Origin of the sequence: Bacillus sp. RC242, assembly GCF_044908245.1 — a bacterium.
GTDB lineage: Bacteria > Bacillota > Bacilli > Bacillales > Bacillaceae_G > Bacillus_A > Bacillus_A mycoides.
In genome coordinates this window covers 1-54,130 of sequence record NZ_JBIYCZ010000023.1, presented here as the reverse complement: position 1 = coordinate 54,130, position 54,130 = coordinate 1, and the positions used below count along the sequence as shown (strand labels likewise).

37 protein-coding genes, 10 pseudogenes and 2 riboswitches are annotated in these 54,130 nt (G+C 32.6%); of the genes and pseudogenes, 16 read left to right on the top strand and 31 right to left on the bottom strand.

The genetic code is table 11. The features are described from left to right. Positions 1-303: 303 nt before the first annotated feature. The 3 genes and pseudogenes from ABH957_RS27765 to ABH957_RS27755 all read right to left on the bottom strand — a co-directional run. On the bottom strand, positions 304-1,740 hold the full coding sequence (locus ABH957_RS27765) for an IS4 family transposase (RefSeq protein ID WP_016093924.1): 1,437 nt from the start codon (positions 1,738-1,740) through the stop codon (positions 304-306). Between the two features lie 129 nt (positions 1,741-1,869). Continuing rightward, positions 1,870-2,841: a hypothetical protein gene (locus tag ABH957_RS27760; RefSeq protein WP_340853523.1), complete on the bottom strand. Its 972-nt coding sequence runs from the start codon at positions 2,839-2,841 to the stop codon at positions 1,870-1,872. Between the two features lie 146 nt (positions 2,842-2,987). Then, positions 2,988-3,320 (bottom strand): annotated as a pseudogene (locus ABH957_RS27755) (VOC family protein); the annotation flags it as partial. 525 nt (positions 3,321-3,845) lie between these two features. Here ABH957_RS27755 and ABH957_RS27750 point away from each other — a divergent pair. Together ABH957_RS27750 and ABH957_RS27745 are read left to right on the top strand one after the other, a co-directional pair. Next, complete coding sequence (locus tag ABH957_RS27750; protein ID WP_404512717.1) at positions 3,846-4,733, top strand: hypothetical protein; 888 nt, start codon at positions 3,846-3,848, stop codon at positions 4,731-4,733. A gap of 81 nt (positions 4,734-4,814) precedes the next feature. Beyond that, on the top strand, positions 4,815-6,251 hold the full coding sequence (locus ABH957_RS27745) for an IS4 family transposase (protein ID WP_404512715.1): 1,437 nt from the start codon (positions 4,815-4,817) through the stop codon (positions 6,249-6,251). A gap of 495 nt (positions 6,252-6,746) precedes the next feature. On the opposite strand, the gene ABH957_RS27740 is transcribed toward ABH957_RS27745, so the two are convergent. Next, a complete protein-coding gene (locus ABH957_RS27740; RefSeq protein ID WP_061688636.1) occupies positions 6,747-7,385 on the bottom strand; it encodes an IS6 family transposase in 639 nt (212 codons plus the stop codon). A gap of 173 nt (positions 7,386-7,558) precedes the next feature. Between ABH957_RS27740 and ABH957_RS27735 the strand changes: the two genes are divergently transcribed. Continuing rightward, complete coding sequence (locus ABH957_RS27735) at positions 7,559-8,089, top strand: hypothetical protein (RefSeq protein ID WP_404512713.1); 531 nt, start codon at positions 7,559-7,561, stop codon at positions 8,087-8,089. A gap of 797 nt (positions 8,090-8,886) precedes the next feature. On the opposite strand, the gene ABH957_RS27730 is transcribed toward ABH957_RS27735, so the two are convergent. From ABH957_RS27730 to mgtE, 7 genes are all read right to left on the bottom strand, one after another. After that, the gene (locus ABH957_RS27730; RefSeq protein ID WP_002130387.1) at positions 8,887-9,372 is read right to left on the bottom strand and encodes a DUF6241 domain-containing protein; all 486 of its coding nucleotides are present in this window, start codon (positions 9,370-9,372) and stop codon (positions 8,887-8,889) included. Positions 9,373-10,048: 676 nt separating this feature from the next. After that, positions 10,049-11,479, bottom strand: a complete 1,431-nt coding sequence (locus ABH957_RS27725; protein WP_404512711.1) for an IS4 family transposase — start codon at positions 11,477-11,479, stop codon at positions 10,049-10,051. Between the two features lie 109 nt (positions 11,480-11,588). After that, positions 11,589-12,230 (bottom strand): CPBP family intramembrane glutamic endopeptidase, encoded by a 642-nt coding sequence (locus ABH957_RS27720; RefSeq protein ID WP_016093796.1) that lies wholly within the window; start codon positions 12,228-12,230, stop codon positions 11,589-11,591. A 24-nt stretch (positions 12,231-12,254) separates the two neighbouring features. Next, positions 12,255-12,791 carry a PadR family transcriptional regulator gene (locus ABH957_RS27715; RefSeq protein ID WP_016093795.1) on the bottom strand — a complete coding sequence of 179 codons (537 nt, stop codon included), beginning with the start codon at positions 12,789-12,791 and terminating at the stop codon, positions 12,255-12,257. Between the two features lie 713 nt (positions 12,792-13,504). Beyond that, positions 13,505-14,398, bottom strand: a complete 894-nt coding sequence (locus tag ABH957_RS27710; protein WP_404512709.1) for a cation diffusion facilitator family transporter — start codon at positions 14,396-14,398, stop codon at positions 13,505-13,507. An 824-nt stretch (positions 14,399-15,222) separates the two neighbouring features. After that, complete coding sequence (locus ABH957_RS27705) at positions 15,223-16,320, bottom strand: phosphodiester glycosidase family protein (protein WP_078205576.1); 1,098 nt, start codon at positions 16,318-16,320, stop codon at positions 15,223-15,225. A gap of 160 nt (positions 16,321-16,480) precedes the next feature. Beyond that, on the bottom strand, positions 16,481-17,809 hold the full coding sequence (gene mgtE / locus ABH957_RS27700; RefSeq protein WP_404512707.1) for a magnesium transporter: 1,329 nt from the start codon (positions 17,807-17,809) through the stop codon (positions 16,481-16,483). Between the two features lie 277 nt (positions 17,810-18,086). Next, positions 18,087-18,254: riboswitch (M-box (ykoK) riboswitch) on the bottom strand. Between the two features lie 520 nt (positions 18,255-18,774). Beyond that, positions 18,775-18,951, top strand: a riboswitch (M-box (ykoK) riboswitch). Positions 18,952-19,139: 188 nt separating this feature from the next. Between mgtE and ABH957_RS27695 the strand changes: the two genes are divergently transcribed. Continuing rightward, positions 19,140-20,267: an FtsW/RodA/SpoVE family cell cycle protein gene (locus tag ABH957_RS27695; protein WP_404449784.1), complete on the top strand. Its 1,128-nt coding sequence runs from the start codon at positions 19,140-19,142 to the stop codon at positions 20,265-20,267. A gap of 116 nt (positions 20,268-20,383) precedes the next feature. Here the strand turns inward: ABH957_RS27695 and ABH957_RS27690 are convergent. The 3 genes and pseudogenes from ABH957_RS27690 to ABH957_RS27680 form a co-directional block, all read right to left on the bottom strand. Beyond that, a pseudogene (locus ABH957_RS27690) lies at positions 20,384-20,464 on the bottom strand (serine hydrolase); the annotation flags it as partial. A 157-nt stretch (positions 20,465-20,621) separates the two neighbouring features. Then, complete coding sequence (locus ABH957_RS27685; RefSeq protein ID WP_404449786.1) at positions 20,622-21,608, bottom strand: choloylglycine hydrolase family protein; 987 nt, start codon at positions 21,606-21,608, stop codon at positions 20,622-20,624. Between the two features lie 107 nt (positions 21,609-21,715). Beyond that, the gene (locus ABH957_RS27680) at positions 21,716-23,248 is read right to left on the bottom strand and encodes an alpha/beta hydrolase (RefSeq protein ID WP_404512705.1); all 1,533 of its coding nucleotides are present in this window, start codon (positions 23,246-23,248) and stop codon (positions 21,716-21,718) included. Between the two features lie 288 nt (positions 23,249-23,536). On the opposite strand from ABH957_RS27680, the pseudogene ABH957_RS27675 reads away from it, so the two are divergent. The 4 genes and pseudogenes from ABH957_RS27675 to ABH957_RS27660 form a co-directional block, all read left to right on the top strand. Beyond that, positions 23,537-24,227 (top strand): annotated as a pseudogene (locus tag ABH957_RS27675) (IS6 family transposase). Between the two features lie 64 nt (positions 24,228-24,291). Next, positions 24,292-24,396 (top strand): annotated as a pseudogene (locus ABH957_RS27670) (transposase); the annotation flags it as partial. 688 nt (positions 24,397-25,084) lie between these two features. Further along, entirely contained in the window at positions 25,085-25,978 is an 894-nt protein-coding gene (locus ABH957_RS27665) for a cation diffusion facilitator family transporter (protein ID WP_098765522.1), read from the top strand. Between the two features lie 294 nt (positions 25,979-26,272). Further along, positions 26,273-26,800, top strand: a pseudogene (locus ABH957_RS27660) (IS6 family transposase); the annotation flags it as partial. 541 nt (positions 26,801-27,341) lie between these two features. Here ABH957_RS27660 and ABH957_RS27655 read toward each other — a convergent pair. From ABH957_RS27655 to ABH957_RS27640, 4 genes and pseudogenes are all read right to left on the bottom strand, one after another. Next, positions 27,342-29,285 carry an FtsX-like permease family protein gene (locus ABH957_RS27655; protein ID WP_404512703.1) on the bottom strand — a complete coding sequence of 648 codons (1,944 nt, stop codon included), beginning with the start codon at positions 29,283-29,285 and terminating at the stop codon, positions 27,342-27,344. Beyond that, positions 29,257-30,024, bottom strand: coding sequence for an ABC transporter ATP-binding protein (locus ABH957_RS27650; RefSeq protein WP_404512701.1), 768 nt, complete (start codon positions 30,022-30,024; stop codon positions 29,257-29,259). The genes ABH957_RS27655 and ABH957_RS27650 overlap by 29 nt, the downstream gene beginning before the upstream one ends. Positions 30,025-30,241: 217 nt before the next feature. Next, positions 30,242-31,237 carry a VanZ family protein gene (locus tag ABH957_RS27645; RefSeq protein ID WP_404512699.1) on the bottom strand — a complete coding sequence of 332 codons (996 nt, stop codon included), beginning with the start codon at positions 31,235-31,237 and terminating at the stop codon, positions 30,242-30,244. A 15-nt stretch (positions 31,238-31,252) separates the two neighbouring features. Then, a pseudogene (locus ABH957_RS27640) lies at positions 31,253-31,471 on the bottom strand (ABC transporter permease); the annotation flags it as partial. 1,326 nt (positions 31,472-32,797) lie between these two features. On the opposite strand from ABH957_RS27640, the gene ABH957_RS27635 reads away from it, so the two are divergent. After that, positions 32,798-34,522 carry a peptidoglycan D,D-transpeptidase FtsI family protein gene (locus ABH957_RS27635; protein WP_404512697.1) on the top strand — a complete coding sequence of 575 codons (1,725 nt, stop codon included), beginning with the start codon at positions 32,798-32,800 and terminating at the stop codon, positions 34,520-34,522. Between the two features lie 47 nt (positions 34,523-34,569). On the opposite strand, the gene ABH957_RS27630 is transcribed toward ABH957_RS27635, so the two are convergent. From ABH957_RS27630 to ABH957_RS27615, 4 genes and pseudogenes are all read right to left on the bottom strand, one after another. Further along, a complete protein-coding gene (locus ABH957_RS27630) occupies positions 34,570-35,397 on the bottom strand; it encodes an SH3 domain-containing protein (RefSeq protein WP_404512695.1) in 828 nt (275 codons plus the stop codon). Beyond that, complete coding sequence (locus ABH957_RS27625) at positions 35,387-35,920, bottom strand: RNA polymerase sigma factor (protein ID WP_404512693.1); 534 nt, start codon at positions 35,918-35,920, stop codon at positions 35,387-35,389. Before ABH957_RS27625 ends, ABH957_RS27630 begins: the two co-directional genes overlap by 11 nt. Before the next feature lie 289 nt (positions 35,921-36,209). Beyond that, a pseudogene (locus tag ABH957_RS27620) lies at positions 36,210-36,779 on the bottom strand (IS6 family transposase); the annotation flags it as partial. Positions 36,780-37,065: 286 nt separating this feature from the next. Beyond that, positions 37,066-37,398, bottom strand: a complete 333-nt coding sequence (locus tag ABH957_RS27615; protein ID WP_098562000.1) for a DUF1904 family protein — start codon at positions 37,396-37,398, stop codon at positions 37,066-37,068. A gap of 559 nt (positions 37,399-37,957) precedes the next feature. Between ABH957_RS27615 and ABH957_RS27610 the strand changes: the two genes are divergently transcribed. Both ABH957_RS27610 and ABH957_RS27605 read left to right on the top strand, forming a co-directional pair. Beyond that, the gene (locus ABH957_RS27610; protein WP_404512691.1) at positions 37,958-38,458 is read left to right on the top strand and encodes a GNAT family N-acetyltransferase; all 501 of its coding nucleotides are present in this window, start codon (positions 37,958-37,960) and stop codon (positions 38,456-38,458) included. A gap of 470 nt (positions 38,459-38,928) precedes the next feature. Continuing rightward, positions 38,929-39,534 (top strand): nucleotidyltransferase domain-containing protein, encoded by a 606-nt coding sequence (locus ABH957_RS27605; RefSeq protein ID WP_404512689.1) that lies wholly within the window; start codon positions 38,929-38,931, stop codon positions 39,532-39,534. 302 nt (positions 39,535-39,836) lie between these two features. Here ABH957_RS27605 and ABH957_RS27600 read toward each other — a convergent pair whose 3' ends face one another. Beyond that, entirely contained in the window at positions 39,837-40,751 is a 915-nt protein-coding gene (locus ABH957_RS27600) for a phosphotransferase family protein (protein WP_404512687.1), read from the bottom strand. Positions 40,752-40,829: 78 nt separating this feature from the next. Beyond that, complete coding sequence (locus tag ABH957_RS27595) at positions 40,830-41,999, bottom strand: MFS transporter (RefSeq protein WP_404512685.1); 1,170 nt, start codon at positions 41,997-41,999, stop codon at positions 40,830-40,832. A gap of 204 nt (positions 42,000-42,203) precedes the next feature. Here ABH957_RS27595 and ABH957_RS27590 point away from each other — a divergent pair, with 204 nt between their 5' ends. Further along, on the top strand, positions 42,204-43,634 hold the full coding sequence (locus ABH957_RS27590) for an IS4 family transposase (RefSeq protein ID WP_404512683.1): 1,431 nt from the start codon (positions 42,204-42,206) through the stop codon (positions 43,632-43,634). A 252-nt stretch (positions 43,635-43,886) separates the two neighbouring features. Further along, the gene (locus ABH957_RS27585) at positions 43,887-44,159 is read left to right on the top strand and encodes an HU family DNA-binding protein (RefSeq protein ID WP_404512681.1); all 273 of its coding nucleotides are present in this window, start codon (positions 43,887-43,889) and stop codon (positions 44,157-44,159) included. Between the two features lie 793 nt (positions 44,160-44,952). On the opposite strand, the gene ABH957_RS27580 is transcribed toward ABH957_RS27585, so the two are convergent. Together ABH957_RS27580 and ABH957_RS27575 are read right to left on the bottom strand one after the other, a co-directional pair. Next, a complete protein-coding gene (locus ABH957_RS27580; RefSeq protein WP_404512679.1) occupies positions 44,953-46,215 on the bottom strand; it encodes a cytochrome P450 in 1,263 nt (420 codons plus the stop codon). A gap of 166 nt (positions 46,216-46,381) precedes the next feature. After that, the gene (locus ABH957_RS27575) at positions 46,382-47,896 is read right to left on the bottom strand and encodes a DHA2 family efflux MFS transporter permease subunit (RefSeq protein WP_404512677.1); all 1,515 of its coding nucleotides are present in this window, start codon (positions 47,894-47,896) and stop codon (positions 46,382-46,384) included. 213 nt (positions 47,897-48,109) lie between these two features. Between ABH957_RS27575 and ABH957_RS27570 the strand changes: the two genes are divergently transcribed. Further along, positions 48,110-48,700 carry a TetR/AcrR family transcriptional regulator gene (locus ABH957_RS27570; protein WP_404512675.1) on the top strand — a complete coding sequence of 197 codons (591 nt, stop codon included), beginning with the start codon at positions 48,110-48,112 and terminating at the stop codon, positions 48,698-48,700. A gap of 222 nt (positions 48,701-48,922) precedes the next feature. On the opposite strand, the pseudogene ABH957_RS27565 reads toward ABH957_RS27570, so the two are convergent. Further along, positions 48,923-49,009: pseudogene (locus tag ABH957_RS27565) on the bottom strand (DUF3955 domain-containing protein); the annotation flags it as partial. Positions 49,010-49,953: 944 nt separating this feature from the next. On the opposite strand from ABH957_RS27565, the gene ABH957_RS27560 reads away from it, so the two are divergent. Then, entirely contained in the window at positions 49,954-50,637 is a 684-nt protein-coding gene (locus ABH957_RS27560; RefSeq protein WP_404512719.1) for a GTP pyrophosphokinase, read from the top strand. A 270-nt stretch (positions 50,638-50,907) separates the two neighbouring features. Here ABH957_RS27560 and ABH957_RS27555 read toward each other — a convergent pair whose 3' ends face one another. Both ABH957_RS27555 and ABH957_RS27550 read right to left on the bottom strand, forming a co-directional pair. Continuing rightward, complete coding sequence (locus tag ABH957_RS27555; RefSeq protein ID WP_404512673.1) at positions 50,908-51,081, bottom strand: hypothetical protein; 174 nt, start codon at positions 51,079-51,081, stop codon at positions 50,908-50,910. Continuing rightward, a pseudogene (locus ABH957_RS27550) lies at positions 51,078-51,317 on the bottom strand (Y-family DNA polymerase); the annotation flags it as partial. The gene ABH957_RS27555 and the pseudogene ABH957_RS27550, both read right to left, overlap by 4 nt. A 424-nt stretch (positions 51,318-51,741) precedes the next feature. Here ABH957_RS27550 and ABH957_RS27545 point away from each other — a divergent pair. Further along, entirely contained in the window at positions 51,742-52,212 is a 471-nt protein-coding gene (locus tag ABH957_RS27545) for a DUF5065 family protein (protein ID WP_404512671.1), read from the top strand. A 182-nt stretch (positions 52,213-52,394) separates the two neighbouring features. Here the strand turns inward: ABH957_RS27545 and ABH957_RS27540 are convergent. Next, positions 52,395-53,146: pseudogene (locus ABH957_RS27540) on the bottom strand (hypothetical protein). Between the two features lie 528 nt (positions 53,147-53,674). Beyond that, on the bottom strand, positions 53,675-54,130 hold a 456-nt coding region (locus tag ABH957_RS27535; RefSeq protein ID WP_404512669.1), incomplete at its 5' end, for a transposase.

The window sequence follows — 54,130 nt, the reverse complement described above, 5'->3', positions numbered from 1 at the left end:
CTTATCGCTCGTATTTTTTCTTTTGAAGAAAGTTTAGCCATTAAAAAGTGCACCTCCGATTGTTAGACTGTGTCTAACAATCGGGGTGCACTTCACTTAACGTACAGGGATTCGGCTATTTTTTGTCTAAAATGTGTCTAAGCGTACAATTTTCCCAAAATGATATGGTGACCCCATGCCCATCAACTTAAGAAAGGAAACAAAATGAGCTTTCGTTCATATAAACGAAAAAACTCTTGAAATATTTCGTGTCTTTAAAAATGATCATACCAAATATACCTTGATAGGTATCGTTTTTAAAAATTATGCAGCTTTTTTCTGTTTTCTCAATTCATTATACTCATAGACAACACCCAAAATATCAAAGACTGTTTTCTTCTCATATCGATGAGATTTCCGGCCGTTCTTTTGGAGTAAGTGGAACAGGCGGATTAGAATCTTTGTTATTTCTTGGGTGGTTTGCTGTATGGCTTGATATAAAATGTGTAAATGATCTTGAATCATTCCAATTGCTTTATATTCACTTAATTCTTGTTTCTTCTTTTGTAAAATTAATTGTCGCATCTTAAACATAGTAGAAGAACATAAAAAAATGGCAATGAGTTTTCCATAAACATGGCATTCTAATCGCTCCTGTTTAATATTTTGCCACTGATGAATTTGAAATAAGGATTTCCAAGTTTTAAAGATTATTTCGACTTGCCAACGGAGAGAGTAAAAATCATGGATTTGTTCCATAGGAACAATCTCCCAAGGTATATTAGTAACATATAGGTTCATGCCGGCCAATCGTTTGCTTTTTTCCGAATATGTAATGCCCTTTTTACTTTCTGTATACACTTGTTTTTTCATACGCTCGCGAAGTTGTTTTTCTGTTAATCGATACAGAATTACCCGGGTGAATAGTTTTTTATCCTTTCCAATATAAGCATCTTTTATTTCATAGACCTGACCTGATTTTAAGGTATCCATTATGTGTTCTAAATCAACTTTGATGTACTGAGACTGTTTTTTTATTGTCCCATTTCGAAAGTATTCAGGAAATTCATTTTTGATATACACCTTATTGTTTAATTTGAGCCGTGATATATAATACACACCACGTTGGTCCATTTGATCTAAATCATCCAGTGAATAATAGCCTAAATCCCGAATACATAGATCACCAGGGCGTAATGTTGCTAAACACTCTGTTCCAAAGGTTTTATCATTATTTTTCCCTGGTTCCACTTGGAAATTTAAAAACTGGCCACTATGTAAATCATATTCTAATTGGATTTTTATACCCGCTGTTTGAGCACAACCACCTGATCCAGGATACACACTAGCTAAATGCTTTGGTACCTGGAAAATCGTTGCATCTAAAATACGAATTCGTTGAAAATAAGCGATTGAAGAGCTTGGAATGGCTGATGTTTCACAAATCTTACTTTTTAATAATGTAGAGAAAATGTGTTTTAAAAAGCAAACAGCTTTTTTATTAAAACGCTTATTGAGTCCTTCTGGACTCATGAGTGTTCCTGTAACAGCATGAAGTTGACTACACAGTCTCACTAAAGAATCACTCGCTATCCGTTGACTGATCCAGACACATATAGTAACCAAATCATGACTAGAAAATTTACGTTTCCGTTGTACAAAACCTAGTTCTCTAGCAAGATCTTCTAAAAATGAAGGGGTAAGATGTTCATATAACTCTTCAGCAAATAATTGTAGTTCACTTTGAATCGAAAGATTCATAAAAAACGTCATCCTTTCTGCATATTTCTACAAAAATGATAACGTTTTTTTTTATTTGAGGGTATTAAAACCTCTTAAGTTGAGGGTGATGTACGGTGCCCCCTATTGGTCTAAATAAAGTTAAGTTATTTAAGAATATGATAAAGTTAAAAAATCTTTAATCTGTTTAATTTTCAATGTAGTAGAAGGTCTTATATACAGGTGATATATATAGTTGTCTTGTTCCCAATGTATCATCCAACCACTATAAGAAGTATTTTGTCTACATAAAAAGAGTTCATTAACTTGCTTGCCTAAAAAATCACAACTTAATTTTTTTATATTCCAACTCTGTCTTTTTCCAATCCTATTTCCAGTACGTGGAGGTAATGGGTCTGACAAATTTTTAGGAGCAATCCAAAGCCATACTCCATCCGTATAATTTAATTGAGATCTATATAAAAGATGCATTTCTTTACCAGAATGATGATCTCGATATCCAATGGAATCTAAAAAATAATTATCAAATATTTGTGGGGGCGATATAGGTAGTTCAATCATTAACTCTTTTAGAAAAGTCATATCATTTTCAAACCAATCAACTCGTGTAACTTCATCCTCATTATCCCATTTTGGTTTTTTAAAACGCGAAGTAAAGCTACTAGTAGAAAAAGATTGTTTTCCTAAACTTTCTATAAAAGATTCATTAACTGGCTCTAACGTTTTTAAAATTAACAAAATGTCTTTTTCTGTATAAACACCTTTTAAAACAGATAATTCAATATTCGTAAACCACTTTGCATAGCATGCTGCTTGGTTTCCTTTATAATCTGTCCCTATAAACCCAACAATACCATTTATATTAAAAGATTTACCTTGACATATTAAATTAGTATCAGCTGTTATAACAGGTATAGCCCAATCATAAAAAAACTGTTTAATTCTTATGATTCCTTTCTCATTCTTTATTTCAAAACGGATGGAAGAGCGTACTGTACTCGATTCTTTTCTTAAAGATATATTGTCAATTGAGTATGTATCTGGCAATTTGGGTACCAAAATTACAAAATTAGTGTGCTTTTGAGCTTCTTGCAATTCATTTATTGTAATTGATTCTATCATGAAACATCGCCCCCACTTATAAATTTGATAACAGTAAACGTCAAGTAACTCCAAAATATACAATAAAAGTTGATTTTGGAGTTACTTGACGTTTGCTTCACTTTTTTCGGTTTATGGATACAATTTCATTTATTTTTTTGATTCCTTGCAGCCGGCATCCATCTTTGGACAATTGGCTCTTGATTTCCTTTCTCCTGACTTCCTACCACTTCTATTCCACGCTTCTCTAACCATAATTTAGAAGTCTTTAAAAACTCTAAATCTACACCAAAAGCAAAGTGTTTCGTCTCAAAGTCTTTAATAGTGTGTACTTCCCATAGTCCAAGCAATTGTTTTCTATTTTCTCCTACCCAAAAGAAAGCCACTCTTCTTTTAGGTAGTTTTCTTGCTAATGCTAACCCTAACTTATTTTGATAGAAATCTATCGCCTTTTCTAAATTTCTTACATGTAAATGAGTTTCGTATATGTTCTGTATCATTCTGCTTATTCCTTTCTTTATTGGTAACTACGGGTTGAGTAGTTACTGTAATTCTAAATCTGAAGTATGTATAATCATTGTAATGTATCTCTATATCCAATATACCTATTTATTATTATATCGAAATTGAAGTATGATAAATCCAACTGAGGTAGCAAATTCAAATAAAAATTCTACTACTTTTGTAGGAGAAACCTCCATTAAATTCAGATGAAATCATATTTAAATACTGAAAAAACGCTATTCTTTTAGTAAGAATATAAAGAAGGGATAGCATTTTTTACTCTTGGGGGTAGTTAATATTTTTAAGTTGATGGGCATGTATGGTGACCCCATGCCCATCAACTTAAGAAAACAGGTTACCCCCAAAACGGTAAAAATAAATAATAAATTTTTCAATTTAACACAAATTTATTTTAGAATTCAATAGAGTGCCTCTCAATTTAAGCGAATTTTAAGTGTTAATATTTACCTGATAATATTATAATTTATATACCAAAAATATATAAGAAACGGAGAATTATCATGCTGAATATAGATATTAATCGTTTAACTGATATTTGTTTAGAATATCAGCAGTCTAGATTTTATGTTACTAGAATACCTGAAGATTTCTTATCAAGTGCAAAAAAACGTTTCTCTATACCAACGAATGATCGAATTATTGCTTTTTTAAGTTGCAATTTATTTGGCTCAGGAAAATATGGTGTTTATTTTACAAGTTCGGGTTTATATTGGAAAAATTGGTTATTAGGTAAAGGAAATATGAAATGGGATAAATTAAATGAAGTGCAACAAATTGAAATTGATAAAGATGGTTTTTTATCTTTTGATGCACAAAAAAGTTTTAATATTAACGGTAGTGATTATCCACCGCAGTTATTTAAAGAATTACTTATAGCTCTTACAAATTCGTTCCACAATTCAAAGCAAAATGATATACATCCAGTTATAAAAATTGACGAGATAAAATCAATCTGCTCTTTGTTTGAGACGTACGATGAATTATTAGAACCTGATAATGGTTTATTTGTAGACAATCATATTTCAGACAAAAAGCTAAAGGAAATTTGGGCACGATATATTGTTTCAAAAGAAGAAAAAATCATTGCTTTTTTAGATACCTCTGTCCTTGGTAATTTGAGTAAAGGATCGGATGGCGTATTAATTTGTCAATCGGGGATATATTTTAGAGAAACTTTTGTACACTTGTATTTTCCATGGCATGTCTTTAGGAATATCCCTATTACATTGAATTCAAACGAGTTAGAAATCGGAAAAGGAAACATATTTCATCTTCAACATGCCAGAATGTCTAGTCAAGAGATTCTATTATTCATCAAAAATTTAAAACAGCTTGTTAATACGTTATATGAGGAAAATAATTGTTCACCCAACACAGAAGGGTCTTAATATAATTTAATATTTTATTTAATCTAATATAAAAAAACGCTATTCTTTTTGTAGAAATATACAGAAAGGGTGGCGTTTTTTATGAATCTTTCGATTCAAGGTGAGCTACAACTATTTGCTAAAGAATTACACCAATATCTTACTCCTTCATTTTTAGAAAGACTTGCTAGAGAACTAGATTTTGTACAACGAAAGCGTAAGTTTTCGGGTCACGATTTAGCCACTATCTGTGTTTTGATTAGTCAACGGGTAGCGAGTGATTCTTTAGTTAGACTGTGCAGTCAACTTCATGCAGCTACAGGAACTCTTATTAGTCCGGAAGGACTCAATAAACGTTTCAATAAAAAAGCTGTTTGCTTATTAAAACATATTTTCTCTGTATTATTAAAAAATAAAATTTGTGAAACATCAGTAATTCCAAGCTCTTCAAGCGCTTATTTTCAACGAATTCGTATTTTAGATGCAACGATTTTCCAAGTTCCAAAATATTTAGCTAGCGTGTATCCTGGATCAGGTGGTTGTGCACAAACAGCGGGTATAAAAATTCAGTTAGAATATGATTTACATAGTGGACAGTTTTTAAATTTTCAAGTTGAACCGGGGAAAAATAATGATAAGACCTTTGGAACAGAATGTTTAGCGACATTACGGCCAGGCGATCTATGTATTCGAGATTTAGGCTATTATTCACTGGATGATTTAGATCAAATGGACCAACGAGGCGTGTATTATATATCGCGGCTTAAACTAAATAATATGGTGTATATCAAAAATGAGTTTCCTGAATACTTTTTAAATGGGACAATAAAAAAACAATCTCAGTACATCAAAGTTGATTTAGAACAAATTATGAATACCTTAAAACCAGGACAGGTCCATGAAATAACAGACGGTTATATTGGAAAGGATAAAAAACTATTCACACGAGTTATTATGTATCGATTAACTGAAAAACAACTTCATGAGCGTATGAAAAAACAAGTGTATACGGAAAGTAAAAAGGGCATTACATATTCAGAGAAAAGCAAACGATTAGCTGGCATTAACATATATGTTACCAATACACCTTGGGAGATTGTTCCGATGGAACAAATACATGATTTTTACTCTCTTCGCTGGCAAATCGAAATTATCTTTAAAACTTGGAAATCACTTTTTCAAATCCATCATTGGCAAAATATCAAACAAGAGCGATTAGAATGTCACATTTATGGAAAACTTATTGCTATTTTTCTATGTTCTTCTACTATGTTTAAGATGCGACAGTTGATTTTACAAAAGAAACAAAAAGAATTAAGCGAATATAAAACCATTGGAATAATAAAAGATCATCTATACATCTTGTATCAGGCTATACAACAAAACACTCAAGAAATAACAAAAATCTTGTGCCGTCTATTCAGCCTCTTACTGAAAAATGGACGAAAATCTCACAGATATGAGAAGAAAACAGTCTTTGATATCCTGGGTGTTGTCTATGATTATAGTGAATTGGAAAAACAAAAGAAAATTGTATAATTTTTAAAATTGGGTTGATTGAGGTTTATTTGGTATGCTCATTTTTAAGGACACAAAGTATTTTAAGAGTTTTTCCGTTCATATGAACGGAAGTTCATTTTATTTGGGTTCTTAAGTTGATGGGCATGTGGCGGTACCCCATCGCTATCAAGCTAAAGATTTATTGCAACCCCTAGAACGAAATTTTTAGGATTTCTTGTAATAAAAAAGGATATTTTATTATTTTGACTGTCTGTATATAACTTTTTCATGATTTATAAAACCATCTTACGAAACCGCCTCCTATTACAGAACTTGCCCTATATATTGGGAAATCAAATTTGGAATGTACCTAACTTAACCCTTTAGTATATAATAGTATTTAGAAAATAAAGGAAAAGATCTGTTTTTAATTATAGCCCTAAATATTTCTCAGTGTGTATTAGTATATAAGGTTCTGGTGCAAAGATAAAATGAAAACCAATAAAATGCATATGTTCCTAACAGAATTGTATTTTATACTACAAGTTCAAACAATTGATGGATGAATTCTTTCTGATTTTGGACAGACTGGTCCCGTAAATCAATCTGTTCTTTTTTAATCATATGCATAGCTTCTACTCCAGAAAGAATGGATGTAGCTGTGTCAAAGCATTTAAACCCTAGCATAGAACGGATTCGTTTCTTGATAAAGCGATGATCTTGTTCTACTATATTATTCAAGTACTTTTGTTGTCTAAGTCGCATACCGTTAGGTATGCTTTTTTCTTTTTTCAACTGTTCAATTGCTATAGGATAAGCTGGATTCTTGTCGACTGTTATAACACGAGGCTTTGAAACATGAAAAGACCGCAAAGCTTTCTTGAAAAAGCGCTTTGCAGCCTTCTGATCTCTTGTTTTGCTTAGGCAAAAATCGATTGTGCTTCCTGTCGAATCAACAGCACGATACAGGTACATCCATTGCCCTTTTACTTTGATATATGTTTCATCGACTCTCCAAGAGTCATTTGTTTGTTTGAGGTAACGTCGGATCCGTTCCTCCATCATTTCCACTAAATCACGAAAACTGAGATTGTACCGTAGGTACCATCTTACTGTTAATAAGATAATATCAGGCTGATAGTGCTTCCATTTGAACAAATTTCTCTTTTCCATACTAATCACACACCTTTTTAGAGTAATAGTATCAGTATGTCCAAGGTTTATAGATTTTTTGCACCAGAACCCTTATTATTACGTCAAATGATTACAATATTAGTAGATTTAAAAAACTGATTGGTGAACACAATATTTCCCTCACAAATACTGAATACTCTCTTGAACCTGATATGTTTAACTGGTTATTTTATGTTTATACGGAACGTGATGGAATATTAAACGCCGAAACAAAATTAGAAAATATTAGTGGTTTTGTAGGAAATGTAACTGATGACGCCAATGTTTTTACAGGAGCATCTTACCAGACGACAGAACTAATAGCGACCAAAGCGTTTATAAGTAATGGTGGAGAACTAAAAAAGATAACACTTAGCGTTAGAGACACAGATGTAGATATTACTTGTATGGTTAATGAAAATTCTACTGTTGTAATAAGTTGTAATGCATCATTAAAATTAAGAATAATGGATAGCATGGATGATGCAACTTTTCTGTTATTGTATTTATATGGTTACTTAATCCTTAGGTTAAAACAATTGTATATGAATGAATCGGAGAGCTTTATCAAAGAAGATAATCCCAAATTTTCAAAGAAAATTGGGATTGATGTAATTAAATCAATTGTTGAAAAAAATAATATTTTATTGAAAGATCTTGAGTCATTTTTGCTAGAAGTCGCATGTGAGCAAGAGCATAGTTGATAATTGTGTTTACTTAATCAAAATGACAGGTTCTATTGCAAATTTTCTTAACAAATACATACTTAGGTTGAGTACAATTAAATCTCATGCAATTGTTAGTAACTTTCGTAATTCATTGTACGTTGAAAAACCACAGTTTGGCCACAAACTGTGGTTTTTTCTTATATATAGCCATGAATGGTTTTGATTCCTTTCAAGGGGTACGGAAACGATTCAAAGTGTGAGGGTCCACTCTGGGGAAATATTTAAATTGATACGATAAGTATAAACAAGAAACCTATCCGCAGATAGGTTTCTATTTTTATTAACAGATGTGCTTTTTATACTTGAAAATTATGTGAATTTATAAAGAGAACAAACAACGGTCTAAGGAACCTGAAAATTCCAATGGATATTTTGAATAAAAAACTTTAAATCAATATATATTTAATAATAAATTCTTAAAAAATATAAGTATTGGTTAATATAGAAGAAGAATGGGGGATTCTTACAGAAAGGTATATATTTTTATTGGTTTATAATCTATACAAATAAAATATACATATAAATGTGTATAAATATAAAATATTAAATCCGACCTATCTCTCTATTTGTGTTTGTCATTGGCTATTCTGCTTTCTTGTTGTTTAAAATAAAAAGAGGAACAACTAATGTTCCTCTTTTAATCTCTAAGAATTTGGTATATGGACAGCTTATATTTTAAATAAAGTTCAAACGAAAATGAAATTTGCAACATTTCACCTATAAACACTAAAAACAAACAAAGAGCGATTTTTTCACCCTTTGTTTGTTGTAGATTATTTATTTAATTCAGCTTTTGCTTGTTTCAAGAGATACTCCTTTTCTTGCTCTGGCGTAGCCTCTTTATATGCTTTACCGTCGTTCCCATCTTTCCACTTACTCAACATATTATGCTCTTTAACTATTTGAGAAAAATCCCCGTGTTCCCATCGATCGATGATCATACGATACTCTCCTAAATGCTTTACATACATTGGAGTGCTTTTAGTGATTGCCTCTTTTACTTCTTGAATATTCTCGGCACTCATTTTGATAAAGCCCTCTTTCTTATCGGATAACACCTTTTGATTAGTCATTTTGAGCATTGTATCATTTATGCGTTTTTCAGCTTCCACTGCCACTTCGACTTTTTCCCCTTTAACCGAGTTGATCATTTCCTCCTCTTTGTGATTCCCGAGGTAATCCCCAACTTTAAAACCTGTTAAAACACCGATCGCTATACAAAAAATTAAAATCAATGATACTTTCGTTATTTTTCTCATTTATTAATCCTCCTTTACTATGAAGAGCCATTTGCAATATAACTTTTATAGAGCAGCTCGACATTTGCGCTCTTTAATAATTTAAGCATAAATTCTATGTTCTTTTTAAAAACAGGTATAATTTATCAGTGCAGTACAACAATTCCTTATATGATCCTTTTTTCCTTTTCTAATAGGTAACCTGCGCTTTCAACCAATTTGATTTCATCAATAAGAGAAAAAACAGTCTTTGATATATTAGGTGTCAATTACAATTGTACCATTTCTAAAGATCGAGCGGCTTAATTGAAAAAAACAAACCCCATTAGGATTTATGATGTATGTAAATTCTTAAATAATCTACACCACTCCCCTGAAAATTTCCTAAGTCTTAGTTTGATAGTGATGTGGAAGACCCCCCTTTTATAGTTTATAGAAGAAGTACATCAGTTATCTATTAAAACTATTATTTAAAAAAATTTCCTAAATGTTTTATTTATTCTACTTTCGTTTCACTTAATAAGGTAAGGAGCTAATTTACTAGATAACTTGATTAAATAGGGGTATCCCCCATCGCCATCAAGCTAAGATTAAGTAAAAGTCCGTCAACTAGATTTTTTCTATTTTCTAAAGAGTTGATATCAGCTTTCTAAAAATCTGCATACCAAATAAACCCTAACGGGTTTCATTTTTTTAATTAAGCTACATGATTGTGAGTAACGAAATAATTGTACACGACACCCAATATATCAAAGACTGTTTTCTTCTCATATCGATGAGACTTCCGCCCATTTTTATGCAAGAGATTGAACAAACGAAGGAAGGTCTTTGATAGTTCCTGGGTGTTTTGTTGTAGAGATTGATATATAAGTAGGTAGTAATCTTTAATGATATAGACCGCTTTATATTCACTTAATTCTCGTTTCTTTTTGACGAGGAGTAAGTGACGCATTTGAAACATAGTGGAGGAACAAAGAAGGATACTAATTAATTGCCCATATAAATGACACTCTAGCCGTTCTAATTTTACAGAATTACAATGATGAATACGAAAAAATGATTTCCATGTTTTAAATATCAATTCAATTTGCCATCGTAAGGAGTAAAAATCGTATACTTGTTCCTTTGGTAGATATTCCGAAGGGATATTCGTAATGTAAAAGTTTATTGCACTAAGCCGCTTACTGCGTTCTTTATAGGTGATTTGTTTCTTATGTTCTTTAGATGCTAAATCTTTTTGCCTACGTTTCATTTGTGTTTCAGTTAATTTATATAAGATAAGTCTTGCAGGAAGTTTTTGATACATTCCGATATAAATCTCAGGAATCTCATATGTTTCACCAGACTGTAATTGGTCAATAAATTGCTCCATATCTAGTTGAATGTACTCAGAATGCTTTTTTATCGTTCCATTGTGAAAGTATTCAGGTTCCCTATTCTTTTGATATATACGAGTATTGAGCTTTAATCGTGAAATAAAATAAGCATCACACTCGCTTATAATATGTAGATCTTTTAAGTCGAAGTATCCTAAATCACGTATACATACATCGTGTGGTTGAAGAGACGTTAGGCAAGTGGATCCATACGTTTTATCATTGTGTTTTCCCGATCCTGCATGAACATGTAGAAATTGACCACTTAGTAAATCGTACTCTAATTGAATTTTTACACCAGTACTTTGACCACTACCTCCTGAACCTTGATATGTAGAGGCAAATTTATCTGGAACCTGAAAATGTGTAGAATCCAATACACGAATCCGACGAAAATAGTTTGTATACGATGTTGGAATTTGGCTAGATAAACAAAATTGTTGATGGAGTAAAGAGGCTAATATTTGTTGTAACAACTGTACAGCTTGGGAATTAAAGCGTTGATTGAGTCCTTCTGGGCTCATAGAAATACCTGTGTTAACTTCTAATCGGCTACATAGTTGTGTCAATGAAGTATTTGCTATATTTTGGCTTAACCAAACACATAGAGCCACAAAATCCTGCGCGCGGTATTTACTTTTTCGTTGAACAAATCCTATCTCTCTAGCTAACTGTTCCAAAGCATACGGTGACATATATCGTTGTAGTTCTTTAGAAAACAATTCTAGTTCATCTAAAATCGATAAATTCATACAAAAACGCCATCCTTCCTGTATAATTCTACAAAAAGAATAGCGTTTTTTTCGTAATTTGAATACAAATTTATCTCAGCTTAATGAATATAGAATGGATTTTCTTAATTTAAATAGTCATCATAAGTAAAACAGCAACGATATTGGCAGATGCATGAGCTATCCAAGAAATATAGATATTCTTCGTTTTATAGAAAATAACCCCAAAAATCATACTATCTATGAATACTGTTATTAAATCTATTAAAACCACAATAAAATTCCCAATAGATATATGCATCAATGTGAAAATGATAGATGATAATAAAATCGAATAAACAGGTTTTATAAGCCAGTTAAGTCTTCCTTGCACTAAACCTCTAAAAGTAATTTCTTCTCCTAAAGCTAATATTAGTAAAGTGAAAAGTAAATTCCCATTAATTGCTTCAATGAAATCAGCTCTTTCTAATACATGATCTAACACTTCTGGAAATATATTTTTATACAAAAGGAAATAAATCACTTGTAAAATCACGCCAACCAATATTACAAGTGGCCAAGAATGTTTCAAATCGCTCAAGATATTTTTTCGATTAAATCCAATACTTTCCCTTGTCCTTTTTCTAGCCATTCTCTCTATTAAAAAATATACAATCGGTAGTATGAATACTAATCCTTTTATTTGTGGAATAAAAAAAGTACTGACTAACATAGCGACTACAAAAATCACCATTTCAAGAAAGGGACGTTTCTCGAACAAAATTGTCTTCATTTGAACCTCCATTAACTAAAGATGTTACTTACATGTATTGTTTTTTCTTTTCATAAGATATTCTAGCCAGCTTATCTCCATTTCTAAATGACGAACGCCATAATCGAGGAGTGAAGAACGATGGTAAAATTCTTCAGAATTACTTGACTGAGACGTTTGTACTGCAACAATTTCCTCGACTTGTTGAAGCTTAGACTTTTGATTTTTTAAATGATAATAAAATTCTTTTAAAAGATTCGAGCGTTTGTCTTTCTCTAGATAATCAATAAAGAATATTTTTACTAAGTGTTCATTTTTAGTAGTTTGTAAAGGCTGCTCAAGCCATTTGAAAAGTGCAACTTTTCCTGCATTCTGTATCGTATAATTTTTTTTGTTTTTACTATCACCCTTCACATTTTTTACACTTACCCATTCTTTTTCCTCGAGCCTTTTAAGTGCGGGATATAGACTACCAAAACTGGACTTGTAGAAAAAACCGATAGAGTGATCGATATTCTTCTTCAAGTCATAGCCGCTCATCGATTCCTCATGTAACAAACCTAATATGATATATTCAAGCATTTTGTCACCTCAACTTTATATCTAAATTATATATCGTTTCGATATATTGAGCAATAACTTTTTATTTGAATGTATGAAATTATACATTATGAATCCCCTAGTTTTTTGTACTTGGGCTTAAATTTTTCAAATATAAAAATACCACTATTTATAAGAATTGGGATTATTTTTTCGTTATGGGGAGAAAAGAATTTCTTAGGTTGATGGGCATGTGGCGGTACCCCTATAAGCAAAAGTGTTTCTTCATTAATGATTTTCTTACTAATTAAAAACTAATAACTTGTGATGAATCTCTGATTTTTCTTTTCAAGAATATGAATTTATATCATTGGATTGGAGATAACCTAAATAACTAGCTGAGCAAAAAGCCAATTTCCTTAGCGTACAGGAAATTGGCTTTTTGTTTAACGTGAGGTAGTTATTTTCAGCTGAAAAATCAATGATGGAAATAAAATCCAGTCTTTGACCCATTTTTACACGTATCTCGGCTGAACCCCAAATACGCGAAGGTTGGGAAATTAGTAAATCATAGATAAAAACGTCCTATATTTTAATAGGACGTTTTTTCTTCTATAAATAATGTATTTGAGATGTATTGTACTCATAACTATAAATGTTTTTTAATTATGGACATTATACAAGTCGACCAATTCTCCAATATCTAAAAAGGACGGTTTAACTACTTACTTATATCTATCTATAATTAAATAAACCTACTTCTCCTCATACCATGGGTTTAAATGAATTAGTACTTCATATATTTCTGGGTTCTGATTTATAATAGTAGTTTTTATATCCCTACAAATATCATGTCCATGCTGGATGCTTAAATGTGCCGGGACACTAATTCTAATATCAATTAATACATAGTGACCATGATCACGTGCGCGCATTCTATCAATTCTTTTTACAAAAGGATGGGCCTGAATTATTCTCTTATATTCACTACATTTCTCGGTATGAATACCACCTTCCATTAATATATATATTGATTCTTTCCCCATACTAATCGCTAACTTTAATACGAAAAAGGAAACGATAATACCAGCTAAAGGATCCCCATATGCTGCATATGGAATGGAATAGATATTGTTTATCAAAGCAATACCAATTCCAATTACAGCTGCAATTGAGGCATAAACATCAGCAAGATGATCATAAGCAGTTGCTATAAGCCCTTTGCTGCTTGTTTTTCGACCAATTCGTATTGTGTATACATATAAAATTTGCTTCCATATTAATGAAATAATCGCTGCTATAAAAGCAATTATATGGGGTTCTGTCGCTGGTTCAAATAATGACTTTATTGATTCATAAGCCATAAATAAAGCCGCTAAAATTAAAATCACAGCTACAATTCCTGATGATATAACTTCTGCTTTACCATGTCCATAAGGATGATCTTCATCAGCTGGCTGGTTTGAAATTTTCATTGATCCCAATGAGGCTACGGATGCTACAACATCGGCAGCATTATGAATCCCGTCGGCTAATAATACCTGACTTTTGAAAAGTAAACCGACTATAATTTTGATGAGAGTCAGAAATATATTGCTAATTACACTAATCCATGCTGCCAATAAGGACGTTTTTTGGTTAGCATTCATAGTTATCCCCACCTTAACTTTACTCTTGTTTCAAAATATTATTGTTTAATTCAATTGTGTAGTTATAAGTCTATGTCTCATCATTTTAATTTCTTTCATACATTACCCAATAATAAGTGTGTGGGTCTATACAAACATTTTCTCCCATCAGTAAAGGTTTAAAGCATAACTTACTTTGTTCTTTTATCCTTATTTGTTATGAAGTGTAAAAAGAGTGACACAAAATGCCATGCTTTTATTATTCCTTTTACGTTTAGTATTGGAGTTACTTTAACATCCTTAAAATAGTAATTATGATTGAATAAAAAGACGAGAGTTGGAAATTAGGAAATCATAGAAAAAACGATCTATAAGATGTAATACTGAACCTAAAATAATTAAAGATAAATAAGATATACTACACGACGACGCATGTTGTTTAACAATGTAGTTTTAGGGTGTATTATCCCTTTGCTTGATACACCTATTGTTTATGTTTTTTATCACCCTTTTATCATTACAAACATCAAAGCGACTAATGTGTTGCTTTGATGTTTGATGAAATGTTTTCAGGTATGATTACTAATTCATTCTGCGCATTAATCTTTACTCATCTGATCACAACAATTATTTTTACAGGTTGTCCATTTCACATAGCTGTAGCAAATACTATAAGATTAAAAGCATATAATTGAATATGAGTGTAAACTGTATACATTATTTATCCTTCTTTTAACTTCTTGGAGATTTTCCATATGATTGAGTATCTCTTTACGCTTTTCTTTAATTACACTCTTTGTATGTTAGTTTTTAAACTTTAATTAATCCTTCATTTATTTAAGAATTCATAAATCAGTTGAAATATTTGCATCAAATTCATCTGATTTTTTAGTATCTATTTTTTTCCCATCTATTGTCATCTTTATTTTTTGTTTTTGGTTTGCTGTTACCACCCAAGTATTTGGTAAATAACGATCTTCATGTGATAATGTAGAAGGTGAATTTATAACCTTTCCTCCTAAATATAGCGTAGCAGAAGAACCTCCATCCATTGCCATTGCATTTATTGCTCCTTTTTCATATAGAATATCTTGACACTCTTTTAACGTGGCTCCTATGCTATGTGTTTGTCTACCATCTATCACTAGAAACATTATTGTGCCATCTTCTTTTTGAGCCATAATACTTCGTGGAGCAGAACCCCAACCACCGTCTCCTTCTGTGATCATTTTTTCTCCATTTACAATTAACTGTGGCATAAATCCTGCTGCTGAAACGACTTGTTTATCCAAAAGTTGTTGGGTAGAATAATTTCCTGTTATCATTTGTCCAAACTTTGTTAAACCGGTAATAATTGTAGGGGTATTTTTATCTATATTTGTATCAATAGCTTTTCCATTTTCTATTACTATTCCAGTTGCAACATTTCCTCCACCTCTTCCTGTCTCATCAGCAAATCCACTTGCATTCACAGCAACAAGTGCATGATTACGTTTTGCCATTACACTAATTTTTTCTCCCCTGTTAGCTCCTTGTGTTCCTTGATGGCTAACAAGTTTAACATTGAAGGGATTGCTAATGGTAATTAACTTTCCTTCGAAAAGAAAACGACTATCTTTATTACTTTTAATTGTTTCTACATCAATTTCTAATGGCTGATTTTTTAATTCTTCTAATCTTTTTCCTGCTATTTTTTTATAAATAGCCTCATCACTATTTGACCATTTTGGATGATTAATTCTATCTTGCAGTTTATCTAGTTCCTTTTGGGATAGGAATGTATATTTCGCATATTGTGGATGCTGAGAAGTTAGTATACTCCCAGCAATTGTTACACGAAGATCTCGGCCATAGTTAGTACCAAATAATATTCCTATGCCAATAAGCATGAAAATAGAAAAAAGAAGCAAAATTCGTTTGAAGATTTTTCTTAGATGTTTCATAGGTTTCTCCTCCGGCATTAATTACATTCAATGAATCCTTTAAGATATTATTTTCCTAAAGACAAAAGTGTTTGTTTCCCTCATTCCCGAGTTCCCCACTGTGTCTTGGCAAGCAAAGCAAAATACTTATTCTACATTTCGTATTTATTTCAGTGTATATTTACAAATTTAATAACGTTTTTGCAACCATGAAATAAATTACTAATCCTGTTCCGTCAACAAATGTTGTAATAAATGGACCAGAAACGACTGCAGGATCTAATTTTAATTTTCTCAGAATCAAAGGTAAAACAGCTGCAACAAGAGAGGCCCAAATAACAATAAATATTAAAGTGATTGCTACAACTTGTGCAACTTCTGTTCCAACTCCTAACATATAAGCACGAGTGAGCCCAGCTACCCCAAGTGCAAGTCCAAGAAGCATGCCAATTGCAAATTCCTTTTTCATTACACGGAAAATGTCTTTAAATTTCACCTCTCCAATACCGATTGCACGAGTAATTGTTGCTACAACCTGTGTTCCTGTATTTCCTCCAGTACCTACTAATAACGGTACAAAGAAAGCTAAGGCAACTACTGTTTCAATTTCGTCTTCAAAATACTTTAGTACTGTACCTGTATATGCTTCAGCAACAAAAAGAAGCAATAACCATGGTAGACGTTTGAAGAAAATGCTCCAAATACTAGATTCAAAGTAAGATTGATTTAACGGTTCACTTCCGCCTAACTTTTGGATATCTTCTGTAGCTTCTGCTTCCATAACATTCATTACGTCATCAAATGTTATAATACCAATCATTTCATTATTTGCTGTTGTTACGGGTAATGCTGCTAAATTATAATTCAGTAGCTTTTTTACAACTTCTTGCTGATCAACTTCAGCGTGTACTGAAATTATCTCTTGAATCATGATAGTAGATAATATCTCTTCATCTGCTGCTAGTAATAACTCATGTATGGAAACGATTCCCTTAAGATAACCATGACTATCAAGAACATAGATATAAGATATTGATTCTACATTTTCAGAATGTTCCCTAATGTACTTCAATGTCATTTTTACTGACCAATTCCCTCTAACTGCAACAAAATCACTTGTGACAAGACTTCCTGCCGTTTCAGGTTTGAAAGCCATTAATTTTTTTACATTATGTTTTGTAATTTTATTTAAATACGCCATTAATTTAGCTTGTTTTTCCGGATGAACCTCTAAAAGTAGATCTACTGTTTCATCAATCGGTTGTAAATCTAGTAACTTTTTAGCTTTGTTTTCAGATAAGTGAATTAAGATATTATATTTTTCTTCTGTACTCAAATGTTGAAGAATTTTTGAGCTTTTTAATACAGGAATCTTATCTAGTAATATGACTTGATCTTCAATTGAAAACCGTTTTACTTCTTGCGCAACATCATACGACGGATGACGTAAAACTTTCTCTGCATCCAAATTATTTTGGGTTACAAGTAATTCATTTAATAATTTCTTCATGTTAACTCCTCCTTATATTGCTAAGGGAGACTCTAGAGTTTCATGAGTGGTTTTGTGTTATTTTATCTGTCTAAAATTTTTATTAGAGCATTAATAGTTACATTGCAATCAATTTATTATTTAGAACTACCTCCTTTTTGAATATAGACAAGATAAAAATAAATAACATTAAACAAAAAAACCTTTACTCAAAAAGGAGTAAAGGTTTTTTACAATACAAATAAATGATTATTAAGACAGCTCTGCAAAAATCCCAGAGGTGCCTTTCTATCAAATCGTATACCACTCCCTCGTTGAGTTTTAGCACTGTATAGCATAGGTTTTTATAACCAGCTACATTAAAAAGGGCCTTAATCCGACCGTTCCTGTTGACCCATTGGCGTCTCTCGACATTTTTGGGCAGCAGCGTTTCTCTATACAGGAGCCTCACCTAACAAAGATTATTGAATTACTTCAAAATTTAAACCAGAATTTAATATTTGTCAACTAACTTTCGATTCGATTTATAATACATTCTTTTTTAGAGAAATGTAATTCAATTCTATTGTAAATTTGAAATTCAACTTAAAAGATATAAAATTTAAATACAATTAGTTCGAAGAAACGTTATAAAATATATGAAATTTCGTATAGGAAACTTATTGTTTATGATCAATTTGTAACTTTATAGCAGGAGTTGAATCATTAGTCATACCGTACTTCAAAAGAACATTCTTCAAAAATCTTATTTTATGATTAAAATCTTCTTTACTGTTTATCAAATTTATATGGTTAAACTACTCAATCAAATTATACACTACAGGCTGAAAATATGTATCTATACGAGATGATTAAATACATTTCCTCCTATTATTTCTCAAAATTCATAAAACAATAAAAAATATAAAATTAGCAATATGCTTACTTGACAAGCAAAAAAAAAATATTTATGCTGGCTACACGAAACAAATACATAAAATTTATATTGCTAAACCTGTTAGGTGAGGCTCCTATACAAACACAGGCTATTGCCCAAAAATGTCGAAAGACGCCAATGGGTAGAACAGGAATTGTCGGATTAAGGCTCTTCTTAAGATAGCTAAGTAATCAATTTCCATTACTTTACGTTGTATAGTGCCAAAGCTCTACTAGGGGGAGGAAAGCTTTATTTAGTCATGCCAATTTAAATCCCCCCTAGTATGTAACTAGGGGGGATTTTTGCGTAAGAAAACTGGGTGTAAGCGATAGAATCTTTCAAAACAAAAATACTATTTAGTAGTTGATGAGAACAAGTTTCTACTCATTAGCAAATGTAATATTAAGTGTTAATGTAAATCAGGAGGATATTAAAATGAAAAAAATATTAAAACTCGATTATCTATTGCTCCTCCCTCTATTCATAACATGTACTTTAGGTATTATCATGATGTATAGCGCGAGCTCCATTGTTGCTGTTCAACATTACGGTTATAACAGTAGGCATTTTGTTGATTCTCAATTAACAAAGCTATTTTTAGGAACAATAGGGTTAATAGTTTGTGCTATTCTCCCATATGAAATATGGAAAAAACGAATAGTCTCTATCTGTATTATGGTTGGGGGAATTTTTTTATTAATTATGGTTTTGTGGAAAGGAAAAGTGGTAAATAATGCTCAATCATGGATCTTTGGAATACAGCCAGCTGAATTTCTTAAATTAGGAACAATACTTGTAACAGCCCGTTTTTTTGCATTACGACAAGAACAAGCTAAAAAGATTTGGAGTGGTAGCGGAAAACTTTTATTTTTTTTAGCTGCAATTTTTTTTCTAATCTATAAACAGCCAAACTTAGGATCTGCACTTTTAATATTAGGTATAGGTTTTAGCATATTTCTTTGCTCTGGAATAAATGTAAATCTATTAATTAAAAGAATTATAATCAGTTCTATTTTTTGGTTACCTTTTTTATACTTTTTAATTCAATTTAGCTTGTCAGAAGTTCAAAAGACACGTATTACTACAATTCTCAATCCCTTTGTTGATGCGCAAGGAAAAGGATATCAGCTTGTAAATTCTTTTATTGCCATTGGCTCTGGAGGAATTACTGGACGTGGATTCGGAAATAGCATTCAAAAAACCGGTTATCTTCCAGAACCACATACTGATTTTATAATGGCAATAGTTTCTGAAGAACTAGGGTTTATTGGTGTATTTATTGTATTGGCAGGGGTTTTAACTATCGTTCTTCGTTCCTTAAAAATTGCACAACTATGTGTAGATCCATTCGGAAGTTTTATAGCAATTGGTATAGGATGTATGATTGGTATGCAATCCATTGTAAATTTAGGTGGTATTACGGGACTATTTCCTCTTACTGGTACCCCATTTCCATTTGTTAGTTTTGGTGGAAGTTCTTTAATGGTCAATTTAATAGCAATAGGAATATTGCTTAATATTTCAATTTTCAATAAAATTAGGTTTAATAATTACAATATGTAATTTTTTATATAATTCTATTTTTTGGAGATTATAAAATTTAACCTCATTGAGCAATCTATGTTCAAATAATTTCTAATTAGATTTTTAACTGTATGAATATTAATTTTACTACCATAAAAGGCAGGAGCTTTTGGTGAAAACTTATTAAATGATTGTTTAATCGATGTATGTGTCTTTTCATTATATGTATTATTCATCTCAATCACATACCCTTCACCTAAAATGATTAGAAATATATTGACTTGTTATTTTTCTTATATTGAATTTCATTGGACCACTTTTGTATTGTCGTATCGCCTATAAAAAAAAGAAAACTTAATTAAGTTTTCTTTTTTTATGTTATTCCAAATCCGATTAGTTTTCATAAAATATCTTATGTTTCCGCTGGAACGGATAAGTTTTAATTTCATCTGTATCTAAATTTTCATGAAATAAATGAATAGCTATAATTTGCCTACAATCATAGGTATGGTAATAATATGTACCAGACTCCATACACATTGCGCTTGTATAAATGGTATTATCTAATGTACCTTCTTCCGTTATTACTCCACCTTTTGGAACCTCACAATTTGATAAGATATGAAAAATGGCCGATATGCCCTCTTCTTCGTTATCTATACCTTGAATATTTTGTTTGCCATACGCTGCCCGAACAAACCTTGATGGTGGGGTGAAATCCCCAGGGAGCCCCATCGAACCAGAACCTTGTCCAAAAGCACTTAATAGTACATCCCCCCATTGTGTTGGCGCATATGGCTGCGATTTAAGACCGATATATTGTCTTAAATTTTGTAGATGCCAGTTAAACTCAGGACTATTGGTCATTACCCCAAGAGGATTATCATATATTTTTAGTCCTTCAGTTGTCGGCTCTAGTACAATACAATCTCCCCATTTATCCGCTAAAATCCAATGTAGCGGTGGAGTAACCCCTAAAACAGGTAATGGTACATCCAAAAAGGAAATACTATCTACAGAGTTCTTTAATTCTTCGACAGAATTGAATTGTGTGAGACTCCATGCCACAAAATCAAATGGAGCCAGATTCGTTTGATTTTCATCTATACTGTTACTATAACTTGCGAATCCTGGAAAATAGAGTGTTGCACATGTCATACCTGATTCATTTACTCCGTCCGCCAGGATGATCCTTCCTTGATGGTTAATCCCCATCCCTACAACAGCTTGTTTCGCCTCGATGGTTTCACCAGTTATATTGTTCCATTGATAACTTCGAGGAACTATTATTACTTCTTGATTGAAATCTAATGTAAAATCCATCGTTCTTGCAAAAAGATGCTGACCGCTTTTTGTCTGTAATGTCAAACTGGTACACATAAAGAACACCCCTTTATTTAGTTTATTTGAACAAAAACCATTTAATTTCTATCCTTAAGTTAATAGGCATGTATTGTGACCTCTATTAAAAAATATGGTTGCTAATTTTATTTCGATCTTCCTTGCACCCAAGCAGCAATATCATTTATAACATACTCAGGGATATTAGCAGGACTATAATATTCATCCGGTTTACTTAACTCCCCATCTCCTTCTGTAAAGAAGTGATTTAACTTTGGATATAGTTGATAATCAACGTTATCTCGCTCTTTTAATTGTTCTTTCCAAAGAGGAATTTCGATTTTTGATTGAACTTGATAGTCTCTTTCTCCTTGAATAATAAGAAGCGGTGTCTTTTGTTCTTTTGACATTTCTGCTGCTTTAATTTTACGAATAGAATCCCAAAATACTGCTGATCCTAAATAAAAATCCTTTGGAGGATTCTGACTAGAGAAATTGGGATCATTTAATAATTCAAATTGCGATTTGTAAAATTTATATTCATCCGGTTTCATTGCTCCAATGGAAAAAAGATACTCAAATTGATCTAAAACAACATCTTGGATCGTACGGGCTGGTCCTCCCATCACGATTGCCCCAGCAATATTTTGATTTTGGTCTTTTTCAATCATTTTCGGAAGCATCATTCCACCTTGACTATGACCAAGAATATAAATTTGATTCTTATCTATCATAGGTTCATTTTGAAGAAAATGAGTCACAAGAAGAGCATCATCTGTTGTCTCTTTATCAACTGTATAAAAAGGACTGGACTGTGTTTTCAATCCATGTTCATAAGTTCGTTTATTATAGCGAAGGACAGCAATTCCTTTCGAGGCAAGACCCTCAGCTAAATCGCGAAATGGTTTTAAAGCAAACGCTGTTTCATCCTGATCGCTTGCCCCAGATCCTTGAACAAGAATAACCGAAGGGAAAGGACCCTTTCCCTTCGGAACAGACAATGTTCCTGGTAATGGAAACGCACCACTTCCAACTACTACTTCTTTATCAATGAATGATTCAGGCTTACTATATGATGGACGCTCTGCAACAGGACTATACGACATGCTAAGTTGAAAATCATCTATTTTTCCAGATGGATCTAGTCTAATTAGTAAAGGTACTGTAAATTGTTCAAAGGCTAATTTAATCTCTACATTTGTATGAACGGAATTTGTCTCTTTTTGTGTTACCTCGCCAATTCCCATAAAAGTACCTGCTTGTAATTGCACAGGGAGTCCCTTCCAATAGCTCTTCAGCCATTCTTCGGATATTATTTTCTGTAATGATCGAGAAGTTAAATCAACTGCAGATTTATAATCTTCTGTATCCAGATAACGGATAAATGAAAGGGTAGTAGCTATAACAGGGTTTTCATCGTCAGTATTGCCTATTTTTTTTATATTTGTGTTTGTTTCCTTTAATGTCGAAATAAATTGGTGATAGAATGGATTTTTATATGTACCAGGATATAAGCTTGATTTCAATACATCCATATTCCGTCCCTCATACAAACTTGAAGAACTCGCGAAATTTTTAGGTGAAATTACTTCCTCCGCATATGAAACTGAAGGAATAGTTATTGTACAAATGGCACTGACAAGTAATAACTTATTCCCTATTGTTTTTTTCGTGCTCATATTTATTGATTCTCCCTTCAAAATTAAGATTTTTTAATACAGCATGCCATGTACTATAAGGAAAATTAAAATTATCAAAGAGATTAATAGTCTACTTTATGATCCCCCCTAACAGATTAAAAAGCTATTATAAACAAACTTCAATAAAAAATGCCTTCACCCTCTTTTTTTGATTGGATTTTTGAGTGACATGGAAGGGTTCTGATGCAAAAACTTCAAGGTAATTACGAGTAATCTCTAAAACTCGGACATACTGATACTATTACTCTAAAAAGGTGTGTGATCGGTATGGAAAAGAAAAATTGGTTCAAATGGAAGCACTATCCGCCTGATATTATTTTATTAACGGTACAACCTAAGTTTTCGTGATTTGGTGGAAATGATGGAGGAATGGGGTTTATCCATTTCTCATACAACGATTATGCGTTGGGTTCGTCAGTATGGTCCTGAATTGGACAAACGGATCCGACGTTACCTCAAACAAATAAATGACTCTTGGAGAGTCGATGAAACCTATATCAAAGTAAAAGGTCAATGGATGTACCTGTATCGTGCTGTTGATTCAAACGGAAACACAATCGATTTTTGCCTAAGCAAAACAAGAGATCATAAGGCTGCAAGGCGGTTTTTCAAGAAAGCTTTGCGCTCTTTTTATGTTTCAAAGCCACGTATGATAACAGTCGATAAGAATCCAGCTTATCCGATAGCAATTGAACAATTAAAAAAAGAAAAAAGCATACCTAGCGGTATGCGACTTAGACAACAAAAGTACTTGAATAACATAGTAGAACAAAATCATCGCTTTATAAAGAAGCGAATCCGTTCTATGCTAGGTCGTAAATCTTTTGACACAGCTACATCCATTCTTTCTGGAGTAGAAGCCATGCATATGATTAAAAAAGAACTGATTGCTTTATGGAACCAGTCTGTCCAAAATCAAAAAGAGTTCATCCATCAATTGTTTGGACTTGCAATATAAGATACGATTCCGTTAGGTATATATGTGCTTTATTCTCTTTTGTTTTATTTTTGCACCAGAACCTGATTTGTATTCATTACGCTGGCAAACTGAAATTTTGTTCAAGACATGGAAATCTTTCTTTCAAATTGACAAGTGCAAAGAAATCAAGAAAGAACGCCTAGATTGCCCTGAATCGACGAATTCAAAGCCAACCTATGGAGTAGAAGCTGCTCCATAGGTTGACTGTGTTAGGCAAAGCAAGGCGCTAGCCCCTAAATATATCCTTAAATTTATAAAACATTGCCCTAAAAGAACTTATAGTCTTTCTACAAGTTCTTTTTTTAATTAAAAAGAACTGAAAATAAACTTTTGAATAGAAGTTTATTTTGGGGTTTATTATATAAAAAATAAATAAGCCAAACAAAAATCATTTTCCACTTTAATACATTCTTAATGGAGAAACTTGGGGCATTAAATCTTCCCTAAAAGTCCCCTTTGTATACGTCTTCTCAAGGTTTTACTTGAAATATAATTCAGAGTAAATAAAGTTTTTTCTATATTAAAGAGTTGAAAATTTTTTAATCTCCAGACATACAATGAAAGGCATGACAATTCGATATCATATTTTTTGCATTAAGTAAAAAAATGAGCGCAAAAGAAACAAAGTAAGTCCAAATCTAAATGTATACTTTCAGGAAACAATGTTTGTATAGACCCACCCGCTTATAATTTGATAATGTATGAAAGGACTTAAATGTTCCAAAATATAATATACTGATTCTATTTTACATTCCTAAAATAGCTCCAATACAAAATCGAATAAACAAATTATATTATATTATCAAAAACACAATATAAGTCAGGAGAAGAAAGGTATGAATAAAAATTATAAATCCTCTTTATTAGCAGCATGGATTAGCGTAATAAGTAACGTATTTCTAACTTTCATTAAGATTATAGTTGGATTCCTTTTCAAGAGTCAGGTGTTATTGGCTGATGGTATACATAACGCTGCTGATGTTGTAGCATCTGCGGTATCCTTAGGTTCGATGAAAATTTCAAATCAGCCTGCTGATGAAGACCATCCGTATGGTCACGGAAAAGCCGAAGTCATTTCTTCAGGAATTGTAGCTATTATTTTAATTCTAGCAGCTATATTTATGGCCTACGAGTCAATAAAGGCTTTATTCCATCCAGCAAACGAGCCTCATATGATCGCTTTTGTAGCGGCTGTTGTTTCTTTAGTTTGGAAACAAATTCTATATGTATATACAATCCGGATTGGACGAAAGACAAATAGTAAAGGGCTTATCGCAACGGCATATGACCATCTTGCTGATGTTTATGCTTCAATTGCTGCTGTAATTGGAATTGGGGTTGCTTTGTTAAACAATATATATTCAATCCCATATGCAGCTTATGGTGATCCATTAGCCGGGATTATTGTTTCCTTTTTTGTTTTAAAACTTGCAATTAGTATGGGGAAAGAAGCTATATATATATTAATGGAAGGTGGACTACCTACTGAGAAAAGTAGTGAATATATGAAGATCATTCAGGCACATCCATTGGTAAAAAGGATTGATAGAATGCGTGCCCGTGAACATGGACACTATATTTTGATCGATGTTAGGATTAGTGTCCCAGCCTATTTAAGTATCCAACAAGGACACGATATTTGTAGAGAGATAAAAACAACGATTATGAAACAAGATCCCGAAGTAGATGAAGTACTTATCCACTTAAACCCATGGTATGACAAAAGATAAGTCTATTATATTTTTCGAGTATAAGTTTTTAGCAGCTATTTGTACAGCTGCTTTTTTATTTTTGAATTATTGTTTAAGATCTGTTCTTCTACTCCTTAATTAAGAAATTGTTAAACGCCATTTAAGGAATTTTCCTCATAATAAAATTATAGACACACAAGAAAGTTGGTATTTTCACATGAGTACAATAATAAAGACCGTTAATTTAACGAAGATGTATGGTAATCAGGGTTCTGTTGCAAAGTTTCCTACATGAAGCTACACTCTAGAAAACAGGATATAGGAGAATCAGACATGAGGTACTTTAAAGGAAAACAATTCAAGAGAGATATCATTTTAGTAGCTGTCGGCTACTACTGCCGTTTTTCTTTAAGTTATCGCGATGTATCTGAAATCCTGAATGAACGTGGTATTTCAGTTCATCCAACAACCATCATGCGATGGGTTCATGAATATGGAAATTTCATCTATCAAATTTGGAAAGTAAAAAATAAATCTGCACGCTTATCTTGGCATTTGGATGAGACGTATATCAAAGTTAAGGGAGAATGACGTTATCTCTATCGTGCAATTGATAAAGATGGAAACACGTTGGATATTCAACTTCGTAAAAAACGGGATCATCAGGCTGCCTATGCCTTTATGAAAAGATTAGTAAAACATTTTGGAGAACCAACAGTTCTCACTACAGACAAAGCTCCGGCCTTGCTTTGTGCGTTCAAAAAACTGAAGAAGAACGGCTTTTATGTACGTACAAAACATTGTACCGTTAAATATCTCAATAACCTGATTGAACAGGATCATAGGCATGTAAAGAGACGTTTTGCCAAATTAATTTCTTGCCCATCTTTTTTTACAAATCGAAACGTGATTTTTTCATTGTTTTCCATGTTCTCACCCCCTAAATGACTAAAGAATGATAATGGATTGGACAAGGGTATTTTTTTATAACTATGTGCACCCCGCCTACAATGAGGGGTGTATTCCTATGACTACTTTCCATAAGAAGTGAATGTTTTTTTTCTTAAGCCGTTCCAAAGTAAACTTTTAAATAAAAGTTTACTTTGGAGACGTCTTGTTATTATGATTAGAATTTTACATCTGGAATGAAATTCCGAATGCAAAAGTGAAAAATATGGGATTTCATTTTAAAAATTCATAATACATATTACATTTTGAATGTAGGGGGGTACGGCAACCATTCCTTCTTTTTAGATCCACTCACAAATGATTGAGTCAACAGTGGCAAGAGAATTTAGAACAAACACAGATTAGTCTTGATATATTTTTCAACATACTGAAGGTGCAGACTCAATCATATATAGTGACTGAGCCTGCACCTTCAATTTATAGATTATTTTTTTTATAAATATGTTTTTATACATATGCGTTTTATATAGTGGCTTCTAATAATAAGGAAGTAAATAATTTGCATACAAATAAAGCTTACTAATACAATAATTGAGCTTTGAATAACGGACATTTCCCTACTTACTGTTTGTCCTAATTGATGCAGAGTAAGAAATGCAAAACTGCTGTGAACCATAGCCACTACAATCGGTAAGAAAAATAGTAGCATCATTTGTCTTGTCACGATTTGCTTTAACTCACTTTGGCTTAAACCTAATTTTGAAATCATTTGATATTGCTCTTGATCCCGTTCTAAATCAGTAAATAGACGGAAATATAAAAAGCTTAGCGTAAATATGAAAAATACAATCCCCACCATTACACTTGAGATAGAAAGTAATCCGTTTTGTTGTTTCAATTCAAGCCATCTTAAATACAAAGATGAAAACATATAATAATCATCTTGATTCTTACCAATAATCTTCATAAGTTTAGTAGAAACTGCATTCGTTTCAGACCAATTTTTAACGATAAAACCGTATATGGTGTAATCTCGAAGTACGTTTTCTTGTTGAGCATTTTGGACCTTATTATAAACAGCATCAGAGACAATAACAGGCTTTTCGATTAAAGATAATTCTGGGATATAAATTGTTTTTTGTACAGAAAGTTGAACCTCTATTTGACCATGTATTATTTCAAAAGTTTTTATATCCTCCGCACTTTTCTCGTTCTTATTTAGTCGTATTGCAATGCTATCATTTTCATTTGTTAATTTCTCTATTTCATACCCTAATTGTTTTGCATATTGATTATACGTAGATAGATTAATTAACGCCAATCCGTTTAGTGTCCTTTTAAATTCTGTTGCAACAAGTTTATAAGAAAATCCATATTCTTTTAATTGCTTCTTTATCTCTTCAATATGGGCTTTTTCTTGTATATTCCCCTTATCCGATCGATACGTAAATGCATATGGGGTCTCATGTTTTGCTAATTCTGGATTTCCAATAGCTGTACAAACTCCAATTGCTGTAAAAGAAACGGCAGATATAATTGTAACGATAAAGAACGTTCTCGCATTATCCTTCATTCGATACATCAATTCTGAAATAACAAGGAGATTGGTTCTTTTAAAGAATGTAGCTTCTTTATTTTTTAAAGTATATAACACATAGACACACAATTGATTAAAGAAAAAATAGGTTCCAAATACAATTAATAAGACGCCCACTCCTACAAGTAGTAATAATTGATCTAAATCCATGTAATACACCGCGACGATACTGTAGTGAACGCTGGAGTAACCTGCCCCAAATAAAATAAGTACCAACAGAGATATCCAACCAGAGACTTTTGGCTCTGGTTTTGGTTTTTCCTCTGATTTTATGAGTTCTACAAGCTCATTTATTTTCACCATTTTTGATGTAAACAATGAAATGAGTAGAAATAAAACAAAAAAGGACATTGCTGTTACTAGCATTCCCTTTAATGGAAAGTAAAATGCTAATGTTTGCTCTACTCCTAATAAAGACCCACTAACTAGTAAAAATAATTTAGAAAAAACCATCCCAAGTCCGATGCCTACTACTATAGAAGGGATTCCAATCAACATATTTTCGAAAAAAATTAATCGATGAAGCTGTTGATGAGACATTCCATGTAACATTAATAATCCAAACTCTTTTTTTCTATTTTTTAAAAATGCACTAACAGAATAGAAAATAAATAAGAATGAAAAGACAAAGATTAAGTAATACGATAAATGAAATCCTATTCTCCCAAATATACTCATGATAGTACTTACATGAGTCAGTTCGCCTTGTAGGTTCGGATGAAAGATAAGTAGTCCATAAGTGAAAAAAATCAATACCGCAAATGTACTACTAAAAAAATGACCAAGATATATTCGTTGATTCCTTAAAACATTATTGAATGCGAGCTGTCGAAAAGTCATGTTTATTCCCCCCTAACATAGAAAGACTCTCCATAATATTTTTATAAAATAATGGGCGATCATCATTGTAGCAAACTTCATTGTATAACTGCCCATCTTTAATAAAAATAATGCGGTCACAGTAACTTTCAGCAACTGGATTGTGCGTTACTAACATCATTGTTGCCTTTTTTTCTTTATTTAATAGTGTTAATATCTCCATTACATCTTGAGAGGCTTTTCCTGTCGGCTCATCTGCAAGAACCAATTTAGGAGAGTGAATGAGTGCTCGGGCAATCGCTGTTTCCTGCGCTTGTCCTCCTGATATTTCATATGTTCGTTTATTTAAAATTTCGTTAATACCTAATTTTTCCGAAACAGATTCTACTCGTTTATTTATTCTTTTCACATTCATGCCATCTAATACAAGCGGAAGAACCATATTCTCTCTTACTGTTAATGTATGCAGTAGGTTAAAAGATTGAAAAACGAACCCTAATTCCTGTCTGCGAAATAAGGCCAAATCATTTACCGAAAGTTGATATGGATTTTTACTATTAATGAATACACTACCTGATGTTGGCGAGTCAATAGTAGATATCATATTCCATAACGTTGTTTTCCCACTATCCGAAGGACCCATAACCGCAACAAATTCTCCCTCTGTAATTGTTAAATTAATATTTGAAAGTGCCATGTGTGAAACATTTCCTGTGTATCCTTTACTAAGATCTTTTACTTTTATTTTTACTGCTTTCATATGAGAAATCCCCTCCAAATTCACACAATAAAAATGAGATTTTATAGATGATGCCCCTTATCCCCTAAATCATTTCCGTACCCTTGCACGCACTATACAGATAAAGGCGAAGTCTTCAAACAGACTCCGCCTTTTCGATGTATCATGAATTACAGCCAGTACTAGTAGCCTTTTCATAATATTTCTTAAAAAACTTTGCAACAGAACCAAATTTACTTTATTTCTTTGCGGAAATAGGTTGAAGCCAACTATCTTTACCATTTAAGTGTACTTCAAAAACATATATAGGCTGAGAGAAACCTTTTGTATCAGTGTAGTAATCTATACTATATTTTGTAATGGATAATGTATCACCTGCTTTGAAAGATACTATAGGATCGAAGTCTCCTTGTTTCAGTTTTTGAAATGCTTCCTTTGGAGAAAGAATTTCAACATCTCGAACATGTGATTTTTTTGTACCGTAATATTTGTAAACAGGCATTTTTTTCCCTTCGTCTTTTAACTCTATTGATGTTTTTATAGCAACTTGAGACATATCAGTTTTTGTAATGGGATCAATAGGCATATTTCCAAATTCCTTCATTTGATAGGAAATCATTATTCCGATTGCGACGAAACTTACTGTAATGGGAAGGTATAAATATTTGATTATTTTTGTATCTGTTTCATTTTTTTTCAAAAATATAAGAACTATGTTTAACACAGAATATCCTAGCATCATACCTAAAGTATTATGAAGTAAATCTGCTAGTTCCATACTTCCTCGTTGCAGTGTAAATTCAAGAATTTCAATCAATAAACTTGCTATAATTGAGATGATTAACATCCATTTTGTTTTTTGAAAAACCTTACTAAATAAAGGGAATAAAATTCCTAACGGAAAAAGCATACCTATATTCACAAAGATATGGAAGAAGGAAGTAAATGAAAATGTATTCCATGCTTTTTTATAAACACTAAGTACATCAAAGTCAATTGTTCTTGCAAAGGCCATATCATCTGAACGACCAAATGAAGTAGCTGATAATGCAAGGGAATAATATCCCGCTATTAAAACAAACAATATAATTTGTTTTACAGTAAGTTTTTTTTCTCTTTTACATATCTTTTTGTATACTACAAAATAACTAAAAACAAATACAAGTAGTAACAAAAATGTGAGTAGTATCATAGGAATCGCATAACTAGCGATTAGACTGAAAATAATGTTCATTTTACACCTCTGTTTTTATGAATATAATTTTGTACATATGCATTTTATATAATGATCTCTAATAATAATGAAGTAAATAATTTGCATGCAAATATAGATTACTAATACAACAATCGAGCTTTGAATCACAGACATTTCCCTATTTGTTATTTGCCCTAATTGGTGCAAAGTTAGAAATGCAAAATTGCTGTGAATTATAGCCACTACAATCTGTAAGAAAAATAGAATCATCATTTATCTTGTCACAATTCATGGTCTAGTTTCATATTTCCTTATTTAAACTACAATAATTGGTCGAATGCTTTAAGAACTAAAACAACTTAATATCCCAACACAGATTTTCTCATGAATGTATCTGTTATTCATTGTATTAGTTAGATTATTTTTCTCATATTGAATTACCTTACATTTTTCTTACACGCTCGTAATGTTTCTGAAAATACAGTTTATAACCCTCGGAGCAATGACTCTTTTTTGGGGGATATAGCAAAGTGGGATCTTTTATATGCACAATACTATACCGAACTAGATTTCGGTATAGTATTTTTTGCAACTCATTGTGTTTTTTTACCAAACACGTATAAAAATCAATAGTATGAAAGTAAACTACTAGATAAAAGTTTACTTTCGGTTTCATCATCTCAAAGAGAACTTGTAGTAATTACTACAAGTTCTCTTTGAGATGATGAAACAACATTTGAATGCCTTCCGTTATAATGGTTTACTAGAATTTTATCATTATGTATAACTATTAATGCGGAAGCTGTACTATAATTAAGTTCTTTTATTTTATCTACATACGAAATTAAGTGTTTATACTCATCCGTCATCTCTCTTATGCCTGCATATATATTATGTGTTTACAACAAAAAATCCCACTTGTATAAGGAGGCACTGCGCTGCAAAAGGAATTACATTTAGCAAATGACGCCAACATGGGTTCCTACTGTCCCATGTCACCTAATACTATAGTTGAGTCAACGTAATAAATAAAATCCTTCTTTTAATATAGAATTTATCTTTATTTTTGCTTTTCTATAACTACCAAATAGAATATACGTGCTAATTTACTTAAGTATATATTTCCTAAAGAACATTTACACTTCCCCTTTAGTAGAGTCAATGAAAAGGAAGGTGTTTTTATCGATATTTCACTAGCAAAACAGCTTCAACTATTCTCTCAGGAATTACACCATCATTTATGACTTCAGATTCTACAAAAATACGAGCTGAATTTACATAAATAACTGTCAAGAATTTTTTTTTTGTTTTGGGGGTTCCTCAAAATATTAGCTTGATGGGCATAGGGTACAGCAGAGTAATTGATAATCTCCTTTCTTGTTTTTCTCTCTATTTTTTTTGTTGCTTACATTAGAAAAGCTAAACTGTATAATAACTCATATTAAACTTATAAATAGACTTGCTAGTAACTTTTCATACTAATTATTCCTTTCTTCATGCTGTAATACTTAATAGATAACCTAAATAATAAAAGTGTTCCACATTTACAAAAAAAATAATTAACTATAAGATGAATTAGACTACATAAGGGAGGGTTATATGTTACATACAAAAAGATGGAGATTTTTTGCGGTTCTTTCTATTGTAGGTTTGATTTTACTAATTTTATTAAAAATCAACTTTATTTCAATTACTATCGCAACTTCTTCAGCTGAAAGAGGAAAAATATTTGATCAAAATGGTGTAATACTAGCTACAAATAAGAAAGTTAAGTCTTTATATTGCACTTCTAATGATGAAAGGCTATCGGATCATGATACATCAAACACATTAGCTTTTTTCAATCAATTTTCAAAAGAATTTCAACATGACATTTCTGCAGAGGACATAAATTCACAATTACAACAATCTTGTAAAAAGCAGACTATGAATGATATACCGTTATACTCTGACATAAATGAGAGTGAACTTACATTCATAAACAAAAACAAACCCAATAATGTAATAATTAAAGATGAATGGATTCGATATTATCCTAAACACGAAATTGGTTCACAGCTAATTGGGTATGTAGAAAATGACCTTAATTCTAAGTATGGACCTGTTGGGAAAAGTGGGATTGAGCTGCAATATGAGAATGATCTAAAAGGAAAACCCGGAAAAACTCTGATTTTTAAAATGAATAATAAAAAGTTCTTGTGGAACATTCAAAAAGTACAAAAAGGAAAAGATGTCCGGCTATCTTTAGACTCGAAATTACAGCAAAAAACAGAGGAAGCATTACGATCTCAAATTAAGAAAATACCTGATGTTAAAGCTGGTTATGTTGTAGTAACCGATGTAAAAACTGGTGCAATTTTAACTATGGCCAACTCGGCAGTATTTAATCCAAATGCATTAAATACACATGTATCATCTAAAAATGAAAACTTAAAATCACTTTCGCAAAATAAGGCAGTTCAAAAATTAAAGTATGGTGAATCTTATGTGAATATGGCCTCTACTATAAAGCCTCTTACTATTTTAATTGGATTAAACGAAAAGCTTTTTCAACCCGAAGATACTTATTTAGATAAGGGTACTTTTCAGTATGATAATCAAAATAACATTACGAATTCACCTGGAACGCCAACAGGTGAGATTACACCGAGGCAGGCTATCATTAATTCATCTAACACATTTATGACAGCAAAAGTAGCTCTGCCCTTATTCAACCAAAATAATGGGAATATAGAAAAAGTGGCACATATATGGACAGATTATTTAATGCAATTCGGCCTACGTTCTAAAACCGGGATTGATTTACCCTTTGAAGAAGACGGACAATATGAATTCCATCCATCTAATAAGTTTGAAAAGGGAATCTCCGCTTTATTAAATGCCTCTTCGGGAGGAAATGAAGTGCATACCCCTCTTCAACTCGCTCAATATGCAGCAACTTTGGCAAGTAAAGGTGATAAATATAAACCTCAAATTGTAAGTGCTATTATTGGTCAGGACGGTAAGGAAACAAAAAAGTTTAAACCAATTTTAGAAAGTTCAAATCGTTATCCTATGGAATTTTGGAGTGTCGTGCAAGGTGGAATGAGTCAAAATATAGAGGAGATTAAAAATTTACCCTTTCATGTCGCAGGTAAAACGGGTAGTACAGGTTCTCCGAATGAGCAAGAAAGAATGATAAATCATTCTCTTTTCATTTCATATGCTCCTACCGAAGACCCACAAATCGCCATTTCTGTCGTTATTCCTGGTAGTAATTCAGAAAAAAACATCGCTGCTCTCGTTACAGCAGAAGTTTTAGAGTTCTGGCATACACTTCAATAAGAAAATAAAAACAAAGAGGAAGGTTCATTAAAATGAACCTTCCTCTTTTACCATATAGAATCTATATTTATTATTTTCCACATACCTTCATGATCCTTTTCGAACACAAATGAATATTTAATATCCGTTAAAACATACTCTTTTTGTACATACCCAGTATTACCGTTAAATGTCGATATTTTTATATATCCATCATTCTGCACTTTTTCTGGAATCCAAGCTTTTACCATTTCATTAGATACTTCATATAAAATTTGTGATTCTCGTTTTGGTTCAGCTAAAATTTTCGTTTTACTTCCAGTAACAGTTACATATATAAAATGGTCTCGCTTTGATTGGTTACTTTCTGTCATTCCACTTGGTACTTTATATACTTTCTTTGTATCATTTGCAAATTCTCCCCCCATTGTAAGAGCGACTTGCAACTCATGAAAAATATCTTCATCAAACTTCAATTCATCCTTCTTATAACTCTTCCCTTTAAATAGAACTTCATCATTTAACGCTCTATACAAATCATTTTCATTTTTTGAATTTGTACTTTGATATAAATCATTCATAAATTGTTTCAATGATGGATCTTGAGCAGATTCATCTTTTGTTTTCGGCTTAATTTGAGTACTACTTTGTACCGGTGATTTATTATCATCAAGCCCAGGTTGTTGAACAATGAAAAATAACATTGTACAAACCAAAACAACTACAACAGGCAATGCTTTTTTACGAAATGGTCTCTTATATGTTACAGAATCTACTTCACTATTTTGATATACCGATTGCTTTATTTTATAAATAAATTCTTCTTCATCTTTCCGATGCTCCATTGGGCCTTTTTTCAATTTACTATACCAGTCAGGATTTTTTTTACTGTTCATCACTTCTACCCTCCCCTATTAGTTTTGAAACTTTACTTCTCGCTCGACTTAATCTAGATTTGACTGTTCCAATTGATACACCTAATGTTTCAGCCATTTCTTCATAAGATAATTCATATTTCGCGTCCAATATTAGTATTTCACGGTGTTTTTTAGGTAGTTTTAATACAACATCCCACACTTCATTTAGTTCCTCTTGCTTAAAAAACTCTTGTTCTGCCGAAGAAGACTGCTTGTCGTCACTAAAAAATCCCACTAAAGATATCCTTTTAAAATAAGCGGATTTCAAATAGTTTATTGCCGTATTTCTTGTAATTTTTAATATCCACGTTTTAATAGATGACTCCTTTCGAAAAGAATGCCAATGTTTAAAAACCTTAATAAATACATCTTGTGTGATGTCATCTGATAAGTGTGGATCTTTCGTAATAATAAATGAATAATTCCATACATCTTGCCAATAGTCTTTTATAACATACTCAAGCTCATCATGATTACATTTTTCAATAAACTTCTGTTCCATTTCCACACCTCAAACTTATTTGAATAAACATAAAACTGCCCTCACTTTTAATATGGTTTCAATATATAGACATGATACAAGTTTCATTTGTTCCATAGCTCTTATTTCTATATAGCTGCTCTTTCTGTATTTGAATATGTTGTCGTTCTTCTTCCTCTTTCTTTATTTTTTCTTGACGGTTACATAGCTCTTCTTGCTCCCTTTGTATTTTGGTTCTGGTGCAAAAACAAAGTAAAAGAGAATAAAACATATATATTCCTAACGGAATCGTATTTTATGTTAAAAGTCCATCTACTATATTATTCAAGTACTTTTGTTGTCTAAGTTGTATACCATCAGGTATGCCTTTTTCTTTTTTCAACTACTCAATTGCTATAGAATAAGCCGGATTCTTATCGACTGTTATTACACGTGGCTTTGAAATATGAAAAGGCCGCAAGGCTTTCCTAAAAAAGCGCTTTGCAGCCTTTTGATCTCTTGTTTTGTTTAGACAAAAATCGATTGTGTTGCCTTTCGAATCAACAGTACGTTACAGGTACATCCATTGCCCTTTAACTTTTATAAATGTTTCATCAACTCTCCAAGAGTCATTGGTTTGCTTGAGGTAACGAAGAATTCGTTTGTGCAATTCAGGTCTATACTGATGAACCCAACACATAATGGTGGTATGGGACAAAGATAAACCTCGTTCTTCCATCATTTCGACCAAATCACGAAAGCTTAGATTGTACCGCAGGTACCAGCGTACCGTTAATAAAATGATGTTTGGTTGATAATACTTCCATTTTTTATTTGTCTGAAAGAGTTTTCCATTTACTTTTATATGGTTTTTAATGATTATAAGTATTATTTTAAACATTACTGCAGTGATAGGTTTATCACTACACGTCCTTGTATATAAACCTATGAAAAGATTTGATAAAAATTTAAAAGAGACCTTCAAATAAAATAATTATATTTGAGGTAACACCACATCGCCATCGAGCAAATAGAATGTATCCATAAAAAGAAAAAAACGCCATCCTTTCCTATGATTTCTCTGAAAGAATAACGCCTTTTTCTTTTTAGGGGTTATTTTGTCTTGTTAGCTTGATAGCGATGTGGTTCTACCCCTTATAAATGTTACAAAAATCTTTCAAATAGCTCTAACTTGCACAATGCTTCCCGTTAATATAATACGCTGATTCTGTGAAAACCGTAAATACAACCTCTACTTCTGGAAGTCCAAAATCCATTACATATGTAGTAATGGCCTTGGCAAATCGATCACGAATTTCCTGTCCACGCTCGAACCATTTCACTTCAATAAGTGGAAACGCTTCTATTTCCTCTCCATTGAATACAAACGTAGAACTTGGTAGTTCCAACGTAAAATTATCCGTACCACACTCACAAATCTCTGCGAGCTCTTCTACTAATGGCTTGCTTATGCGTTTTAATTGTTCAGTATTAATTCCACGAAACACAACATGCGGCATGTGAATCCCTCCGTTAGAAAGCTTTATATTTGCTCACATCATAGCACAATTTATTTTGATGCACTAGAATCTATTGGTACATTTCAATGACATTCTTAAGAATGATCATATGTTATTAAAGCAATACATGTATTGTAAATATTTAAAACATGTGAGTGCTCGGTAATTGGGAAAATAAAAAATGCCTTATCATTCTCCCTGTAAGGAAGCATAAGGGGGCCTCTATTAGGAAAGGGATAGTGCGTGTTTATATATTTTAAAAAGAAAAGACACCCTAAAGTGCCTTCCTCCGACTTGATAACCAGTTTAATTTCAATAAAATTGGATTCCCATCCGAATATTATTTTACCAAGTTAAGTAATGTTGGTCATTGAGAAAGTCAAATACGTAGTGTTCATATATAGTGACCCTTAGGAGCATACAAGATTTAATACAGTTTTTTGGTTAATCCAACAACAAATGAGAACCCTAAAACCCATGGCAGGATAGTTGAACAAGGAATTTCTCTAAACTTTGAAGAATTTATATTCAAAAATATGTTAAGGAGCTTGTGAATTATATGGAATCCATTAGCAAAAGTGAAGTGAAGCTACGAGATATCACAGAGGAAGATCTTTCTATCTTTTATGAACAACAACTAGATTCAACGGCTAACTATATGGCTGCCTTTACAGCTAAAGACCCGACTGATAAGGACGCATTTTTTGACCATTGGACAAAAATTATCGCTGACGAGACCATCACAATTAAGACCATATTATTCAATAGCATTGTCACTGGACACATCTCGAACTTTGAACAGTTCAGCGAACCCGAAGTAAGCTACTGGATTGGGAAGGAATATTGGGGCCAAGGTATTGCAACTAAAGCGTTGTCAGAGTTTCTGGAGTATATTAAGGTACGTCCGCTCTATGCTCGTGCCGCTAAAGATAACCTCGCCTCCATCAGGGTATTGGAAAAATGCGGGTTTAAAATCATCTCTGAAGATAAGGGGTTTTCCAACGCAAGAGGCAAGGATGTTGAAGAATTTATTTTGAAGCTTGAACCTTTTGATATGTAATTTAATACCGTAATACTATTGGAGCGGTCTTGACTAAGAAACCTTCTGTTGTTTAACTAACGGGTGCTTTAATTGAGCAAGAAACTAAGAATTTTTAACTTCCAATAACGAAAATTATGTAAATAAGCTGTCCATATGGGCAGCTTATTGTATGTTTTTGCTTAGCGTGGGTTTTTTCCGACTATCTTAACTAGTCATTACGTATGACTTTACAGTATTCATTGTAAAGTCATACGTTTTTTTATTTCTTTAAAGACTATTTAACCATATTAATTTTTTATAGTATGTATAGTAAATAAAGAAGGAGGAATATTTGGAGGTTAAAGACTTCCATATTCAATAGAATAATAGATTTCAAAAAGAGTGATTGTATGAGAGTAATAAAAACTTTACTATTCTATTTAATTATTGTGGTAATTTAGTAGAATATGGCCCTAGTACCTTTATAAAAATAAGAAGGAGTGATTAATTTGAGAACCGATATAGATAATTGGATGCCAATAACTGTTTCGAGAGTATATGAAGTGTTTTCTGAAATTCCAATTAGGTGGGGCATTGCTGGAGGTTGGGCATTAGATTTACATTTAGGCAATAAAAGTAGGCAACATAGTGATATAGATGTAATAGTCATTCGAGAAGACCAACTAGTTGCTTACCAATCTTTAAAGAGAGACTGGACGCTATACAAGGCAAAAGATGGTAAACTTAAGATTTGGGAAGAAGGAGAATTTTTAAAGTCAACAAATGATGTATGGGTTAGTAAAAACAATAATTCTCCTTGGGCGTTTCAAATTATGTTAATTGATAGTGAAGAAAGTTATTGGATCTATAAAAGAGAAAAATCGATTAAAAGAGCAATAAACGAAATGTTTTTAAGAACGCCCGAAGGGATACCTTATTTGAAACCTGAAGTCCAACTTCTCTATAAAGCTGGCTCTTCTCAAGTCAGGGAAAAGGATTATAATGATTTTCAAACAATTCTACCAATACTTTCACTACAAGAAAAAGAATGGCTTAAAGTATCTTTAAAACAACAATTCCCAGAAGGACATGCTTGGATTAAATATTTAAATTAAAATGTTTTTGAGCTAATCGGTTTATTAATTTAACAAGACATTATACTTTATTAAAATCAATATTTACATTGAATACATGTAAATGATGTGGGAACCATTGATATTCCAATGGTTCTCACATCGAAGTTAAGAAAATCGGAAAATGCTGGCGGTACCCCATGCCCATCAAGTTAAAATCTCATACCACCCCCAAAACGAAAATTTTGTGCATTTTGCTCGTATTTATTGTTTTGGGGAATTCGTACTTTTAGCTTGATGGCGATGTAGTGGGCCTCCTATGTCAAAGCATCTTTTATTTATTTTTATAAATATCTATGCATTTCTTTATGAAGTGTTTTCACACGCTCTTTATAGAATATGCCTTTATCCTCTATTTTCAGTTGCGCTATAAACAGATTTGCAAGCATTACCGCAGTATCAAGCTGATAAAATAAGCTGACAATACGAGGAATAGATTCAAAGATACCTTGATTCTTATATCCATCTTTAAATTCATACCAATCAATTTCATTAGTTTCAGCTATCCTCATAAGCTCTAACAGCGGGTGACCAATTAGAGTATTATCCCAATCAACCAACGCCTTAACTTCTCCGTTATACCCAATTAGATTTGCTGGTCGAATGTCCATATGTAATAATTTCCTTACATGATCTGCTTGTTTAAGAATCTCTTCGATTATCGATATATCAGGAAATTTAATATCGCAATGTGTAATTTTATTAAATCCTTCTACTCTTTTTACGAGACGTTCAGCTATGTACTTGCTAGATGGTTTCCTAGTCCTATGTTGGTAATTTAAATCTTCAATTGGCATATTATGGAGCTTATTAACTGCTTCTCCTATTTTGTAAGCTGAAATTGGAATATGATCAGTAGACAGGTAATCTGAAATTAAAAAATCAAGTTCCATAGAAAGGTGCAGTCCGTGAACTTTTGGCACTGGAATGTCTTTAGAATTACAAAACTTAGAAAGCTCCGCTTCCTTTTGCAATGAAATTCGACTATTAAACAACCCTTCATTTATATTTTTCACTTCACGTTCCCAAGGTACTCGAAATGCTAAAGGTCCTTTTTCCGAATCCCCTCGGAACACAATATTTTGTACTCCATTTCCTATTACTTTTAATTCCTGAACAGCCAATTCTTTATATTCTCGATTCAATATAGTTTTTAATTTCGCCCTTAATTCTTCTGTTTTCGAACGTATATTAACCATTTTATCCCCCGATTCGCAAGTTATTTACAACCCGTAATAGCATCTCTGAATAATTTTCCAGATGTATTTCCCTTCATTTCAATACATGTGTTTTTTTATATTTCCAATCGTAATAAAGCTAGCCAATATTAAGATAGAAAATAAAAGCAAAATATTATTCACTCCCATATGAGTTATTAAAATACCAGTCGACAGAGCGGACGATATCTTAACAAATGATGCTAGAATTGTTCTTAAACCTATTACCCTACCAATATATTCTGTTGTAGTATTCAATTGTATTAACGTTTGCACAATAATCAAATGTGACATGGTAAATAGCCCCATTATAAATATACAAATAACGGCCGTTGTTTTATAGTCATTCAAATATAATAAAAAAGAAGAGGTTGCCATACCCATCATCGTAATAAAAATAACTTTATGTTTAAACTTTTTTAAAAAGTAGATAGCGATCAAGCCTGCTATAATTCCTCCTACTGAAAATGCTATCTCAAATATTGAGTAGAGTCCGCTACCTCCTTCAAACTGTTCTGCAAGAGGTAATAATAAAGTTGTTGTCATTTGTATGCTAATGCTATTCAAAATGGATAAAAACAGTAAGTACTTCATTCCTTCTGTTTGATTAATAAAACGCCATCCCGATATTAATTCTGCAAGGTAGGATATTCTTGTGTTTTTTATTTTTTTAGGGTTCATTCTTTTTATGGAAGAAAAGAAAATGGCCGCAACTAAAAATGTTACAGAATTAATAAAGAAACTAGTGGCTAAAGAAAATTTAACTAGAAATAACCCAGATATACCAGTTCCCACTAGTAATGCTGCTTCATTTAATGAAGATGCTTTTGATATAACAAATGGTATATCATGATTACAAAATGCTTCCTTAATAAATGCAGAAGATGTAGGTTTGTAAACGGTGTAGCAAACTGCTAATAAGAATTGCATAATGTAAAAAATAAATACCGATTCAAATTTTATGAAAATAAGTATTGCCATGATTAAAACAAGTACAAATCGAATACTATCTGTTAAAACAACAATATTTTTAGAATCATGATGATCTACATAAACAGACACAAAAGGTGTTAAAATGATACTTGGTATATAATAAATTGCAATCATTAATCCGATAGAAGTTGCTTGTCCTGTTAAATGAAAAATATACCATAGCAAGGCAATTTGTTGAATTCCATCCCCAAATCCGGTAATGCTAACCCCTAATAAATATTTCAATTTATTACTCATAAAATTACCCCTTATATAATAGTTATCTTCATTTTAGGTGCATCACTTCAACAAAGTAAATTACAATTTATTTATCTATATTTATAATTTATTCTTATAAGGTATCTCGCCACTTGCCCGTCAAGCGAAGTTAAAATCATATCCTCAAAATAAAAAAACGCTATGTTTATCGTAAGAAGTTTATGAGAAAGGATGATGTTTTTAATGAACCCTATTATTTCAAATGAACTGAATCTTTTCGCACAAGAGCTACAATACTTTTTATCTCCAGTAGTCATACAAGGTATTGCTAAACAAGTTGGCTTTGTACAACGATCTAGCAAGTATCAAGCAAACGAACTCATTGCCCTTTGCGTATGGCTCAGTCAAGAAATTGCTAGCACATCACTTACACAATTGTGCAGTCAGTTAGAAGCTTCCACTGGGGTACTTATGAGCTCAGAAGGACTGAATCAACGCTTTAATCCAGCAGCTGTCGCATTTCTTCGAGAAGTCTTTACTTCTCTTCTCACACAAAAACTCTGTTCAAATCACTCACTTTCTGCACACGTGATCTCTACTTTCAATCGTATCCGTATTTTAGATGCAACAGTGTTTCAACTGCCTGATCATTTCGCCACTGACTATCAAGGTTCAGGTGGAAGTAGTAATACGGCAGGCGTGAAAATCCAATTGGAATATGATTTACTTAGTGGTCAATTTCTTAACGTGCAGCTTGGACCAGGAAAGAATAATGATAAAACATACGGTACCATCTGTCTTGAAACCGTAGAGGCCGGCGATTTGTGTTTACGTGATCTTGGTTACTTCGATTTAGGAGACTTACAAACTATTCATGATAAAAGGGCTTACTACATCTCGCAGTTGAAGCTGAATACACGGATTTATATCAAGAACCCTGAGCCAGAATACTTCAACAATGGTACGTTAAAAAAGCAAACAGAATACATCCAGCTAGATATGACACAAATGATGTCGGGTCTAATCCCTGGTGAAACGATAGAAATTCCCGAGGCATACATTGGCCAAAATCAGAAACTTCCAGCACGTGTCATTATCCATCGTTTAACCGATGATCAAACGCAAACACGCCTAAAAAACCAAGCGATACGTGAAAAGAAAAAAGGCATTGTCATGAAGGATAAAAGTAAACGTTTGATGGGTATGAATGTATATATCACGAACACGTCTTTAGAAGGAGTACCAACGAACTACGTGCACTCACTGTATTCACTTCGTTGGCAGATTGAAATTTTGTTTAAAACGTGGAAGTCATTTTTTGAAATTGATGAATGTAAAAATATTAAAAGAGAATGCCTAGAGTGCCATTTATATGGACAACTCATCGGCATTCTCCTCTGTTCTTCTACGATGTTTCAAATGCGACAGTTTCTGCTTGAAAAAACAAATCAGGAGCTAAGTGAATACAAAGCGATTTATATGATTAAAGATTACTTTCCGTTACTGTTTCAAGCGATAGCCATTGGCACAGAAGAACTTTTAAAAATTTTGCATCGTCTTTATCTACTGCTCAAAAAGAACGGTCGTAAATGTCATCGGTATAAGAAAATGACCGTCTTTGATATTCTAGGGATTGTGTATAAAACGACGGTGAAGCATAGACAAGCTACCTAGCGAAAAAATCAGATTTTAATAGGCTTCTTTAGTATGCCTACTTTTCTATCCATTGTTAGTTTTGAACCAAGGATCGTTTCATATCTAGTAAATTACTTGGTTAGCTTGATGGGCATGTGGCGGTACCCCTACTATCACACAGGAATTGTTCCTTAGCACTTTCTAAGGCTTTTTCTATCCATATTATTAATTGCATCAAGATTGTAAGCACGTTATAATAGTCACCTAATTACATATAAAGAGGTGCAGGAAATGAATAAGACAGCATTAACAAAAGTAGTAGCAGAAAAAGCAGAACTTACACAAAAAGATGCAGCTGCAGCAATACAAGCTGTATTAGATACAATAACAACTGCGCTAGCAAATGACGAGAAAGTACAGATTCTTGGATTTGGTACATTTGAAGTACGTGAAAGATCTGCACGTACAGGACGTAACCCACAAACAGGTGAAGAAATGCAAATCGCGGCTTCAAAAGCACCTGCTTTTAAGGCTGGAAAAGAATTAAAAGAAGCAGTGAAATAATTACATATAGTGAAAAGGGTTTGATATTCATATCAGACCCTTTTTCAATAGCCTTTTTGCTCATAAAACAAAAAAGTATCATCCAAAATATATATCGGATGATACCCCTTCATTTTTAAACATATTATTTCTAAGTACACATCATACAAAATTTATATAAATAATATAGATTCCCCAAAGAATGTAACCAACTTGTGTTATTATAAACATTGTAAGTTCGAGACCAGTGAGCTTTCTTTCTCTTTTTATTTTTCGCAAATACAGATAAAAACTAAAAGTAGATAAAAACATTAATAATATAGAAGCATTATATATATTTTCTATAATAGTAATAACTGATTAACTCCTCAACTGTAAATTACTTAGTATAGAATAAGCATATCATATGAAAGTTTAACTTACTTCAAATCCACTTTTTTTCAACAAAATATACTTAATATTTTCATATTTAACAACTATACTTGGTTAAAAAGATAAAAGAGTCTCTTTTGTATTAATAGATTCACAAAAGAGATTCTTATTACTAAAATAAGAAACTTTTCTTGAAACACTTTGCACATATATTCTAATTCTTTTTTTATTTCTTCTGCTGAATCAGAAAAGAGACTTTTTTTAGCATCCATTGGCGGCAATCTACTCCGAAAAATTTGTTCCAATTTAGCTAAATAGCATGCTGCAGTAACTAATGAGCCAATCTCGTTCTTTCCTTTAACAAATGATTTAAATTGCTTAATACTCTTATAGGGCTGGTGATTTATAAAATTTCAGCTCGTTTTTTCGTTTTGGAGAACAATTAGTTTCTTAAGTTAATGGGTATGGGCTGAATCCCATAAACTTTCATTGGTAGATAAGTCAAGGACTGTCCCGTAGCAGAAGCAGTTAAGTTTTTTTCTAATTCAAATCCTTCAACTGGTTCGATACAAGAAAACTTTTGTAAGAATACCTCTAATACAATTTTCATTTCTAATCGTGCAAGGGGTGCACCTAAACAAAAATGTGGACCACTTCCGAAAGTTAGGTGCTTTTTATTATTTGAGCGATGAATGTCTATAGAAAAAGGATCGCTATACATGTTTCCATCCATATTAGATGCACTCATCCAAGCAATGACTACGTCACCTTTTTTTAACTCAATCCCTAATAGATTATTATCTTTTTTGACCGTACGATCTCTTCTTGAAATATGAAAGCGATAACGAAGCATTTCTTCAACGGCTTTAGGGACTAGACCTATATCCTTTCTTAGTGTTTCATATAATGACTTGTCATCATAAAGCAATGAATAGAATGTATTGGCTATTGCGTGACTAGTTGTTTCAAGACCTGCCCCTAAAAGTAACATAGTTGTTTGTACAATCTCATTATCCGTAAGTTTTTCCCCATCCACTTCAGCTCGAATCAAATCAGAGATAATATCATCACAAAGATTCGAACGTTTTTGAACTACAATAGGATAAAGATATTCAAAATATTCTTTCGCTGCCTTTTGTTTTTGTTGTTCAAGGTCTTCTAACCTTTCTTTGTCGTATGGTTGGAACAAAATATCAACCCATTCTTTAAACTGACCTTGACCTTGTGCAGGTACGCCAAATAAATCGCCTATTACTAGAGCAGGTAAAGGGGATGCCAAAGCGTCCACAATATTAATCGTAGAATTTTCTTGTATGTTTTCTACAAGCCCCGTTGCAATTTGTTGAATACGGGGTTCCCACTCTTTTAAACTGCGGGGAGTGAAAGCTGCTGCCAATAAGGACCGTACTTTTCGATGGTCAGGAGGATCAAGGAACGTAATCATTGTTATAGGTGAAGTATTTTTTTGATTTTTATTATCACCGACAAAAATACCGCTTCTAGGCCCTTGACTTGAAAAGAATTCATAATTGGTTAACACCTGCTTAACATCTTCATACTTAAACGCATTCCATGTATTCGTTTCCTCGTGAAAATAAACAGAATGATTGTAAAGCATTTCTTTATACCACTTTAAAGGGAAAAATTCTTCAGTACGCGTCTGGAAATTAGGGATTTCTTGAATTGCAATAACCTCTTTTTTCACTGATATTCCTCCTTAAAAATACAAATTGTATAAATCAATCTATAAATAGTCATATTTGGAGTACATCTCATTCCTAGCCAGCATAAGATAGAAGCGATTTACTCCAAATATGATGACTAACAGTTGGTATAAATTTCTTCTTTTTGATTCGCGAATTCAAATGGCTTTAATTTATTTTTAATTTCTCTGTAGTTACCATCTCTGCGGGAATGTTAGATTCTAATTCGGAAGCCTGTTTAACTTTCTTTATAAAGAAGGAAAGTATTAATCCGATGATACCAATTCCAATGATGACAAGGTAGGCGTCATTAATCCCCTGTATAGATGCTTCTGTAACAAGCTCTTTTTGATTCAATCCTTTAGCTGCTGCAGTAGGAATCATGTCCTGCAGATGTGATTTCGTACGGCTCGTCATCACTGTAACGAGAAGCGAAGTACCGATAGCACCGGCAACTTGACGAATCGTATTGCTTATTGCTGTTCCATGTGCATTTAACCGTTGTGGCAATTGATTTAGACCAGCAGTCTGAATCGGCATCATCATTAAGGCCATACCAATGCGACGCCCTGTTGACATGAGAATCAAATAGATATAACTAGTGGAATCCGTCAAGTTGATAAAACCCATTGTTGTAATAATGGTAATTGTCATGCCAGTAATAGCTAACCATTTCGCACCAAAGCGATCGAATAGCTTACCGGTAACTGGCATAAGGAATCCCATTACCAGCGCACCTGGAAGAAGCAGAAGACCAGACTCAATAGCTGTGTAACCACGCATATTTTGGAGGTATAACGGAAGCAACATCATATCTGCATACATAACCATAGTAATTGCGATATTAATGATTGTTGTTAAAGAAAACATATTGTATTTAAATACACGTAAATCAAGCAATGGATTTTGTGATCTTAATTCCTTCCATGAAAAGAGTAAAAGGGCTAAGATACCTACAGTAATCGTACCTACTACCTCTATATCTGACCAGCCAAGGCTTCCGGCCTGGCTGAAACCATAAATTAATGCACCGAAACCAATGGTAGAGAGAATGACGCTTAAGATATTAAATTTTGTCTTGATTCGGTCGGATACATTTCGAAGATAAATGAATCCCAGCGCAATAACAAGGACAGAAAATGGAATCATTCCGTAAAACATCGTTTCCCATTTGTAGTTTTCAATAATGTATCCGGCAATTGTAGGACCAATTGCCGGCGCAAAAATGATGGCAAGCCCCACCATTCCCATAGCTGCTCCTCTCTTTTCGCGAGGGAAGATAGTCAAAATAACATGCGTAAGCAATGGCATAATGATTCCTGCACCGGCTGCCTGAATCATACGTCCGGTTAACAAGATAGGGAATCCTGTTGCTACAGCTGAAACAATGGTTCCAGCTAGAAATATAAGCATGGAAGTTTGAAAGAGTTCACGTGTGGTAAACCGTTGCATTAAATATGCGGTAATAGGAATCAAGACGCCGTTTACTAGCATGTAACCGGTTGTTAACCACTGGGCTGTTGTAGCCGAGATCTTAAATTCAACCATAAGTTCAGGAGTAGCGACACTCATGAGTGTTTGGTTTAATGTTGCAAGAAAAGCACCTAAAATCATAATGAACATAATAGGTCCTTTTTTTATCGAATTTGGGACTGTTTTAGTCTGATTATGCAATTCTTTCATATCCTTTCTAATTTTAACGTAGACTTTTTTTACAAAGTGTTGAATAATTTACACTATATAAATTACATTATTATAGATTATTATGACAACAGACAATTTCTTAATAACTGTCTATTAGTTATCACTTCTTATGCTTTCTGTTAATAAAGTCTAAGATAATAGACAGAACTTAGAATATTGTAAATTTCTAATTAATAGGAAAGGTGATTAGATATGACAAACCATCCAAAGTCCCGTGTAGACCCTCGAATCATTCGTACACGCCAGTTAATAAAAGCGGCTTTAATAGATCTTCTACAAGAGATGGAAATTAGCAAAATAACAGTTAATAAAATTGCAGAACGTGCGACCATTAATCGTGTTACGTTCTATCTCCATTATCGTGATATTCATGACATGTTGGAGAAAATGGCACAGGAAATGGTCGAGGATATTGAGAAGATAATGATAAGCACGGAAAACCTCTCAGATTCCTCTGAGGATATAGAATGGTTAAAACTCGTAGACCTACTTGAGTACATTGCTGACAATGCTAAATTCTATAAAGTAGTTCTTGGCTCTAGGCGAACACCGATTTTTACAGAACGCTTGTTAAATACACTTTCAGACAAAATAACAGAGAAAACAGAAAGTCACCCCTTTCTCGTTACTAAAGACATTCCAAAAGATATTGTTATTTGGTACGGTTCTTCAGCTTTAATTGGAACAATTGTAAAGTGGTTACATAGGGACATGCCGTATACACCACAATTTCTTGCCAAGAAGTTGTATATACTTTTTAAATCGAGTAATAAAGAAGTTTGAGTTAGTGTGGATTTAAAATCACTTACAGAAATCTGGAAGGTACAATCGCCTGGATCTATCGAATGAAAAATTCATTTACGCCATATAAATTTACGTTAAATTCGTGGCGTTTGGCCCCCACAAGATTAGCCAGCACTCATACCCAAAAACAAGGGGAAAATACAATAAAAAAACACTAATCTTATGTAAGATTAGTGTTTTTTTATTGTTGATGACCTTTTTTTATTTAGATACAACAAAACCAATAATACTGATAGTTAAAAATGTATAACCCATTAGTAGTAAATAAAATGGTTCCACAAGAGTACCATCCGCTGCGACTTAGCAAGTCAACTAAAAAAGTGAGTAATCACTCACTAATGTTGATTTAATATTATTTTGAACCGTAGTAAACAATTTTTATTATTTGGGAATATCGATGTATCTATTCAAACCAATATTGTAACGGGGATATTAATAATTTATATATAGTTTTCTTTTCTTTTTATTAATTAATCTAAGTCGTACAACCAACTAAATGTCCGCTTTTTATTATAGTCCGTTTAAAATGCTTATTGCGGGATTTGCTTCCATCGCTACACAGCCCCCAAGATTTGCCCATTCAAATCTTGGCTATGATTACCGAACAGGAATGAATAAATTAGAAATAAAAGTAAGAATATGACCTATTTTTACACGTATCTCGGCTTTATCCCATTAATAGCATAATCTCACGTATTTGAGATAAAGATAATTGTTAGTATGTAAGCTTCAAGTTACGAAAGAGTGGAGAAAGTCTAAAATCTTTAGCAACTTGTTCTATTGTGATTTCACGGTTTACTAGATGCGCGGCGGATTTTTTATACAAAGCTAGGTGCCCCTCAATCACAGGTTCCAGTTCAGGAAGTTTCCTTTTTAAAGCCATACCGAGACTCCTTTGTATGATGTACTGAGATAGTCAGCAGAGGCTGATTGCCCAGCTACAAACGAGTTGTTTATCAAAGATAAATCTGCAGTGCTCTAATCGATTTATTTGTGCATAGGAAAGTAATCTACTCATATAACTATGTGATCATCCTACAACAGGGCGACCACTCACCTCCACATGATTTGTAGTTTTCTGGTATCTCTGTAATTTAGGAATATAAAAAAACGCACAAAGCGAACGAATCCCCTTCCGTTTTGTGCCGTGAACGAAAGGAATGAATATAACTATGAATAAACCCATCCAGATAAATAAATTGAATGCAATAAAAGCGAAATTGAGAAGGTTTATGCTGGCCTATAAATTTGCTTTGGATGAAATGAATACGAAAATAAATATTTTAAAAGAGGAGTTTCAGCATATTCACGATTACAATCCAATCGAACATACAACTTCACGCTTAAAATCTCCCGAAGGTATTTTTAATAAAGTATTAAGAAAAAACATCGAGTTATCTTTTCTAGCAATAAAGGATCAAGTGAAAGATATTGCAGGTATTCGAATTACGTGTTCATTTAGATCGGATATTTACCGTCTGAGTGAGATGCTTTGCAATCAAAAGGATATTGAGGTTATTGAATGTAAGGATTATATAAAAGAGCCAAAATCCAACGGTTATCAAAGCCTACACTTAATCGTGAAAGTACCAGTATATATGTCAGACAGAGAAGAAAGAGTTTATGTAGAGATACAAATCAGGACGATTGCCATGGACTTTTGGGCAAGTTTGGAACACAAAATCTATTATAAATATAACAATACAGTTCCTGAAAGACTCACGTCAGAATTAAAAGAAGCCGCTATAGTTGCGACCGAATTAGATATGAAAATGGAAGCTCTTCATCACGAAGTACGCGAATTAAAATCAAGTGAAGAAGAGGAGCTAACCGAACTTCATCTCGCACAAAATCATTTTAACATTCCAATGCAGCTGATAGAAATGTTGAATAAAGAGATAAGTGAGAATAAGTAAAGGAATAAATACATTCTAGGATTCAATCCGTATATATTGAACACCTATTTTTAACTAGTTGGTTTATTTAACATACGACTGATTCAAAAGAGTTATCCTGACAGATGTTTTATTAAAAAGGCCATTTCATTAATGAAATGGCCTTTTTAATATACCTGTCTTGATGATACGATTCACTCTTTATTGAAACAAATGAGCGTAAATTAAGTCTGCTAACAAATAATAACTGTTGAAATAGATATTTCTTGCTGTTAGGAATAGTGGATGTATCTATCTATTTGTATAGAGGAAGCATATCTTTGCCGCAAACAAAAAGAACCATAACCTTGCCAAAGTGGCAAATTTATGGTTCAAATCACAAATTCCAATAAATTGTTCAGGTAACGCCGCAAATGCCTGCCACTTGACCATTAATCGTCCTTTAGGTATCTTTGAATTCATCATGCTTTATGGCCCCCCAGTAGTGTATTTTGATATCTAGCCGTAGCTGAGTTTGTATATGATATTCCCCTTAGTATACTGTTTTTTCCGAAGCGATCTCTAATTTCATCCATTGCCTTTGTTAGTTTAACTTCTTTTTCACGTTGTACAATGTTATCAAATAATGAAATCTGCTCCTCTCCCTCATTTAGTAAATTTGATAGTGAAATACTAACTGATGGAATTGGCTCACCAGTATACAGTGCGTTTGACACTCCCACGGCTAAAGCCGCAAGTACGATTGAACCGCTACGGTTACAGCAAGTTTTGTGTATCGAGGGTCTTAACGCAACTAACTGATGCGTAAAAACCCTTAAGGTCAACGAAACAAATTTTGCGGTTAGTTAAAAGGGAATAGTCATACATAATTAATACATCCCCTTCGAAAGAACGTTTGTTCTGTGTGCATTATATACGAACTAACGTTCTTTTAAAAGGTGGTTTTTCATTTCAGGATAAATAAATAAATATGAAACACTAGTTAAAAATTCTTTTTTATCGATTGATTGGCAGGAAAATCTGTATATGTTAAAATCTAAATAGAAAATATTACCATCTAATGATTAGACAGCTGTTTTTCATGAGTAAGATTTTAAAGTTCTTAATAAACTAGGAGGCTTAAAAATGAAACTTTTAGGGAAAGTAGCTATTATTGGAGCATTAACTATTGGAGGAAGTGTATTTTCCTATACTGTTGGAAGCATTACCCCTGCTTCTGCTGAATCTCAATTTATACAGAAAGCATCACCGGTTTTCGATGACTGGCAATGGCAAAACTATTTTTTACTCCATCATAATGCAGACTTTCTACAAGAATTAGCTGTTGGTGATTTGAAGCATGGAGATACTTTTGACATTACAATTTATACAGGTGGTAAAGATACAGGAATTGTAAAGATATATCGATTAAGTGAAGATGAGAATGGAGTAGTAAATATGCAAAGATATAAAACAATTTATGATACTGGTACTGAGCATAATTATGGTAGATTTGTAACACCTATTACATCAGTTTATAAGCCAGGATCATATGTAGCTGTTATGAAACTTGGAGAAAATTATTATTATGGTGGCAGCTTTAAAATTAAAAAATAATGAATGTTAATTTCACTAATGATAATATTTTTGTTATGATCAATGTATAATAAAAACATAACTCATGTAATAGTCTAAGCGGTATACTTAACCAACGGCCGCTTAGGTAATGAGTTATACCCCTTGGAAAAGGTACCTTGCAGCAGGGGTACCTTTTCTTTTATTTTCAGTGGTAAATTAGTTTAAATAGAAGCTATATAGTTAAAAAGTGTAATGATTAAATTGTAATTGAAGTGAAGTATGTATCCCATATGAAATTTTTAAATATTAGAAAGAAAATCATTTGAGAGATAGCTGGTATACCAATAATAGTTAAACATTGTACCCAATTATAATTATACGTAGAAAGATGGAGTAATCCAAATGAGCTTCCAGACAATATTAAAGAAGCTGTAATTGAAGTAATGGGGCTTATTATGAAGGAGCGTATGATCTTGTGCCAAAAGAACAATATAGATACAAACATAATGTTCTCACCAATTAATTGAATTGCAATCCCAGGCGCTTTGTGAAGCGTATTAGTAATCCCTTCATTCCCAATGGGATTAGATGTTCCTTTGAATGTTGTAAAAGATATTAGTACGGCTAAAAATAGCAACATAATAACATAAATAATGAAAGCACTAAAGAATGAAATTTTTAACTGCTGGAAAGTGATTTTTTTAGAAAGCAAAAATCTTCGATCCCACATTATAAATAGGAAAACTAATGAAATAGGAAAAGAAAAATAAACTGCTTTAATTATGTATTGCATCAGTATATCTAATTCTTTTATATAATTAAGCGTAAATGAAGGGAAAGGTATGTAAACTGTAGTAATACAAAATATGATAAGTATTAGAAACTGCAGATACGTTTTAGTTTGCACTAAGCAATCTAAATATGTGTTGGCAGCACTTAAGGACTGCTTAAACTCTTTAAAAACTGCGTTCATAACACTCCTCCATTTGTATAAAAGTAAATACATTTAATCCATACTCTAATATGCCATTCTTCCCTAATTTTAATAAATGTAATCTCATCTCTACACACGTTATAAAATTTCGCATACCGTATTTATTAATTATATTTAAAGTATAGTGAACAAGGGGATATCTATTCCAAAAGAAAAAGCATCCCTCTGGATGCTTCATTTATTATATATATCAATTAAATACTACTTCATCATGATGATATGCGGGATATTTCTAAATGATAAATCAAGAACTATTTCTTCATTCTCTCTTCAACCCAACTAATAAAACTAGTACTTAGTTGCTGTTGTTGCAACCAGTCTTGTAGCTTTCTATATTCACACCAATATGTTTCCCGGTTCTCTTTTAGGGGTAGCACCACATCGCTATCAAGCTAAGCTTATGCAAAGTCAATTTTAGGCGAGATTGTTTCTTTTTCAAAAGGGCAAGTTTAGGTGATTGAAAGATTTGCATACGAAATAAACCCTAACGGGTTTCACTTTTTTGAATTAAGCGGCTTGATTATCAGACATAGTACAATTGTAAACGACACCTAATATATCAAAGACCGTTTTTTTCTCATATCGATGAGATTTCCGCCCGTTTTGCTGTAGGAGATTGAACAGGCGAAGTAACACCTTTGATAGCTCTTGGGTGTTTTTTTGTATAGTTTGGAATAGAAGAAGAAAATAGTCTTTAATCATATATATGGCTTTATACTCACTAAGCTCTCGTTTTTTCTTCATGAGGAGCAATTGGCGCATTTGAAACATGATAGAAGAACAGAGTAGAATGGCAATCAATTGACCATATAAATGGCACTCCAATCGTTCTGGTTTTATCTTTTTACAATGATGAATTTGAAAGAATGACTTCCACGTTTTAAATAAAATTTCGATTTGCCAACGCAAAGAATACCAGTCATGTACCTGTCCCATCGGGACAATATCTGTAGGGGTGTTTGT

Excerpts from the sequence above, each read along its gene's own strand:
- ABH957_RS27745 (WP_404512715.1), top strand. The coding sequence starts at position 4,815 with ATGAATCTTTCGATTCAAGGTGAGCTACAACTATTTGCTAAAGAATTA.
- ABH957_RS27555 (WP_404512673.1), bottom strand. The coding sequence starts at position 51,081 with ATGATGAATTCAAAGATACCTAAAGGACGATTAATGGTCAAGTGGCAG.
- ABH957_RS27615 (WP_098562000.1), bottom strand. The coding sequence starts at position 37,398 with ATGCCGCATGTTGTGTTTCGTGGAATTAATACTGAACAATTAAAACGC.
- ABH957_RS27625 (WP_404512693.1), bottom strand. The coding sequence starts at position 35,920 with ATGGAACAGAAGTTTATTGAAAAATGTAATCATGATGAGCTTGAGTAT.
- ABH957_RS27760 (WP_340853523.1), bottom strand. The coding sequence starts at position 2,841 with ATGATAGAATCAATTACAATAAATGAATTGCAAGAAGCTCAAAAGCAC.
- ABH957_RS27645 (WP_404512699.1), bottom strand. The coding sequence starts at position 31,237 with ATGAACATTATTTTCAGTCTAATCGCTAGTTATGCGATTCCTATGATA.
- ABH957_RS27695 (WP_404449784.1), top strand. The coding sequence starts at position 19,140 with ATGAAAAAAATATTAAAACTCGATTATCTATTGCTCCTCCCTCTATTC.
- ABH957_RS27545 (WP_404512671.1), top strand. The coding sequence starts at position 51,742 with ATGAAACTTTTAGGGAAAGTAGCTATTATTGGAGCATTAACTATTGGA.
- ABH957_RS27570 (WP_404512675.1), top strand. The coding sequence starts at position 48,110 with ATGACAAACCATCCAAAGTCCCGTGTAGACCCTCGAATCATTCGTACA.
- ABH957_RS27730 (WP_002130387.1), bottom strand. The coding sequence starts at position 9,372 with ATGAGAAAAATAACGAAAGTATCATTGATTTTAATTTTTTGTATAGCG.
- ABH957_RS27740 (WP_061688636.1), bottom strand. The coding sequence starts at position 7,385 with ATGGAAAAGAGAAATTTGTTCAAATGGAAGCACTATCAGCCTGATATT.
- ABH957_RS27655 (WP_404512703.1), bottom strand. The coding sequence starts at position 29,285 with ATGACTTTTCGACAGCTCGCATTCAATAATGTTTTAAGGAATCAACGA.
- ABH957_RS27595 (WP_404512685.1), bottom strand. The coding sequence starts at position 41,999 with ATGAGTAATAAATTGAAATATTTATTAGGGGTTAGCATTACCGGATTT.
- ABH957_RS27585 (WP_404512681.1), top strand. The coding sequence starts at position 43,887 with ATGAATAAGACAGCATTAACAAAAGTAGTAGCAGAAAAAGCAGAACTT.
- ABH957_RS27735 (WP_404512713.1), top strand. The coding sequence starts at position 7,559 with ATGTTTAACTGGTTATTTTATGTTTATACGGAACGTGATGGAATATTA.
- ABH957_RS27650 (WP_404512701.1), bottom strand. The coding sequence starts at position 30,024 with ATGAAAGCAGTAAAAATAAAAGTAAAAGATCTTAGTAAAGGATACACA.
- ABH957_RS27680 (WP_404512705.1), bottom strand. The coding sequence starts at position 23,248 with ATGAGCACGAAAAAAACAATAGGGAATAAGTTATTACTTGTCAGTGCC.
- ABH957_RS27715 (WP_016093795.1), bottom strand. The coding sequence starts at position 12,791 with ATGCTTGAATATATCATATTAGGTTTGTTACATGAGGAATCGATGAGC.
- ABH957_RS27685 (WP_404449786.1), bottom strand. The coding sequence starts at position 21,608 with ATGTGTACCAGTTTGACATTACAGACAAAAAGCGGTCAGCATCTTTTT.
- ABH957_RS27590 (WP_404512683.1), top strand. The coding sequence starts at position 42,204 with ATGAACCCTATTATTTCAAATGAACTGAATCTTTTCGCACAAGAGCTA.
- mgtE (WP_404512707.1), bottom strand. The coding sequence starts at position 17,809 with ATGAAGAAATTATTAAATGAATTACTTGTAACCCAAAATAATTTGGAT.
- ABH957_RS27705 (WP_078205576.1), bottom strand. The coding sequence starts at position 16,320 with ATGAAACATCTAAGAAAAATCTTCAAACGAATTTTGCTTCTTTTTTCT.
- ABH957_RS27720 (WP_016093796.1), bottom strand. The coding sequence starts at position 12,230 with ATGAAGACAATTTTGTTCGAGAAACGTCCCTTTCTTGAAATGGTGATT.
- ABH957_RS27610 (WP_404512691.1), top strand. The coding sequence starts at position 37,958 with ATGGAATCCATTAGCAAAAGTGAAGTGAAGCTACGAGATATCACAGAG.
- ABH957_RS27725 (WP_404512711.1), bottom strand. The coding sequence starts at position 11,479 with ATGAATTTATCGATTTTAGATGAACTAGAATTGTTTTCTAAAGAACTA.
- ABH957_RS27630 (WP_404512695.1), bottom strand. The coding sequence starts at position 35,397 with ATGAACAGTAAAAAAAATCCTGACTGGTATAGTAAATTGAAAAAAGGC.
- ABH957_RS27635 (WP_404512697.1), top strand. The coding sequence starts at position 32,798 with ATGTTACATACAAAAAGATGGAGATTTTTTGCGGTTCTTTCTATTGTA.
- ABH957_RS27665 (WP_098765522.1), top strand. The coding sequence starts at position 25,085 with ATGAATAAAAATTATAAATCCTCTTTATTAGCAGCATGGATTAGCGTA.
- ABH957_RS27765 (WP_016093924.1), bottom strand. The coding sequence starts at position 1,740 with ATGAATCTTTCGATTCAAAGTGAACTACAATTATTTGCTGAAGAGTTA.
- ABH957_RS27710 (WP_404512709.1), bottom strand. The coding sequence starts at position 14,398 with ATGAATGCTAACCAAAAAACGTCCTTATTGGCAGCATGGATTAGTGTA.
- ABH957_RS27750 (WP_404512717.1), top strand. The coding sequence starts at position 3,846 with ATGCTGAATATAGATATTAATCGTTTAACTGATATTTGTTTAGAATAT.
- ABH957_RS27575 (WP_404512677.1), bottom strand. The coding sequence starts at position 47,896 with ATGAAAGAATTGCATAATCAGACTAAAACAGTCCCAAATTCGATAAAA.
- ABH957_RS27600 (WP_404512687.1), bottom strand. The coding sequence starts at position 40,751 with ATGGTTAATATACGTTCGAAAACAGAAGAATTAAGGGCGAAATTAAAA.
- ABH957_RS27560 (WP_404512719.1), top strand. The coding sequence starts at position 49,954 with ATGCTGGCCTATAAATTTGCTTTGGATGAAATGAATACGAAAATAAAT.